Consider the following 53,077-nt stretch of genomic DNA (forward strand, 5'->3'; position numbering starts at 1 on the left):
CTTGAACCAGTGACATACGGATTAACAGTCCGCCGTTCTACCGACTGAACTATGGAGGAACACTCGACGGTCAGAATATTAACGATCTATAATGATTATGTCAATCGTTAAAACACGAAATAAAACTAACTGCTCAGTGAGTAAACAAATAATACATCGCCTATGCTAAAATAAAGGGCTACAGTAAGAATAGCTAGAGTATGATTTATGAAAAAAAATATTTGTGTATTTTGTGGTGCCAGTGAAGGCAATCGTTTGGAATATCGAACAGCTGCCGAACAACTCGGTAAAATTATAGCAAAACAAAATCGGCGATTAATTTATGGCGGAGGTAATAAAGGGTTGATGGGAATGATTGCTAATGCTGTTTTAGCTCATGGCGGTGAAGTCATTGGCATCATCCCTGAACGTTTAGTTAAAGCCGAAACGGCTCACCATGGCATTACCCGATTGGAAGTTGTCGACAATATGCATCAACGTAAAGCAAGGCTTGCAGAACTAGCTGACGGTTTTATCGCTATGCCAGGCGGTACCGGCACATTAGAAGAGGTTTTTGAGGTTTGGACTGGTATGCAAATTGGTTATCATGAAAAACCGGTGGCATTATTTGATATTGCAAACTTTTGGCAACCGATGTTGAGTTTTTTAAACCATGCTGTGCAAGAAGGGTTTATTCGGGAAAATTTTTATAATACATTAATTGTTAGTGATAACGCCGAATTAGTGCTGAAACAAATGGACGATTTCGTTCCGAAAGATTTACAACGCTGGGTAAAGAAATAAGTGAATATAAGAAAAACGCCATCATTAGATGGCGTTTTAATTTATGCTTATTAAGCTGTCGTCGCTACAGCTTCTTTTTCTGGTGCTTTAATAGCTGCATAAGCAAGCCCTGCAATAACCGATCCAACAACAATGGATAACAGATAACCACCCACAGGTTTAACAACACCTGGAATTGCTAGAGCAAATAATCCACCGTGTGGTGTCATTAATGTTGAACCAAATGCTAATGCCATACCACCAGTGATTGCGCCACCTAGAATACAACAAGGGATAACACGTAACGGATCACGCGCAGCGAAAGGAATTGCCCCTTCAGAGATAAAGCATAAGCCTAATACTAATGACGCCTTACCACTTTCTTGCTCAGCTTTAGCAAACTTTTTGCGAGCGATTAGCGTTGCAATACCCATTGCCAATGGAGGTACCATACCACCAGCCATCACAGCAGCCATTGGTGCATAAACATGCGCAGAAATTAATCCCGTACCAAAAGCATAAGCAACTTTATTAATTGGTCCGCCCATATCTGTACACATCATACCGCCTAACACTGCACCTAAAATAACAGCATTAGCCGTGCCCATTGAATTTAACCAGTCTGTTACCTCACCCATTAACCAAGCAATAGGTGTACCAACAATAAACTGCATGACAAGCCCTGTCGCTAATGTTGCCAATAGTGGCACAATTAAAATGGGTTTTAAGGCTTCCATACTTTTTGGTAGGGGAAGGTATTTAGCGATTAATAATGCAAAATATCCAGCAAAGTAACCAATGATAATACCACCTAAAAATCCTGCACCTGTTGAGACCGCAAGCAATCCTCCGACCAGACCAGGCGCAAGTCCAGGTCTATCCGCAATTGAATAAGCGATATAGCCAGCCAGTAATGGCACCATAAGCGAAAATGCCAAGCCTCCAATTTGCGCTAAATGTGGTTCGCCAACTAATTTTTGTACACCGTCAATGTTTTCAAATGAACCCAAAGCAAAAGAAAGTGCGATGATCAATCCACCGGCAACAACCATTGGTAACATATAAGAAACACCAGTTAGAAGATGTTTATAAAAACTTTTCTTCTCATTGCTTGATTTAGCCGATGCTGAAGTTGATGAAGGTTGATAAACCGTTGCCTCTTCGAATGCTTTATCAAACTCTTGCGCAGTCTTTTTGAGCGCTGGGCCAGTTTTTGTTCGATATAATTTTTTACCCGCAAATTTACTTAAATCTACATCGATATCACAAGCTGCAATAACAATGTCTGCTGAGGCGACTTCTTCTGGTGTGAGTTCGTTACCAACCCCAACTGACCCTCGCGTTTCAACTTTACACCACCAACCACGTTTTTTGGCTTCTTCTTCAATCGCTTCGGCAGCCATAAAAGTATGTGCCACTCCAGTTGGACACGCTGTTACTGCAACAATACGTTTTACAGCCGTATTAGTGGTAGGAGCTGAAACACGTTGAGCTGATTGTTCAAAAACAACCGCTTTACTTTGTGCTTCTGTTAGAATTTGTTTTGGGTTGGCAAATAACGCATTAATATCTTCTACCACATAAACTTTTTTACCGATAACGGATTTATCACTAATTTCACCAGTCCCGATAGCAATAATCACATCAGTAGAATCTGAATTATCGGTTACGTTAAAATTCAACGAATTGGCAGCCAATGCGAGTTCCGCTCTGGCTAAACGTCCATTTACAGGACCTGTATTACTACCTTCAACAATATAAATATTCATGCTAACTCCTAACCAGCATTTATTTCAATTTTGCCTAGCATATCAGTTACAGCTTGGCGATCCGAAATCCCCACACCCGCTTGTCCAACAGACAAAGCAGCAACACTTGATGCAAATACCAGGGTATCTTTAATCGATTGATTTGTTATTAATCCATACATGATTCCAGCAACCATTGAGTCACCGGCACCGACCGTACTCACTACTTGACATTTTGGTGGTTTAGCCAACCATGCTTCATGTTGAGTCACCCACAAAGCGCCTTTACTTCCTAGTGAAATCACAACATTTTCAACGCCACCTTTTACTAATTCCATCGCAGCTGTTTTAATTTCATCTAGTGTCGTTAATTTACGTCCGACCCACATTTCAAGTTCTTTATCATTTGGTTTGATTAACCATGGCTTAGCTTTCAATCCAGCGACTAACGCATCTCGGCTACTGTCAAACACCACTTTTGGACAGATCTGTTTAACTTGTTCCATCCATTGTGTAAATTTATCGAGTGATACGCCGGCAGGTAAACTGCCACTTATTGCGACCATATCAATATCTTTTAACCATTCAAGAGAACTTGTCACAAAACGTTGCCAATCATGCTCAGTAATTGTAAAGCCTGAAAAGTTTAGATCCGTCACTTCGCTATTTTCTTCAGTCAATTTGACATTAATGCGTGTACGGCCTTCTACAGTTTGGAATTTGTCGACTACATTTAATGAATTAAATAATAGATTAAAACCATCTCGGTTTTCTTGACCTAAAAAACCACCAACAGTTAATTTTATATCTAGATCAGACAATACTTTAGCAACATTAATCCCTTTGCCAGCGGCAAGTAAAGCATTTGTTTGAACTAAATTTACATCACCCAACTCGACTTTTGGACAAAATCCTAATAAATCATAAGCAGGATTTAAGGTGATTGTTGCAACACGATAATTCATTATTCTGTTCCCTCACCAAGTCCGCTTTCAATTGCTTTACCGATAGCATCAAGTGCTTGCTCAGCATCATCACCGACCGCAGTAAATTGCAAACGGCTGCCTTTTTTGGCTCCAAGTGCAACGATTTTCATTAAGCTGGTAGCACTTACTGGCTCCCCTTTTCCATCAAGATTCGCAACAGTTACTTTGCTATTAAACTCTTTAACCAATTTAACTAATACTGAAGATGGACGAGTATGTAAACCATTTTCGTTAGGCACGATAAATTCACGAGTTAAAGCTTGGCTTGAATCCGATGCTGATGACGTTGCTGAGTTAGCTTGTTCAGTTTGAGAATTATCGTTAGTTGAAGGCAAGTCATCTGTCATCAGTAAATTGATTAATTTATCCGTGCTTGCCGATAACATTAAATCTAACTTTTCATAAAATGCTAAACGCGCAATACGATCAATAACCTCAGACATTGCATTATCAACAACCGACATCGTGATAAGTAATTTTACTGGTTTATTATCTTCATTTACGTTGCTTATTGTACGACTAATCACAATCGCATTTTTTAAATTGCCTTCTTTGCTATCGTTCAACCAAACACCACTACCCAAATAGCTGGGTTTATTGTCCAGCACATGAGTAATAAAAGTCGTATTTACAGCATTTTGTTGTTTTAAGCGTGATGCATTTAACGCTTGTAAAGTGGCTAAACTATCAGCATTGATATCCAATAAAAGTGATGATTCATTCATTGAAAATTGGCTGTCTTCTTGTTCTGTTTTTCCGGTTAAAATAGCAAGTGCTTCATCTGCTGTTTTAATATTTTTGATTCGTTCCTCAACACCGTCAGCACCTAAAACATGCGTCAATTGACGAAGTAACTCTAAATGCTCGTCAGAACTAGCGGCGATACCAATAGCGACATAAGCTTTTTCACCATCATCACCCCATTCAACACCCTCAGGAAAACAAAAAACTTGAACACCCGTCTTTTTAACTAAATGACGAGTGGTGGTAGTGCCATGTGGAATAGCAAGGCCAATACCCAGATAAGTGGCAGCTTGCGCTTCACGTTCAAGCATTCCATTTACATATCCTTCTTCGACAAAACCGGCACTAGTTAATGCTGCCGCTACTTTTTTTATCGCTTCTGTTTTATTAGTAGCGTGTTCATTTAAATGTATATCTTCTTTAACTAAATGAAACATAGAATAAATACCTCTGGGTTAAAAATATTGGGTCGACTAAAATGACTCATCTATAAATCCATTTAATGATTTTTATTGAATCGTTTCAGCAATAATGAATAAATTAAAATTATTTATCCAATAAATTATAACTATCAATAACAAATATGTGATCGAGATCTAATTTTTTGATCTTAATTTATTTATTATAAATGCAAAATAGATTTTAGACATTTTTTGTTATTTAGTTACATCATTTTGCTACCTTTAGTGTAAGGTATTTTTCATTAATTTCTAAGTCATGTATTTCAGCCTTCATAAAACGTTAAACATGTCCAAGCAATAATATTATAGCGTTTTTAGTAATACATCATGCAACAACCTAGCCAGTGACAAGCTTCCTAGTTTTTTTATTTTTCGTATTTACTCATACGTTGACGGCTCAAACTGCCACGGTAAATTAATTGTCTTGGGATCATAGTAGTACCTGATTGATAACTTTGCTGATTCAAACAATTTTGGAGTAATGTGATAGTCAACTCCACTATTTCTTTATGATCCTGAGAAAGTGAAATCACTTTACAGGGCAAAAAATCGAGTAATTCATTATCACCAAACGTTGCAATAGTTAATGATTCAGGTAAATGACCAAATTTTCTTAAAATGGCATCAATTGTACCTTGAAGAAGTGAAAATGAAGTTGCAAAAATACCATTTGGTAATTCATGATTGTTTAACCAATGACTAAAAGCCGTATCAGCATCTTGTCGGCTATAATTATTAGCATATAAAAAATCAACATCGTTACAATTTTTTAATGTTACCGCGTTAAACCCTTCAAGACGATGCTGACTTACCGATAAATTAGGTAGAGCACCAATATAAATGACTTTGCCTTGAACAAAATGGTTAAATGTTTGGGCAAGTGCTTTCGCATCTTGTTTATCTGCACCAACAATATTTCTAAATTTTTTACTCGATAATGTTCTGTCTAATGCAAATAGAGGAATCTTAAAATTTTCCCAATCATCATAAAACGCATAGTCTGAATCCGTAACAAAAGACGATGACAGAATTAAAGCGTCCACCCTTCTTTGTTTTAAATGTGCAATGCATTCTTTTTCAATTTCTGGATTATCGTCAGAACAGGATAAAAGTAGTTGGTATCCTTCTTTTCTGACGAGTTGCTCTAAATAACTGGCAATGCGGGTATAACTACTGTTTTCTAAATCAGGGATAATAATACCAATAGTTCTTGTTTTACCTGCTCGAAGTCCTGCAGCAACAACATTAGGCTGATATTTGTGCTTTTTAACAATTGCCATCACTTTAGCAATAGTTTGATCACTTACTCGATATTTTTTCGCTTTTCCGTTTATTACGTAGCTTGCAGTCGTTCTTGACACACCAGCTAAAAGTGCAATTTCCTCTAACTTCATCACTGTTATCTCGGCAAATGGCGTGTCTTTTTTTTAGCATGGAAAGAAGGAATTAGCAAATATTAATTTACTTTAACTTGTTTATTATTTGCAATATTTTACGCTTAAATAACATACGACAATCTACATTAATAATATACAGCGATATGTTGTCCTTGGATAGTTTCAATGCTAACCGGCGTATCAAAAATATCTTCTAAAATAGCTGAATTCATAATCTGTGTTGGAGTTCCTTGATAGACCAGTTCCCCATTTTTCATCGCTAAAATATAGTCCGAATAGACTGATGCAAAATTGATATCGTGAATAACAATGACAATGGTTTTACCAAGTTCATTCGCAGCACGTCGTAACTGTTTCATCATCGAAACTGCATGCTTCATATCCAAATTATTTAACGGTTCATCAAGTAACACATATTCAGTATTTTGACAAAGCACCATCGCGACATATGCTCGTTGTCGCTGTCCGCCAGATAACTCATCTAAAAAACGATCTTTAAACTCAGTTAAATTTAAAAAATCCAATGCTCGATGAATATGCTGATAATCATCAGGATTTAAACGCCCTTTTGTATGAGGATAACGCCCGAATCCGACCAGTTCAAATACGGTAAGCCTACTGGTAAAGCGATTTTCTTGTCTTAATACCGAAAGATGAGTAGCTAATTTATCACTCGGCGTTTCAAACACATCCATGTCTTGAATTTTAACGTTTCCTTCATCAGCGTTCAAAAGTCGACTTATAATCGAAAGTAAAGTTGATTTTCCAGCGCCATTAGGCCCAATGATTGCTGTTACTCCCCCTTGTGGAATGGTGGCGGTAACATTTTTTAAAACCGAAAGGGTTTGATATTTTTTATTAATATTATCAATTTGTATCACATCGGTACCTTTTTCAATAATAAGAAGATAAACAGACTACCACCAATAAACTCTATGACGACCGTAATGGCGCCAACCATATTCAAAACATGCTCTAAAAACATTTGTCCACCCACCAGAAAAATCACGCCAAGTAAAAAGGCCGTGGGAAGTAAAAATCGATGTTGGCTTGAGCGACTTATGCTATAAGCTAAATTTGCTATCAGTAGACCAAAGAAGGTAAACGGCCCCACCAATGCGGTTGAAATTGCAACTAATATCGAGACTAAAAGTAAAATAATTGTCACGCTTTGATGATAATTAACGCCCAGATTAATAGCGTTATCACGTCCTAAAGCCAAAACATCAAATTGAAAACGCATTCTCCATAAAAATAGTCCGATACATATTGCAATAATGAATGAAAAAATAATTAAAATGGGATCAGCCCGAGTAAACGTAGCAAAAATTCGACTTTGCAAAACAGCAAATTCAGTTGGTGTCATTAACCGTTGTAATAAGTTTGCAAAACTGCGGAAAAGTGTGCCAAGAATAATCCCAATTAATAATACTAAATGAAGATTTTGCTTAAATTTTGTGAATAAACCTTTATATAACAATAGAGAAAATAAGATCAGTAAAAGCGATTCAACAATAAATTTGCCCATAATACCGATGTAAGGAATACCTTGCACATCGATAAAGAAAATGACAATTGTTTGAATTAAGACAAATAAAGATTCAAACCCCATTATCGACGGCGTTAATATGCGATTATGGGTCACGGTTTGAAAAAGGAGTGTGGATGTTGCAGCCGAAAAAGCAACTAATATCATCGTCAATACTATCCACATACGATGAGTCAAAATATACCTAATATTCCCTTTTAGATTAAAGGTCATAAAAAAGAGGATACAAATAAGCGCTATACTCAATAATAGCCAAACTCTTTTTTGACTGGAAAGATAGTGTTTTGAACTAACTAGCATGTTTTTTTCGACTTAATAATATTAAAAAGATTACGGCACCGACAATACCAAGAATAACACTGACAGGGATTTCAAATGGATAGCGAATTAAACGTCCAATAATATCGCAAATTAATACCAATCCCCCACCAAATAAACAGACCCAAGGAATGGTTTTACGCACATTATCACCGAATAACAAGCTGACAATGTTGGGAACGATTAATCCTAAAAACGGTAATACACCAACCACCACAACAACAATACCGCCTATCAATGCTATGACAATTAGTCCAATTATCATGACTCGACGATAATTAAGTCCCACATTAACCGAAAAATCTCGACCTAACCCCATGACTGTAAACTGATCTGCACTCCAGCATGCTACCAATGTCAAACCACAAACTAGCCACAATAGTTCATAACGACCTTGTAAAATCCCAGAAAAATCACCTGATTGCCATCCATAAAGCGATTGCAATAGATCATAATACATGGCAAAAAATGTGGTTACAGCACTGATTATCGCGCCTAGCATAATCCCAATAAGTGGAACCATTAGTGCTGATTTGAGAACAATTTTATGGGATATTATCATAAAAAGAATCGTACCCATCATCGCAAATAAACTTGCAACCACCATTTTGATCATGACACTTTGTTCGGGCGCGAATACCATCATGATGAGTAAACCAAGACTGGCTGATTGGGTGGTGCCAACAAGGGTAGGCTCCACAAAGCGGTTTTGTGTTAATAACTGCATCACTAAGCCAGCAACGCTCATTGCACTACCGGCTAACAATAACGCTAACGTTCTTGGCAAACGACTGACAAAAAAGATCTGCTGCATATTTGTATTGGTGAAAAGTTCATGTAAATTGACATGCCCTGCACCAATAAACAAACTTATTGCAGTCAAAATTAATAAAATAATGATGCCTGCAATAAAATATAACGACAACTTCATGTTTTTTTATTGATTAGTCGATGATTCTTGTAGTGCTTCTGCTATTTGATCCATTAAACGACTATACGTTTGAATCCCGCCTGCGATATACATCGATGTTGAATCAAGATAAACAATATGATTGTGCTGCCATGCTGCCGTTTTTTGAATTAATTCATTATTTAATACTTGTTGTGCTGATTGGGCTTCTTTATTACCAATGGCATTATCTCTATCTAACACAAATATCCATTCGGGATTAGTACTTAAAATGAATTCAGAAGTAACACTATTCCCATGACGACCGGCTTCTTGGAAAGTGGTTGCTGGCTGGAAACCTAACACATCAAAAACAAATCCAAAACGTGATTTAGGGCCATATGCAGACATTTTCCCACCGTTAATCATAATCACTAATGCTGAACCGGCTGTACTGGTTTTAGGTTTAAGTTGATCTATTTTTTGATTAAAGTCTTCAATCAATTTAGATGCTTCTTTCTCTTTTTCAAAAATCCAACCTAATTGACGAGTTCGCTCAGTTAAACTCGCTAAGAAGTTATTGGAATCAATATCTAAGGAGATTGTTTCTGCTAATTTTTCCAACTTTGGATAGGCATCTGTTGCTCGTCCACCTGCTATAATTAAGTCAGGATTGATAGAGCTAAGTACTTCGTAATTTGGCTCAAACAAAGTCCCAATGTTAGTATAGGACTTATCACTATATTTAGATAAGAAATCAGGTAAATGGACATTTGATTGTGGTACAGCTGAGACTGGAATATTCAATGCATCAATAATATCAAGAGTTGCAATGTTAAAAACAGCTACTTTTTTGGGAACATACCCAAAAAGTGCTTCGCCTTGAGCGTGTTTAATTACCAGAGCATCTTTCTTAATATCAGAATAATCTGGTTTTTGGTTATTCTTATTATTATCACACCCAACAACTAACAGCAATACAGCAAACAGCACTGTAATTTTAACTTTGATAAATGAATACATATGAACTCCTAATTATTGTTCAGATAAAAATAACACAAATATAAATAATTCTCATTTGCATTAAATTGTATCTAAAAACAACTCAGTGTTCAATAAACTTTAAAGAATATCTAAAGTCAGTGTTAAATGATTAGAAAACGTTTCTTTACATAGCGTTATGTCAAAATTTTATAGATTAATTAGCCAATATCACTGTCATTTTTATTTGAAAACTCTTTTAACTTTCTGGTTAAAGTATTACGCCCCCACCCTAATAAATTCGCTGCTTCTTGTTTATGTCCTCGGGTAAAATTAAGTGCGCAATTTAATAAAATACGCTCTACTTCTGTCACTGCCTCAGTTAAAATGCCCGATTTTCCTGCGACAAGCGATTGTTTAGCCCATTGTTCCAGTAAAAATTGCCAATCCATTGCAACTTGAGAGTCGTTTAATGTCAAACTTATATCATTACGACCAACCGAAATTTTAGGCATCGGAAATTGTAATAGCTCTGGTGGTAGATCTTGCACTAAAATTTCTTTACTAGAAGACATGACTGTCACCCAACGACAGGTATTTTCAAGCTGTCTTACATTGCCCGGCCAATTAAATTTACATAGAACACTCATCGCTTCGGGACTAAAAACTTTACTTTCAACGCCTAACTCTTTAGCCGTGGTATATAAAAAATGCTCTGCAAGTTTCGGAATATCTTGAGCACGATCACGTAATGGAGGCAATAAAATACGGATTACATTTAAGCGATGAAACAAATCATCCCGAAATTTGCCTTCACGCACTCTTGCTTCTAAATCTTGATGCGTTGCGGCAATAATTCTGACATCAACTTTTACGGGGGAATAACCACCAATACGATAAAATTGTCCATCAGCAAGGACTCGAAGTAACCGTGTTTGAACATCAAGAGGCATATCACCGATTTCATCTAAAAATAAGGTTCCACCATTAGCCTGTTCAAATCGTCCATGCCTGATTTGTGCAGCCCCAGTAAACGCTCCTTTTTCGTGTCCAAAAAGTTCAGATTCAATCAGATCTTTGGGAATCGCTGCCATATTAAGTGCGATAAAAGGTGAATGAGATCGAGGGCTATGAGTATGCAACGCTTTTGCGACTAACTCTTTACCTGTACCTGATTCACCATTAATCAGCACACTAATAGAAGATTTTGATAAGCGTCCAATAATCCGAAATACCTCTTGCATTGAAGGTGCTTCACCTATTATGCCTGTTGATGCTTTTGCCGTAACATGAGTACGTTGATAATTTGGTACTTGTAAATGTTGAGACTGTGCAATAGCACGTTCAACAAGTTGGATCATTTCATCCACATCAAAGGGTTTGGGAATATAATCAAAAGCGCCTTTTTGGTAAGCATTGACAGCAGCATCTAGATCAGAATGCGCTGTCATAATAATGACAGGCAAATGGGGGAATTGTGCTTTGATATAATTAAGTAATGATAGACCATCGATGCCAGGCATTTTAATATCAGAAATTAGTACAGCTGGTTTGGGTAGTTGATTAGTCAAAGCTTCGATCACATCTTGACCGTTTGCAAAACTAATACAATTAAAATGCGCATTGGTAAGTGCTTTTTCTAATACCCAACGAATTGAACTATCATCATCAACAACCCAAACATTCATTTTAAATTACCTCATTGTTTGATTGGCAAATAGACTGAAAATTCAGTGTGTCCAGGCCAACTATTAAATTCAATTTTACCATGATGTTGATCAACAATATTATGTGCAATAGAAAGACCGATTCCTGTCCCACCTTCATAACCGCTTACCATAGGATAAAAAAGTGTATCTTGAATATGAACAGGTACCCCCGGTCCATTATCTTCAATATCAATACGTGCACATAGTCGATAACGTTGTCCATGCAATGTAACTTGAAAGGCAGTTCTCGTTCTGATTGTTATCGTACCTGTTTTCGTACCGATAGCCTGTAAAGCATTTCGCACAATATTTAAAATAACTTGTTCGATCTGCTCTGAATCATGGATAAATTCTGGCAAACTTGGATCATAATCCCGTAAAATAGTCACATTTAATGGTTTTTCGATGCATAATAACGCATAAGTTCGCTCAATCGCTTGATGAATATTTTGTACTTTTTGGTGCAAGCGTTGCTGTGGTCCTAATAACCTATCTACTAGATTTCTTAATCTATCTGCTTGTTCAATAATAATTTGCGTATAATCTTGCAACTCATTTTTTGGTAATTCTCGTGATAATAATTGTGCGGCACCTCGAAGCCCACCTAATGGGTTTTTAATTTCATGTGCTAGCCCTCGCACAAGTTCACGAGCAGCACTTTGTTGAGCTTGTTGTAACTGTTCTTGGCTTAACCGTTTATGATTATTTAAAGGCGCCATTTCAATTAAGATCTGTTCATTACTTAAGGGTTGTGCCGTTAACGATAAGATATGCAATTCATTATTCACCACCAAATTCACTTCAGTATCCGTAAAACCTTGATTTTTGGATAATGAACTTTGCATTAACTCGAAATCTAAAGAATGGTAACTCAATAAATCAGGAAGATAACTATCTAATAACTTTTTGGGACTTTGTGCTAATAGCTGTTGGGCAGCGGTATTGGCGTAAACAATATTGAGATTTTTATCAAGTAATAAAATACTTGTAATCATCGAGTTGAGAACAAGATCAGCATCAGATTCACTATCAAATGTCATCGTCGGTATTCCGTCCTCATTAAAATCCACCGCTTTAGACGGTGGATTAACTGTTTAAATTTTAGATAAATTTATAAACTATAGTAAAGTTCAAATTCAACTGGATGTGGTGTCATACGTACACGATCAACATCTTGACGTTTTAAATCAATATACGCATCAATCGTATCATTAGTGAAGACATTCCCACGCGTTAAGAAGTCACGATCAGCATCTAATGCATTAAGCGCTTCTTCAAGTGAACCTGCCACTTGTGGAATTAATTTAGATTCTTCCGGTGGTAAATCATATAAGTTTTTATCCATTGCATCGCCAGGATGAATTTTGTTGATAATACCGTCTAAACCAGCCATTAACTGAGCAGCAAAAGATAAATATGGATTACCAGCTGGATCAGGGAAACGAACTTCAATACGGCGTGCTTTCGGGCTAGTCACAACCGGAATACGAATTGAAGCAGAACGGTTACGAGCAGAATACGCAAGCATAACAGGCGCTTCATAACCCGGTACTAAACGTTTATATGAGTTTGTTGCAGGGTTAGTAAATGCATTGATAGCTTTAGCATGTTTAATAATACCGCCAATATAGAATAATGCCATCTCAGAAAGCCCAGCATATTTATCACCGGCAAATAAGTTAACTCCATCTTTAGCTAAAGATTGATGGCAGTGCATGCCTGAACCATTATCGCCAAACATCGGTTTTGGCATAAATGTCGCTGTTTTTCCATAAATATGCGCTACATTTTGCACAACATATTTATAAATTTGAACTTCATCCGCTTTTTTAGTTAATGTATTGAAACGACAAGCAATTTCATTTTGTCCTGCAGTTGCCACTTCATGGTGATGAGCTTCAACCACTAAACCAAGTTGTTCCATAATTAAACACATCTCTGAGCGGATATCTTGCGATGAATCAACCGGAGGAAGTGGGAAGTAACCGCCTTTTACGCCTGGGCGATGACCTTTGTTACCTTCTTCATATTTTGTGCCTGAATTCCAAGCGGCTTCAATATCATCAATATGAACAAAACTACCTGACATCGGTGAACCAAAACGAACATCATCAAATAAAAAGAATTCGGGTTCAGGTCCAAAAATAACGGTATCAGCAATGCCTGAAGATTTTAAAAACTCTTCAGCACGTTTTGCGATTGAACGAGGATCACGATCATAACCTTGTAATGTTGCAGGTTCGAGTACATCACAACGGAGATTTAATGTTACGTCTTCAAAAAATGGATCAATAACGGCACTTGAAGCATCAGGCATTAATACCATATCCGATTCATTAATCCCTTTCCAACCAGCAATTGATGAACCGTCAAACATTTTACCGTCTTCAAAAAAGTCAGCATCAATTTGACTAACGGGTATCGTAACGTGTTGCTCTTTACCTTTGGTATCAGTAAAACGCAAATCGACAAATTTAACATCATTTTCTTTAATTAGTGTTAATACTTTTTGTATAGACATGTATCTTCTCCGTTGAGGACAAATAATTGTTCAGTTCGTAAGGCATTCTTGCCAAGTTATTTTCTTTTATGCAAATATGATGCCAAGTTTTAAGTCACGTTTTTCTAGTGAATTTACGGGTTAAATAGTAACACAAATAGCATTGATGCACCAAAATAATGCATAAAAACACTTAGAATGCACCAATAAAAGGCGTTGCACATTTATTTTGCTAAAAAGATGTCGTTCACGCATTCAATCATCCTTGTAATAATCAAAAACTCAATAAGAATCTTCTCAATTTAACGCTCGATAATTTGGGGAACAACAAGATTTTCTTATAGGTACTGTATTTCAGTGCATAATATCGCTATAATCTCTTCTTATATTGAAAAACTAGGTAATTATAAAAGTATGGACTTTATTACACTCGAAATTATACCTTTTGTTAAAAATCATATTTTACTTTCTTTAGGTTGGATTGTACTTTTTATTGCAATCATTGTCTTAACCATCAAAAGTAAGTTATCAAAAGTTAAAATCATTAATAATGCTCAAGCAATCAATCTGATTAATAAACAAAATGCTAAAATCATTGATTTGCGATCAGCTGATAGTTTCAAAAAGGGGCATATTACCGATTCCCTGAATATACTCCCCATTGATATCAAAAATGCGAGTGCAAATTCTATTGAAAAACATAAAGAAAATTTTGTTATTTTAGTTGATGATAATGGTCTATCATCAGCCGGTATCGGTGAAGTACTTGTTAAACAAGGTTTCTTGAATGTTTTTGCATTAAAAGATGGCATTGCAGGATGGAATGGCGAAAATTTACCATTAGTTAGAAAATAAAACTATATTAAAATAAGGTTAGATCATGACAGAACAAAACAATACACAACAACCAGAAACACAATTTGCAATTCAACGTATTTATACAAAAGATGTTTCATTTGAAACCAATAATGTACCTGAAGTTTTTACCAAACAATTTCAACCAGCCATGAATGTTGAATTGAATACATCATCTCAATCCTTAAATGATGATGTTTATGAAGTCGCATTACGCATTACAGTAACAATGAAATCACAAGACGAAGTTGCCTATATTTGTGAAGTTACGCAAGCAGGTATTTTTTCACTTGTTGGATTCAATGACGCACAGTTACAACACTGTTTAGGTGCTTACTGTCCGAATATTTTATTCCCGTATGCACGAGAAACAATTTCTAACTTAGTCATTAAAGGTTCTTTCCCACCAGTTAATTTAGAACCGGTTAACTTTGACGTGTTATTTATGAACTATCTTCAACAGCAACAACAATCAGTTGAAGAAGAATCAACAGAAACATTACAATAATCATTGTGATTTAATCTAGAACGATAAATCTAACGGTTAATTATGGAAAAACATGCTGTTGTCACAGTAATCGGTGCAGGTTCTTACGGAACCTCTTTAGCTATTTTACTTGCACGTAATGGTCATCAAACATTATTGTGGGGACATAATTCACACAAAATGATGGCTTTACAGCATGACAGGCAAAATAAACAATTTTTGCCTGATATTCCTTTTCCTGAATTACTGCACATTGAAAGTGATCTGCAAACAGCTGTTTCAGCGTCACCAATCTTACTCATAGTGGTACCTAGCCATGCTTTTGGTACTATTTTAAAGCAAATAAAACCCTATTTACGCAAAGATAGTAAAATTGTTTGGGCAACCAAAGGACTTGAGGTCAATACCGGACGTTTATTGCAAGATGTCGCCAGAGAAATTTTAGGCAATCAAATCCCCCTAGCTGTCATTTCAGGCCCTACTTTTGCTAAAGAAGTTGCCTCAGGTTTGCCAACGGCGGTAACCGTTGCTTCAACGGATGATGATTTTTTAACTGAGTTACAAAATTTATTTCATTGTAGTAAAAGTTTTCGGGTCTATAGCAGTAAAGATTTTATTGGGGTGCAACTTGGTGGCGCCATTAAAAATGTGATTGCGATAGGAGCAGGATTGTCTGATGGGCTGGGTTTTGGTGCGAATGCAAGGACAGCGTTAATCACACGTGGACTGGCTGAAATGATGCGATTGGGCGAAGCGCTTGGTGCAGATCCTGCAACGTTTATGGGCATGGCTGGACTTGGTGATCTTGTATTAACCTGTACGGATAATCAATCACGAAATCGACGTTTCGGTATTTTGCTGGGACAAAATAAATCTATTCAAGAAGCACAAGATATTATCGCACAAGTTGTCGAAGGATTTAATAATACTAAAGAAGTTTGGACACTTGCAAAACAATATCATGTGGATATGCCAATCACTGAACAAATTTATAAAGTACTATACGAGCATAAAGATCCTAAACAAGCGGCAATGACCTTACTCGGACGATCACAGAAAGAAGAACTAAAAAGTTAATTTTTAATACCGTTATATCATCACTTTGTATTAACGCTATTAAATAACGTTGTAATTAAAATGAGCTATTCTTTCTAATCTTTAGCTTATATATTTGTTCCAATACCCTTTTCTTTTGCTTTTATATAAATATCATATCCAACATAAACATCGAGAACGGCTGTTCCCACCGTTTTAAATAATGTGATTTGCTCATCGTTTTGGCGACATTTTTGCGAATCAGTAACTAATTCACCCAACTCAAAAAAATCATTTTTTGATACACGTTTCTGGTTAATTGGATCAATAATATCCCCTGCTTCGGCAAAAACGCCCTCTTTAGTATCAAGTACACGAATGTCCGCTTTTTCAACAATATTACTTGGTATTTCATGCATTTCAGGGGTATATGCACCCACACCATTAATATGAGTACCAGGCTTAACGATATCACCATTAAATGTGACCACTTTAGATGTTGTCACTGAGGTGATAATATCTGCTTGACCAATGTCTTCATCAAAATTTTGCGAAAAATAGAGATTGGCTGAAAAATGTGAAAAGTGTTTTTTCATCGCTTCCGTAAATTGTTTCGCTTTTTGTTCATCGATATCGTAAATAGCTATATCAGTCAGATCCCGAACGGTTAACATGGCTTCTAATTGTGATACTGCCTGACCTCCTGTTCCAATTAATACTGCTCGTCGAGCATTTTTTCTTGCTAACAGATCGGTTGCCGCACCTTGTACCGCCCCTGTACGAAGTTGAGTTACAAAAGTACCATCTAAAATGGCACAAACTTCCCCAGTTAAAGGATCTAACATCATCACTTGCGCTGGTACGGAGGGTTTACCCAATTTAGGATTATCCGGAAATACAGACACAATTTTAATGCCAACGATATCCTTACCTTTTATATGCGCGGGCATAAATAAACTTTGCCCTTTCTGCATATCAAAATTGATACGTAAAGGCACTTCACTATCTCCTTGGGTATAGATTTTTAAAGCTTGTTTATCTGCCTCAATGGCATCTTTCATACTATAAACATGTTGAATATCATTTGCGGATAAAATTAACATTTTCACTCCAGACCTTTTTTTATGATTTATTTTACGTTTTTTATAGGCATTGTCTAACTTTTAGATAACTAACCAAAGAAAATCATTAATCATGTTCAGATTATTCATAATAAATTCAAAATAAACAACATATCTTGTGTATTTCCTCTATTTTCACTATTATGACAAGGTGCAATTTTGCACGGAAATTGAGAATTAAGATGTTATTCAATATATTAAGGGTTATTTTAAAGTTTCTTTTTCATGTCAAAATTTATGGTAACCTAAAAAACTTAAAGCAAGAAAGATTGCTTATCACTCCTAACCATGTTTCCTTTCTTGATGGTCTTCTAATCGGTGTTTTCTTACCTGTTAGACCCGTGTTTGCCATTTATTCAGGTTATATTGATCACTGGTTAGTTCGTTTAGCAAAACGGTACGTGGATTTTGTGCCGATGGATCCGATTAATCCTATGGCGATTAAACGCTTAGTACGCGAAATTGAAAAAGGACGTCCGATAGTCATATTCCCTGAAGGAAGAATCACCGTAACAGGGTCATTAATGAAAATTTATGATGGAGCGGCTTTTGTAGCGGCTCGATCGAAAGCAACGATTGTACCAGTCTGGATTGAAGGAGCAGAGTTCACATTAACTAGCCGCCTAAAAGGACTGTTTAAACGCCGCTTATTCCCGAAAATAACGATTCATGTACTTGAACCGACCACAATTCCAATGCCAAATGTGCCTAAAGCAAAAGACAAACGCTATATAGCGGGTGAAAAATTGCATCAAATCATGATGAATGCTCGTCTAGCAAGCCGTCCTAAATTAACACTATTTGAAGCACTACTTGAAGCACAAGTTCGCTACGGGACAAAATCAAGAACAGTACAAGACCCGACAACGTCCGAATTATCTTATCGTAATTTACTTAAGCAAATTATTGGTGTAAGTTGCATTATCGAAAAAATTACCGAGAAAAAAGAACGAGTGGGTGTTTTACTCCCCAATGCCACAATCACCGTTGCGACTATTTTCGGTTTATTAGTGAAAAACCGAGTACCTGCCATGCTTAATTATACTGCTGGTACAAAGGGATTAACCTGTGCAATTACTGCCGCCGAAATTAAATCCATTGTCACGTCGCGTAAATTTATTCAAAAAGGTAAACTCGATTATCTCTTAGATGAGATCAAAGGCATTAAGTGGTATTTTTTGGAAGATTTACGTAGTAGTTTGACCTTAAAAGATAAGCTCTATGTAGCAGTGAATCAATATATTCCACGTTTTGTTGAATGTAATCAAACGAGTGATGATGAAGCACTTGTTCTTTTTACATCAGGCTCTGAGGGTAACCCTAAAGGGGTTGTGCATACGCATGGTAGTCTACTTGCTAATGTTGAACAAATTCGTTCGGTCATTGATCCTACTCCAGCCGATCGATTTATGTCTGCGTTACCGTTGTTCCATGCTTTTGGTATCACGGCTGGTTTATTTTTACCGCTTTTTTCAGGTAGTCGTACATTTTTATATCCAAACCCATTACACTATCGAATGGTACCAGAAATTATTTATGACCAAAATTGTACCGTTCTATTTGGTACACCAACTTTTTTAGCTAACTATGCTCGCTATGCCCACCCATTTGATTTTATGCGTTTACGCTATGTGGTAGCTGGCGCTGAAAAATTATCAGAACCAGTACGAGAACTATGGAAAGATAAATATGGCATTCGTATTTTAGAAGGTTATGGCGTCACCGAATGTGCACCGGTCGTTGCCCTCAATGTACCTATGGCATTTAAAAATGGCACAGTTGGTCGTTTATTGCCGGGGATGACTTCACGATTAATTCATATACCTGGCATTAGTGAGGGAGGAGAGTTACAAGTTAAAGGGCCAAACGTGATGAAAGGTTATTTGCGCGTTGAAAATCCAGGTACCCTTGAACCACCTGTCGCCATAGATGAAAACGGTGAAGCTGAACAGGGTTGGTACGATACCGGTGATATCGTTTCAATTGATGATGAAGGTTTTATCACCATTAAAGGACGACTAAAACGATTTGCCAAAATAGCAGGTGAAATGGTCTCTTTAGAGAGTGTAGAGGCACTCGCTAAAAAAGTGGATCCCGATGCAATGCATGGTGCAACAGTAAAAGCTGATGCAGCAAAAGGGGAAGCAATTGTACTTTTCACAACTTCAACCAAGTTAGATCGTGAACAACTAAGTCAAACAGCACAAGAACTTGGTATTCCTGCTTTAGCCGTTCCTCGTGATATTCGTGTTGTTAAAGAACTTCCACTTCTTGGGACAGGAAAAATAGACTTTATCACACTTCGAAAAATGGCTGACGAATAGCATAAGGATATCACATGAACCACAATTCACTATTAAGCAAAGGCATGGTGGCAACCATGCTGGCGCAATTCTTTTCGGCATTTGCAGATAATGCAATATTCTTTGCTATTCTTGCCTATATCAGAAAACTTCAGTATCCAGAATGGAGTGAGTCAGCACTACAAATCGGTTTTGTGATTCCTTTTATCATCCTTTCTCCTTTTGTTGGTCAATTTGCAGACTGTATGTCTAAAGGAAAAGTCATGATGATTTCAAATGGTATGAAGCTATTAGGCGCAGCCTGTATCTGTCTTAATTTCAACCCTTTTATTGGCTATTTTTTAGTAGGAGTTGGTGCAGCGGGTTATTCGCCTGCTAAATATGGCATTTTAGGCGAACTGACTTCAGGTAATAATTTAGTCAAAGCGAATGGATTGATAGAAGCATCCACTATTGCGGCTATTTTACTGGGTTCACTTGCTGGCGGACATCTTGCCGATATGAATGTCAGTGCGTCCTTACTTGCATGTGTATTAATGTATGGTTTTGCTGTTATTGCTAATATTTTTATTCCTAAACTCCCTGCTGCCAGAAAAGATATTCAATGGAATATAAAGGGTATGATAAAAGATTTTAGTAAAACCGTTCACATTATTCTCAATAATAAACTTGTTTTATATACTTTATTAGGCACAAGTCTATTCTGGGGGGCGGGAGTTACCTTACGATTTTTATTAATCCTTTGGGTACCAGCTGTTTTAAATATTACTGATATCGCAACACCAACAAATCTAAATGCAGTCGTTGCTATCGGCATTGTTATTGGAGCAGGATTAGCCAGCTTACTGATCTCAATCAATAATACGTTACGTTGCATTCCGGCAGGTATTATGATGGGCATTGCCGTTATCGCATTCACTTTACAAAGCAACCTTATTGCTTGTTATGTATTATTAATTGTTATTGGTGCGTTAGGCGGATTCTTTTTAGTACCCTTAAATGCATTAATTCAAAAAACGGGTAAAGATCTCGTTGGTGCAGGCAGTGTCATTTCCGTACAAAATTTAAGTGAATATACTACAATGATGGTTATGTTGGGTCTTTATACTGTTGCTGTATCTTTTAAGATCTCGATAATAACAATTGGCGTTAGTTTCGGCGCTTTATTTGCAATTGTCATCTTTTTACTGTGGCTAGGATTAAAAAAGTATGCAACCAATAAATCTATCAAAAATGTTAACTGAAAGTCGTAATCCATACAGCGAAAAAATTGATAGCTGTTCGACGATCGATATACTCAAAATCATCAATAATGAAGATAAGCATGTTGCCGTTGCTGTTGAAAAAGAGTTAGCAAATATCGCTAAAGCAGTGGATGTGATTAGTCAAACTTTTTTAAATCACGGTCGTTTAATTTATCTCGGTGCCGGCACTTCAGGTCGGCTTGGTATTTTAGATGCAAGTGAATGCCCACCCACCTATGGCACCCCTCCTCAACAAGTCATCGGATTGATTGCTGGTGGTCAAACGGCAATTTTTAAAGCAGTTGAAAATGCCGAAGATAATCCTGAATTAGCAATAACTGATTTGAAAAATATTCACTTTTCAGCCAATGATATTTTAGTTGGTATTGCCGCAAGTGGTCGCACTCCCTACGTTATAGGTGGTATGCAATTTGCTAAATCAATTGGCGCAACAGTGATAAGTTTATGCTGTAACCCCAATGCCCCTATGATTGATCTGGCAGACGTCGCCATCACACCAATTGTAAGAGCTGAAGTGATAACGGGTTCATCAAGAATGAAAGCCGGAACAGCACAAAAACTTGTCCTTAATATGTTAACCACCGCTAGCATGATCAAAATTGGTAAAGTTTACGGTAATTTAATGGTCGATGTCGAAGCCACTAATGCTAAATTAATTGAGCGACAAATATCCATTGTCATGCAAGCAACTGAATGTGACCGCCAAACGGCAATGTTAGCACTTAAACAGAGTGATAGACACTGTAAAACAGCTATTTTAATGATTCTCGGTCACTTTGATGTTGATCAAGCAAAAAAATTATTATCAGAAAATAATGGTTTTATCAGAAAAGCACTATCGGCGAGTTGATAAGATAATTATAGAAAAAATAAACATAAATGGTCTGTTTTTATGATCTATGTCTAATTTTCAAATTAGGATTATTGACAATCTATTACATAATAGAGAAATATAAAAACTGTACCATTTATTTAAACAGGATATTACAGGCATAACAGTGCACTGAGATAATTATAATAATATGATTTAGTAAGATTAAGCGTAAATTCATCACTTCTTTCATGGATGTATACACTTCTCGCTAATTTCTGATATTAATTTTTTATTCAATTTTTGAAAGACACACAAGGACATTGTATGAGGAAAACACTATTTCATATCGCTATACTTGGTATTTTCATCCTATCAACGCCAATTGTTGTCTATAGTCAAAATCATCAGCTTTTAACAAATTCCAATTTATCAACGATATCCACTATCTCGGATCCAACTTTGATAAAAACCCAATTTGGATTAGTTAAAGGTCAACTCGACAACATCAACAACGTTCTCGTGTGGACAGGCATACCTTATGCGAAAGCACCCTCAGGGGAGTTAAGATGGAAAAAACCGATTGACCTTGAACCATGGGAAGGTATATTTGATGCAACTCAAGCAAGTCCTATCGCATTTCAGCTTAATGAAAATAACATCATTGGTTCAGATAATAGTTTAAATCTCAATATCTATCGACCGAATAATAATAAAAAAAATTTACCAGTTCTCGTTTATATTCACGGTGGCAACAACCAAATCGGAAAAGCAGAAGAAATGACAGGCAACGGCATGGTAACCGATCTGGATGCAATTTTTATCTCAATTAATTATCGTTTGGGGCCACTAGGATTTAATCCACTTCCTGCCTTGCAAACGGGTGATAAACTCGAAGATTCGGGTAACTATGCGTTATTGGATATGGCAAAATCATTGGATTGGATTAAAGACAATATTACCTATTTTGGTGGAAATCCTCACAATATCACTGTCTCTGGTTTTTCAGCGGGTGGACGAGATGTGATGGCGATGTTAATCTCACCTATTTTTAAAGATAAATTTCAAAAAGCGATCTCTTTTAGTGGTGGTATGACCATTGCAAATAAAGAGGATAGCATTAAAGTCTTTGCCAAAGCTATAGCCCCACTTGCTGTTGAAGATAAAATAAAGCCAACTGAAGAACAAGCTTATCATTGGCTGTTAACCAATCATCCCGATGTCAAAGCATATTTGTATAGCCTATCTTCTGAAAGATTGGTTTCACTGATGAATAATGCCGGAATCAGAATGAGTGTCTTTCCGCATTTATATAACGACGGCTATGTGATCCCCAAAGAAGGGTTTAATACGCATCAATATCATTCTGTGCCATTGATCATGCTGACCGGTACGGGTGAATTTTCATTATTCGCAAAATCTTCAGCTTATTTTAGCTCATCCTTCAATCATGGTATACCAAGTGGACAAACACTAACAGCATTTCAATTCGCCAATAAATATGGCGGAAAATTATATGATTTATTTAACGTTTCAGACTCAGCCCAAAAAATGGCACCTTTTTATAAAGCAAAAATTTATGGTATGGAAATACAATATGGCGAAGATCAAAATGTTGTAGGCTTACCAATGGGATTATATGGTGCTTTTCATGGTGTTTTTTTACCACTGATGGATCCGTATTCAGAAAATTATAACGGGTTAATAGCAAATGCCTATAAAACTCAAGGCGCTAAACAACTCAGTAAGATTTATAAAAAATATATTCATAATTTTATTTATAACGGCGATCCTAATGGTGACGATTTAGTTTATTGGAATAATTGGTCAACAACAAATAATAATGCGGATAAGGGACTACTCTATATCAATGCCGACAAAGAAAAAGCTATAGTTTATATGGGAAGACAACATTTTTCTTACCGTGATGTGCTTGATGAAATGGATAACGATCAATCTATCCCACCAGAAATAAAAAAAACGCTTATTTCTGAGGTATTAAATGGTCGGTGGTTTAGTCATGAACTAGATCTTAGATATCATAATAAGTCATTATGGATAAAATGATGTATTCTTGATAAAACGTTTAGATTAAATAAGATAATTAGCAAAAAAATATCTTGAATATCTCATTATTGAAAATTTTGAAATTTATAAACCATTAAAAAGTTATTTAAGCAAAAAAGCTATTTACAAAATGGGGATTTATTTCAATAATTCTATTCGAGATAAAACTTATATTGGTTCGTTAATATCACGAATTTCAGCCCTGTTTAAAGTTACAGACTATATTATTTATAGTTAATTTTTAATATCAATTTTTGATAAAAATTTATGACATTTATATTATGAATATAATATAAAAATTGGGAGGTAGTTGTATGGTAGGAATTATTCTAGCAACTCATGGTGAGTTTGCAGAAGGGATTCTACAATCTGGGTCAATGATTTTTGGAGAGCAAGAAAACGTGCAAGCTGTAACCTTGCATCCAAGTGATAGCCCGGAGAGTTTAAAAGAACGAATGTTAGCCGCAATAGCAACATTCGACGATCAAAATGAAGTACTTTTTTTAGTTGATTTATGGGGTGGCACGCCATTTAATCAAGCCAATAACCTATGTGGTGAACACCCTAATTGGGCAATTGTTGCAGGTTTAAATCTGCCGATGCTTATTGAAGCTTATTCATCTCGTTTTTCAATGGAAACAGCTAAAGAAATTGCCGTCGCAATCTTAGAATCAGCAAAAGAAGGAATTAAAGCAACAGTTGAAGCACCTGCTGCAAGCACCACTGCCACTCAACAAACGAATACCATACCTGAAGGCACCGTTCTAGGTGATGGTAAAATGAAAATTGTCTTGGCTCGGGTTGACTCTCGTTTATTACATGGTCAAGTCGCCACCGCTTGGACAAAATCAACCAATCCTAATCGTATCATCGTGGTATCGGATTCAGTATCGAAAGATGAATTAAGAAAAAAACTGATCGAAGAAGCCGCGCCTCCGGGGGTAAAAGCAAATGTCGTGCCGATTAAAAAAATCATCGAAGTTTCGCGCGATCCACGATTTGGCAATACTAAAGCATTGTTACTATTCGAAACCCCACAAGATGTATTACGAACTATTGAAGGCGGGGTCGACATTGATACCCTTAATATTGGCTCAATGGCGCACTCTGTCGGTAAAGTAATGGTAAATAAAGTGCTGTCAATGAATGCGGATGATGTAGAAACATTTGAAAAATTAAAAGAAAAACACGTTAAATTTGATGTTCGCAAAGTACCTAATGATTCTAATAGTAATATGGATGAATTGTTGAAAAAAGCGAAAGAAGAATTAGCAGCACAAAAAAATTAGGACTTATACAAGAGGTTATATTATGACATTATCAATTGTTGCTATCATTTTAGTGATAGTTATTGCCTTTCTGGCAGGAATGGAAGGTATTTTAGATCAGTTTCAATTTCATCAACCGTTAGTTGCCTGTTCATTAATTGGTTTGGTGACCGGTAATCTTGAAGCGGGTGTTTATTTGGGTGGCTCATTACAAATGATAGCCTTAGGTTGGGCTAACATTGGTGCCGCCGTTGCACCCGATGCCGCTTTAGCCTCTGTGGCTTCGTCCATCATTTTAGTCTTAGGTGGACAAGGTGAAGCAGGCGTATCAACAGCTATTGCTGTTGCCATTCCTTTAGCGGTTGCTGGATTATTTTTAACAATGATTGTCCGAACCATTGCGGTACCTTTAGTACATATGATGGATGCAGCGGCAGAAGAAGGTAATATCCGTAAAATTGAACTATTACAAATATTAGGTATCTGCTTACAAGGTTTAAGAATTGCCATTCCGGCAGCTGCGCTATTATTTATTCCAGCCGAAACAGTAAAAGGCGTATTAGAATCTATGCCTGAATGGTTAACAAAAGGTATGGCAATTGGTGGTGGTATGGTCGTTGCTGTGGGTTATGCCATGGTAATTAATATGATGGCAAATCGTGAAGTTTGGCCATTCTTCATCATCGGTTTTGTGGTTGCGGCTATCTCAGAATTAACCCTTATTGCGTTAGGTGCATTAGGTATTGCATTAGCAATGATTTATCTTAGCCTTTCAGAACGTGGCAATTCATCAAATGGTGGAAGCAAAGGTGATCCACTTGACGATATTTTAAATGATTACTAGGTACTTGGAGTAAAAAAATGACTGATAAAATTCAATTAAGCAAAAAAGATCGTTTAGCGGTTGCTTGGCGCTCAACCTTTCTCCAAGGTTCTTGGAATTATGAACGTATGCAAAATGGTGGTTGGGTCTATTCAATGATCCCTGCAATAAAAAAACTCTATACCACCAAAGAAGATCGTTCAGCAGCACTTAAACGCCATTTAGAATTCTTTAACACTCACCCTTATTTAGCTTCACCAGTTCTTGGTGTAACGCTTGCTCTCGAAGAAGAACGTGCTAATGGTGCTGCTGTTGATGATGTTGCCATCCAAGGTGTAAAAGTTGGGATGATGGGACCTTTAGCCGGAGTTGGTGATCCCGTGTTCTGGTTTACGGTAAGACCAATGCTTGGTGCGCTTGGCGCATCACTTGCACTTAGTCACAGTGTTATGGGACCAATTTTATTCTTTTTACTTTGGAATATTATCCGTTGGAGTTTTATGTGGTACACCCAAGAGTTTGGTTACCGTACAGGTTCTAAAATTACCGATAATTTATCGGGTGGCTTACTGCAAAAAATTACCAAAGGTGCTTCCATTTTAGGGATGTTTATTCTGGCGGCCTTGGTACAAAGGTGGGTATCAATTAATTTCCAACCAGTCGTTTCAAAAGTTAAAATGGCCGACGGTACTTTTATTGATTGGAATCACATACCAACTGGTTCAGAAGGCATTCAAACCGCATTACAACAAATGCAAGCAGGGTTATCCCTTACTGAAGAAAAGGTCACCACCTTACAAAATAACTTAGACCAACTGATACCAGGACTGGTTCCGTTACTTTTAACCTTTTTATGCATGTGGTTATTACGTAAAAAAGTATCACCAATCTTAATAATCCTCGGACTCTTTATTGTCGGGATTGTAGGACATGTGATTGGTCTTCTATAAGTTCAAACTTTAAGTAATCGATAAAAAGCATAATTTACTGTTTAAATTATGCTTTTTTATCTTTTATCAATAAATATTTGAATAATTGAGTCCAAAGGTTTTGGCTGTTCACATCATAAAAAAACAATAAATTAACTTTAGTATTAATATGGAAGTCATATAAATGGTTCAATCATTAAACTCCAAAATAGACCTAACCGTTAAAGCTACCGCATTTACAGCTTTTACCGAGTATGGACAAATTATGATTGGAAATAAAGCGTTGGAATTTTATCATCAGCGAGATGCACGTAAATACATCCAAATCCCATGGCAAGAAGTCGAATATGTTTCTGCATCCGTCTTATTTGGGGGAAAATGGATACCACGTTATACTATCCACACAAAACAAAATGGCTCCTTTACCTTTGCCTCAAAAAATCCTAAAGACGTATTAAGAGCAATCCGAGTTTATATTGGTGGTGACAAAATGGTAAAATCATTAGGTTTTTTTGGTGTTTTAAAGCGAGCATTTACTCGCAAACCAAGTCAAAAATAATCGATGCTAATATCTAAAATATTATAAATTATTCTAGCGTTATTCATGGTGAGGGTGACAACGGATAATGAATGCTATTTTGTCTATTCATTTTTTAATTGAATCTATTATATACTATCTTGTCTCTATCAATCATAATCAGTCATTGCACTTTTTGCCAGAAGGAGTATAATTCTGGGGCTTTGATTCTGTCCATGTTGGGCAGGAAAAAGATTATTTTTTAATTTAAGAGGATGTTATGGTAACTATTCGTTTAGCTCGTGGTGGCTCTAAAAAGCGCCCTTTTTATCAAGTAGTTGTCACTGATAGCCGTAACCCACGTGATGGTCGTTTTATCGAACGCATTGGTTTCTTTAATCCAATTGCACAAGGTAAAGCAGAAGAATTACGTTTAGATCTTGATCGCGTAAATCATTGGGTTGGTTTAGGTGCAACTGTTTCTGATCGTGTTAATTCATTGATCAAACAAGCACAAAAAGCTGCTTAATTAAGTAATAGATAGTCACTGTAAAATGAATACTGAGAATTTCATTGTTGTTGGTAAACTTGGTTCAAGCTACGGCATTCGTGGATGGCTCAGAATTTTTTCGTTTACAGAATTTCCAGATAGTATTTTTGATTACACACCTTGGTATATCCAGCGAGCTGGAAAATGGCAAGAGGTAATCGTAGAAAGCTTTAAACCCCATAATCAAGATATGATTGTGAAACTCAAAGGTGTTGACGATCGTGATCAAGCCAATGCATTAACCAACATTGAAGTGTTTGTCGATGCTGAAAATTTGCCTGAACTGAATCATGGTGATTTTTATTGGAAAGATCTGATTGGGTGCCGAGTAAAAACAGTCAACGGTTACGATTTAGGTCAGGTCACTGATTTAATGGAGACCGGCTCTAATGATGTATTGGTGGTAAAAGCAAATCTAAAAGATGCATTTGGAGCAACAGAACGTTTAATCCCTTTTGTTGAAGAACAATTTATTAAACAAGTTGATTTAACAACAAAAATGATTGTGGTCGATTGGGATCCTGCTTTTTAATTGGTAAGGTAACACTATGTGGATTGGCGTAATTAGCCTTTTTCCCGAAATGTTTCAAGCCATTACCTGTTATGGCGTAACTGGTCGAGCTGTAAAAAATGGGCTGTTAACAGTAAATTATTGGAATCCGCGCGACTTTGCGCATGATAAGCATAAGACTGTCGATGACAGACCTTATGGTGGTGGGCCGGGTATGTTAATGATGGTACAACCCCTTAGGGATGCAATTCATGCAGCGAAAGCTGTGGCAGGTGACAATACAAAAGTAATCTATCTTTCCCCACAAGGGCGCAAATTGAACCAACAAGGCGTTTGCGAATTGTCACAAAATCAAAAATTAATTTTGATTTGTGGACGTTACGAAGGTATTGATGAACGCGTGATCCAAACCGAGATTGACGAAGAATGGTCAATTGGAGATTACGTATTGAGTGGTGGTGAATTACCGGCAATGACGATGATTGATGCACTGGCAAGATTTATTCCCGGCGTGTTAAATCATGAATCATCAGCAGAAGAAGACTCTTTTGCTAACGGTTTACTTGATTGTCCTCACTATACCAGACCTGAGGTGTTAGATGGAATGGCGGTGCCTGACGTGTTAATGTCTGGTCACCATGAAGCGATTCGTCGTTGGCGATTAAAACAATCCCTTGGACGAACTTGGTTAAGAAGAGAAGATCTTCTTGAAAATCTAGCTCTGACTGATGAAGAGCAATGTTTACTCGCTGAGTTTCAACGTGAATATCAGGATAAACATAGCCATTAAGATTTCAGTATAACTAGTAAGAGATAATATTATGAAAAATGCAATTATTCAGCAATTAGAACAAGAACAAATGAAAAAAGACATCCCGTCTTTTCGCCCGGGTGATACGGTTGAAGTAAAAGTATGGGTTGTTGAAGGTAACAAAAAACGTCTTCAAGCATATGAAGGTGTGGTTATTGCAATTCGCAATCGTGGTTTACATTCTGCATTTACAGTACGTAAAATTTCGAATGGCGAAGGTGTTGAACGAGTATTCCAAACTCACTCACCGATTGTTGATTCAATTACTGTGAAACGTCGTGGTCAAGTACGTCAAGCTAAACTTTACTACTTACGCGAACTTCGTGGTAAAGCGGCTCGTATTAAAGAGCGCCTAAACTAGTTTTTATTGATTAACAATAAAAAACGATTAAAATAGATTAAATTAAATATGGTCACCATTAAGGTGACCGTTTTTATGTGTAACCAATATTTTTTCCCACCAGCTATCGTTGACACAATTCAAGCAATATCTTGGTCGAATAAAAGGTAATACTATGGCTAACTATCTTGTTGAGATTCTTGCCACAACAATAAAATTATTTGCATTAATGACACCACCTGCTGTATTAAGTGCATTTTTGAGTGGTACAAAACTATATGATGAACAAGCACGTCGAAAAACCGCACGTAAGACGTCTTGTGCCGTGTTTATTATTGGCATTGTGCTATTCTTTTTCGGTAATGCGATGTTTAGTATTTTTGGCTTTACTCTCGATGCATTTCGAATTGGATCGGGTGCATTACTCTTTGTAACGGCAGTGGCATTAATGAACGATTCGCCTGACAAAAATAAAATTAATAGCGATGATGATATTAGTGTTGTTCCTTTGGCTATCCCGCTTTGTATGGGGCCAGCATCAATTGGTACGATTATTGTGTTAGGGACAAGTTCAGATGGTTTAGTTCAAAATTTAATTGGTGCGTTATCACTATTCATTGCATCAAGTGGTATTTATGTCATGTTATTATGCTCTAAAACCATCGCTAAAGTTTTAAAAAATACCGGAATTGCAATTTTATCAAAATTAACTGGATTATTGATTTCAGCAATTGCTGCCCAAGTCGTATTTACTGGCGTCGCCGGAATTTTAAATCTTAATTAGTCAGATCATTGAATATATTAGATAATGACAAAGGTCAGATGTTATCTTCTCGGTAATCACTACTACGTTTACGGTAGTGAGTGATTACACCAATCATATTTAACCAAATAGTTTAGTCATTTGCATGGGGCATAATTAATTTTCTTTTTTTGAAGAAAAAATACGAACTGATAATAATCATAATTAATACCAATTCCGATATAAAAATAAAATAACCGGATTCACCAAACCAAACTCCAATAATGATAATCGTATTAATCACCATCGAAATGATCGCAAGCCATGGATAAAATGGTGATTTAAATTTAATGGTCTCTTGCGGATATTTCCCCTTATTGACCCCTTGACGAAACTGAAATTGACACCAAGCGATAATAATCCAAGCAAAACATCCAACCTGCCCTGTCGCTGCAACCAAATAAAGATAAAGTTTTTCCGCAGCAATGTACTTTGAAAATAGTGATACCAGCGCAATAATGGATATAAACAATATTCCTTTGGTTGGCACACCCCGCCTATTCACCTCTGCAAAATATTTTGGTGCTAAATTATCCTGAGACATTGACCATAACATTCTAGAACTGGCATAAATTGCAGAATTAGCTGCCGATATAGCGGCGCAAAAAATCACAAATAACATGACATAAGATGCAAAATTGATGCCTGCTTGCGTAAATACCCAAACAAAAGGGCTTATCTCTTCTTGTGCATTACCATAGGGATAAACGAGTGCCAAAACTGCAATTGCTAAAACATAAAATAGGATGATTCTAAAAGCGACACCTGTAATTATTTTAGGTAAAACGGTTTGCGGTGATTGGGCTTCCCCTGCTGCACTTCCTATCAATTCAACGCCTTGAAAAGAGTAAGTGACAATCGTCATACAGACAAAAATCGCTGAAAAACCGTTAGGAAACCATCCGTTTTCTGTTTTCAATGTTGGTAGCACATGAGTGTCAGCATATTGATGATATAGCAAGTAAATACCTGTCCCAATAAAAGTAATAATTGCCAGAACTTTTATTGTTGAAAACCAGTATTCACTTTCGCCGTAAGCTCGTACCGATGTTAGATGTACAAAGGTTAAAACAATTAAAATAATTAGACTAAACAGATAAATAGGAATAGAAGTGATAAATTGGTGAGCAATAATTGATGCCGCCGTTAAATCAGCCGCCATCGACAGCACCCAACTTAACCAATATAACCAACCTATAGTATAGCTCCAAATGGGATTAGGTATAAACATTAACGCATAGTGCTGGAAAGAACCAGCATGAGGAAATGCGCATGAAAGCTCACCTAAACAGAGCATGGTGGAAAGCATAATACAACCAGCCATCAAATAAGCGATAATCGTCCCTAGCGGACCAACTGTGCTAAGTGGTGCTGCAATACCAATAAATAATCCGGTACCAATCGAACCACCCAAAGAGATCATCAACAGATGCCGATTTTTTAAATTCTTTTTTAAACTAGTGGTACTCGGATAGGAACTTCCTTGATATTCAGATGTTGCCATGTAAACCGCCTAGTAAGGTAAAAAAGCTGCTGGAAACCAGCAGCTAACACGAATTAATAAATAAACCGTTTTTCTACACCATTCGTTTGACATGCCATAAGTAAGGCTGTGTAATCGAGTTCAAAACCAATCATATCACCTACTTTCAGTGTTTCTAACACATCTTCAATATCAACGATGGTATGATCACTGGTTTGCCCCAAAACCGTAATACTATCATCGATAGGTACACAGTTTTCAGCCGGCACATCTTGACGACCAAAAGCAAGTAGTGCACGTTTACGAGTACCATGATCGACAAAGGTTTTACTATTTAAAAAGGCATCGACTCCAAGCTCCCCTACAGGCACGGTTGGCTTACTATTAAGTTCAATAATTTGTGCGTATAGCTTATAGATATCGCTACATGCTTTATCGACAGGTTTATTGGAATGATGAAATTCATCCAGATATTTCATATCGACATATTCAATACCAAACTCATGTAAACCACCTATTCTGATGTGATTCAATCCTTTAGGCCAAACACCTTTATCTAACAAATGGTAACTGGTACAATTACCGGCAGATAAGTATTTGATTTTAATACCACAAGTTTCCTCTACTTTGCGTGCTATGTGTAAAAAATCAACACCATTTTTAACCGTAGGCAAAACGGTTCCATAGCAGTTAAAGTTGGTGCCAAGCCCATAAAGCTCAACACCCGGTAACGAAAGAATGAGATTGACGGTATCAATAATCTCATCAAGATGCTCAAACCAGATACCTTCTCGTAAATCCCCCATATCCACCATAAGCAACACTTGGTGAATCTTTCGCTGTTTAACGGCTTCATCAGATAAAGCCGTTATAACTTGCTTTTCACTATTTAAGCTAATATCCGCATATTTCACAACGTCGCTGATTTCACTTAAACAAGGACTGCGTAATAAACACGTTTTACAATTTAAAGCCTCTTTGAGTTTTTTTAAATTGTAAGTTCTTGATTCAGCAATAACATCAATACCACCATCTAATACAGCTTTCGCTGTTTCGACGCAGCCATCAAATACTTTATTGACAGCCATGACTTCAATGCCGTGTTTAGCTAAAATGTCTTTCTCAACACGGGCATTTTCTTTTAATTTGCGTAAATCAATTTCCAATATGGGTTTGTACATGCTTTACTCCTCTATACCTTACTGTTCGAGCAAACGATTGCGTTTTTGAGCACGATGATATATCCATTCTGCTAATACAATCGCAAGTACAGCGCCACCAACTATCTTAGCAATATACTCAACGTATCCACCCATATCGATTTGAGCTGGTGGTATAAAGACTAAAATCACAGCAAATAGTGTAGATAAGAACCCTAAAGCAGGTAATACTACTGGTAACACTTTACCCGGAATTTTAAAGCTACGTGGTACATCAGGTTGAGTCACTCGTAATCGATAATAAGCGATAAACATCACTAAGTAAGGAATGAAATAGCAAATTGTTGTCAACGCCGTCAACATCCAATAAGCTGCAGCAATACTTGGTGATACAAATGTTGAGAAGCAAAGTACAGTAACGATGATTGCTTGAACAACCAGTGCAAATGTCGGTGTTTGATAAACCGGATGTAAACGACCTACACGCTCACCCAACAAATTATCCTCTTTAGAGGCTTCTTGTAGCATATAGATCGGCCCAACTAACCATGAGTTAATTTGTCCTAAAGCTCCAAAGAATAGACATATTGCCATAACAGGTAACAACCAAGGCATATGTAATACATTGGCAGCAGATTGCATCGCTTGCATAACGCCAGCAACAATATCAGTATCTTCGGCTGGTAATAATGTATTGATAGCCCAAGAGCCAATCATATAAATACCAACAATAACAATTGCTGACACAGCCATCGCTTTTGGAAAATCACGTTGTGGATCACGTGTACGCCCGGCAATCATTGGTGCCACTTCAAGCCCAGCAAACGCAAACATCATACTGGATAAAAACACAATCGTATCCCAACTGCCTAAATCAGGGATCCAATCACTTAAATGCGTATAATCGGTTGCCATTGGATGACCAGTCAATAACCAAACAATCGCGAGTAAGACAATAATCGCTGCGGGAATAAATACACCAAGCCAAGCACTCACGCTATTAATAATCTTAGTCCATTTTAATCCCCGAATATTCATCAATGTTAAAATCCAGAAGACCACCATGGATCCCACCCCAATAAATACTTCATTTTGGGCTAATTCGGGACTAAACATATAACCAATAGCAGTAAAACCAAATTGCAACATCAATGGGAAGAAGAGTACACAGGAAAATAAAAAACAAACCACTACAATCCAAGCGATACGCTTACCAAATGCCTCTTTAACCCAAACAAATATCCCGCCATCTTTTGGCCAACCTGTTGAAAGTTCACCACACACCATGGCTAATGGAAAAAACAAACAAAATGCCGCAATGAGCCAAAGTACCATTGCTGATGCGCCATAAGGAGCAACGTTAGGAATTTGTCGTAAACTCAGTATCGCAATGACATTCATAAATACAATGTCTTTGATACCGAGCAAACTTGAATCTTTAGAATCACTCATAATAACCTCACATTGTAGTATCTAGGGCAACGTGTGCCCCAGATAGATCATGATTAATAGATGTCGTATCCAACCATATCTTCGTAAGTGTCCTCACGGCGAATCAAGCGATCTTTGCCTTTTTTGTCTATCATCACAACCGACGTACGAGGGCGATTGTTATAGACTGTCTGACTTTCAATGGTGTAAGCTCCAGCATCAAGGAAAGCAATAATATCGCCAATGTCGGTATCTTTAGGTAATAAGAACTCTTCACCTTTAACACCAACATGATAGTAGTCACCACCATCACACAAAGGACCGGCTAATTTAATATATTCATCATGTGATTCATTAATTCGAGATGCATTATAAACATAGAAGAACCAATCGAAATGTTGACTATCAGATAACACGCTATAACCTGCATCAACAAATTTCCATTCAACATGTTCTTCAATGTTACCGTCTAAATCATAATTCGTTTTACGTTTTTCACAGGCAACTTCAGTTAATAGCACCCCAGCTGAACCGGTAACTTTTCGACCAGGTTCAATACAGATTTCAACATCGGTACGCCATTTGTGTACTTCACGAATGACTGCATCAGCAAAATCTTGGGCAGTAATACCGGCATACATATTGTCTTGTAATGGGTTACCGTTTTCGTCATCGTATTTATAAGGAACAGGAATACCTCCCCCTACATTAATTAAATCAAACTTGATTCCTAACACTTCTTCTAAACGGCGAGATTCATCAACAAGTACTTTGGTTGCTTTCGCAAAAGGTTCAGCTTCCGGTACCTGATCCCCAACGTGCATATGTAGACCACGTAAATGGACATAAGGCATTTCGAGAATACGGCGACAAGTCTCTTCTGCTTGTTCTAAATCGATACCTGACTTAGCATGATAAGCAGTAACTAATTCAGCGTGAGTTGCTGATGGTACATTCGGTTCAACACGTACACACACATTCGCCACTTTTTTCAATTTTTTTGATATTTCATCGATAATATCAAGTTCATATAAACTATCGACGTTAATAATATACAGATCGTTTTTAATGGCATATTCAAGATCAACTGGTTTTTTTACCACACCATTAAACACGATTTGGCTACCCGGAAAACCAATCTCTAAACATTTACGGACTTCAAACATTGAGTTTGCTTCAGCGTAAATACCCGCATCTTTAATGGCTTTGAGTACGCCCATAACAGAACAAGTTTTAGAAGCATAGAAAATTTTTGTTTTTGGATGCGCTTTGAATGCTTGTTTAATTTCTTGAACATTACGATCAATTTCTTTTTCAGAAAACACATAAAAAGGCGTTGGATATTTTCTTGCTAACTCTTCTAAATTAACGCCATCAAAACATAATTTACCGTTTTCAGCACTAAAACGACGATCTTTAGTTATAAGATCGTGACGTAATTTGTTATAATTTGACATAATTTTGTCGGACATATGACCTCCAGTTAATGAGTACTCAAAAAGTACATAAGAAAATAAGTAAAATGGCTGTTCTCTTGTAATGCAATCAGCATGCCAACTTAATAATACAAATAATCAATAAGTTAAACTTAACAATCTAGCAACAATTTTTGTCATTAAGTTAAAAATATGTCTTTATGACAAAAATTTGTCATTTTTTAGTGATAGTCGAAAGGTATTTAAATAAAAGTATGCTATTAAGCAATAATCCAAATTTTATAAGGTACTAATATCATGACAGTTGATCCTGAATTATTACAATCATTGGAAATATTTAAACATTTTTTTGATCTAATACATCAGCCAATGGCCATTATTGATAAAGAAGGTAAATATATTTACTACAATCAGGAAAGTGCAGAACTCGATGGCTATCCTCAAGATAAAGCTATAGGAAAACCATTGCTTAAAGTTTATCCTAATTTACAAAAAGAAGATAGTACTATGTTAAAAGCGTTGCTAGAAGGTAAGGAATATCTGGATAATTATCAATGCTATTATAATCATGTTGGTAAAGTTGTCGATTATTTGCATACCACGGTTCCACTTTACAATCATAACAAACAGATCATTGGCGCAATCGAAATCGGTCGAAATTTATCTAATGTAAGACAATTACAAGATCAAGTTTTTAAACTCAACAGCCGTTTATATCACAGTAAAGAACAATCACTTCCCGAAATCGTATTTGTATCTCAAAAAATGCAATCGGTCATTGATCAAACGAATATTTTAGGCGCTAATGATGTGCCAGTACTGATTGTTGGTGAGACAGGTACCGGTAAAGAACTCTTCGCCCATTTAATTCATCAAACTAGCGACCGCCGAGATAAAGCCTTTATATCACTCAATTGTAGTGCGCTACCTACTACGCTAATTGAAAGTACACTATTTGGTACTGTCAAAGGCGCCTTTACGGGAGCTGAAAATCGCCAAGGTTATCTAGAACTGGCTAACGGTGGCACACTATTTCTTGATGAACTAAACGCCATGCCACTTGAAATGCAAAGCAAGTTATTGCGATTTCTACAAGAAAAAACCTACTGGCGACTAGGTGGCAATAAAGAGCTGCATTCTGATGTTCGCATTGTGGCCGCCATGAACGAATCACCTACTGATCTTTTAAAAAACGGTAAAATGCGCAGTGATCTGTTTTATCGATTAAATGTGGGATTAATAAAACTTCCTGCACTACGCGAACGGACAGAAGATATTCCTGTTTTAGCTCGCTATTTTATTGATAAACACCAAGATGAAATAAAAGTAACCATCAGTGGTATAAGTAAGCATGCTTTGAAACAATTGATGTCAGCACCATGGCCAGGCAATGTACGTATGCTTGAAAATGCAATTGTCCGAAGTATGGTTTTACAAAATGAACCCGGAGAATTACAACATATCGTTCTTGATGAAGAGCTATTTGAAATTGAAAGCCCTCATCAGCAAGCAGATGTCATGACAAAAATCGATGATTCTGCCACAAATTTTTCTCGATTTAGGGATTTAACAACCCAAGTGGAAAACTATGAGCGACAATTGATTATCGATGCGTTAAATCAAGCTAATGGAAAAATTATCAATGCGGCTAAATTATTAAATGTTTCGCGTACTACATTACAATATAAGGTCAAAAAGTACCATATTCAAATGGGTGTAATGAATCATTAACATTGATGGCTAACAGTTTTTTCATCCAATGCCTTCGCACATGCAAAGGCACTGCTCCAAGCCCACTGAAAATTATAACCACCTAACCAACCCGTTACATCAACCACTTCGCCAATAAAATAAAGATTCGGCTGTGACTTGGTCGCCATTGTTTTTGATGATAATGCATCGGTACTCACCCCGCCTAATGTGACTTCAGCCGTTCGATACCCTTCGGTTCCGTTTGGTACAATATGCCACTTGGTTAATGTGTCAAAAAGACGCTGTTGTTGATGCAAATTGAGTTGTTTCACAGTGATATCTGTAATCATATCCAGTTGTATCAATGCTTCTACTACTCTTTTAGGTAAAATTTGTGCTAAACAATTTTTCAAAGTCTGGTTACGATTTTTTTCTAATAACGGTTTAAATGATGATTCAAATGTCATATCTGGTAATAAGTTGATCGTAATGGGCTCACCCACTCGCCAATAGTTGGATATCTGTAAAATGGCGGGGCCTGAAAGCCCTCGATGAGTAAATAATAAATTTTCTTTAAAATGCATTTGCTCATAAGTCACTTCAACCGGAATAGCAATACCGGATAGTTGCGATAACACATCTAATAAGGGTTTATGTAAGGTAAAAGGCACCAGCCCAGCTTTGACCGGTACAATTGGAATGGAAAATTTTTCTGCCACTTTATAACCTATTGAAGTCATACCGAGTGCAGGCATCGATAACCCGCCTGTAGCAATAATCAGGTTTTGACAACTCAGCATACCTTGCGAAGTCTGCAATTTAAATCCATCTTCAACCGCTTCGACGTCATCTAATTGCGTTTGCATCATTAGGTTAACCTTTCCTTTTTGACACTCGCTAAGCAGCATATCGACAATATCTTTGGCTGAATTATCACAAAACAACTGACCATGATCTTTTTCATGATAAGCAATATTATATTGATTAACTAATTGGATAAAATCCCATTGGTTAAATCGTTTCAAGGCTGATTTACAAAAATGACGATTTTCAGAAATGTAATGGTGCGCATCCACATCAAGATTAGTAAAATTACATTTTCCGCCACCCGACATTAAGATCTTTCGTCCCGGTTTTTTTCCGTTATCAATAACGGTCACACGATGCCCTTTTTGCCCTAATAATCCAGCACAAAATAGACCCGCAGCCCCTGCTCCAACAATTGTAATTTGAGTTTGCATAATAGTCTTGTGAAACCATAAATAGAAGGAATTATAGCAGGATTAAGTAAATAGACTAGAACTTGAAATTATGACAATTCCGTCAGTTTTTACCAACGGAATTAAGTAAATTAAAAATAGTAATTTTGAACAATGCTTATCAAGTTAGAATAATTTTATTCTGTTTTGATTAATTTACTTTTTATTATACTTTTCTTGGCTAACAGTTCATTAACCTCTTGCAGACCCGCTCCTGGAGCAAAAACACCCATTTTAATATATTGCCTGATAAAATAGTTACTGCCTCCCTCTGCATAAATCTCTAGCGAATTATTACTAAATTCAGATTCTGTTTCAATGGTATGATAGCCAGGCTTAACAATTTTATAAAAATAAGTTCTGTCAGCCGTTTTACCCAAATATTCCCCATCAATATAAATAGCCTTTTTGCTAGGTTTACCCATTAGACTATCTCTATAAATATAAATACCTGAAAAATTTGCATCTGGTTCAGCAAATTTTTTAGCTTCACGATCTAATTTTGGATCGGCTAAATCAACTCTTGCAGAACATCCAACAAATAACATACTTGCAATTAATATGAACACTATTTTAAAAATTTTCATTAAATTAAACATTCCTTTCATAATGATTAATGAATTAAATTGTTATCACACTATTTAAAATTTACATTAGCATATTATCATTAACAATTTTATAAGCCCAATAATTTTTATCATGTTAAATCATTTAGTTATGCTAATAGTTAAATGAAAAGATAATGTTCTATTATTAGCTTCATTAATAACTTTAGTACATCTTATTAAAAGATTGACTTATAAGTAATATTTATTTGACCAAAATAGCATTTTTCTTTAATTTCTTAGCCAATATGGGATTAATGCCTATACCTTCACAAATTATAAAGCGATGAATTAGAGGCAATGATATGTTATATAACCAGCATCATGAAAAAGATAACTGCGGATTTGGTCTGATTGCTCATATTGAAGGGCAACCAAGTCATAAAGTGGTGCGCACCGCTATTCACGGATTAGCAAGAATGCAGCATCGAGGCGCAATCTTATCTGACGGTAAAACCGGCGATGGCTGTGGACTTTTATTACAAAAACCAGATCGATTTTTTAGATTAGTAGCGCAAGACGCAGGTTGGCGTTTAGCAACTAATTATGCGGTAGGCATGCTGTTTCTTAGCCAAGATGAGCAAGAAGCACAAGCAAGCCGTCAGATTGTAGAAGAGGAATTAGCTGACGAAACGCTATCAATATTAGGTTGGCGAGAAGTGCCTATTGATAAAAGTGTTTTAGGTGAAATTGCATTATCTTCACTGCCTAAAATTGAACAAGTCTTTGTCAATGCGCCAGCAGGATGGACGAAAATTGATTTAGAACGCCGTTTATATATGGTTCGCCGTCGCATTGAAAAACGCGTACAAGACGACACCTTTTATGTTTGTAGCTTTTCGAATCAGGTTAATATCTACAAAGGCTTATGTATGCCTAAAGATTTGCCTCGATTCTATTTAGATTTAGCCGATATTCGAATGGAAACGGCGATTTGTTTATTCCATCAACGTTTTTCAACCAATACCGTTCCACGTTGGCCACTTGCTCAACCGTTTAGACATTTAGCGCATAATGGTGAAATCAATACTATTGAAGGCAATCGTCAATGGGCAAAAGCCCGTTCCTACAAATTTAAAACACCACTGATTCCTGATTTACAAAATGCAGCACCATTTGTGAATGTCACAGGGTCTGATTCCAGTTCACTGGATAACATGTTAGAACTGTTCCTTGTCGGTGGGATGGATATTGTCAGGGCGATGCGCTTATTAGTACCACCAGCATGGCAAAATAATCCCGATATGAATGAAGATCTTCGCGCCTTCTTTGACTTTAATTCGATGCATATGGAACCGTGGGATGGCCCAGCTGGTATTGTTATGTCAGACGGTCGCTATGCCGCATGTAATTTAGATAGAAACGGCTTACGTCCTGCTCGTTATGTTATTACCACCGATAAACTCATTACCTGTGCTTCTGAAATTGGTATTTGGGATTATCAACCTGACGAAGTCGTCAGCAAAGGACGAGTTGGGCCGGGTGAGTTATTAGTTATCGATACCGAAGAAGGTCGTATCTTACAATCTTCTGAAACGGACAATGACTTACAAAAACGTCATCCTTATAAAGAATGGATGGCAAAAAATGTTAAACAGCTTATCCCTTTTGAAAGTCTACCTGATGAGAACATTGGCTCACGTGATTACGATGACACTTTACTAGCTACTTACCAAAAACAGTTTGGTTATAGTGCAGAAGAAATTGATCAATGTATTCGTGTCTTAGGTGAAAATGGGCAAGAAACAACAGGTTCAATGGGCGATGATACGCCATTTGCTGTCTTATCAAGTAAACCTCGATTAATCTATGATTATTTTCGTCAAAAATTTGCGCAGGTAACCAATCCGCCTATTGATCCATTACGTGAAGCTCACGTCATGTCGCTATCAACTAGCATTGGTCGCGAGATGAATGTCTTTGCTGAAGCCGAAGGTCAAGCACATCGAGTCGCGTTTAAATACCCTATTTTGGTTTACTCTGATTTCCAACAATTAACTGCATTGGAATCACGTTACTATCAATCAGAAACACTAGATATTACTTACGAAATCGATGGTAGCTTGCGTGATGCCATTGAACAATTATGCGGTGATGCCGAAGCCAAAGTACGTAATGGTACCGTATTAATCATTTTATCCGATAAAAATATCGCAGCCGATCGATTACCGATTCCTGCCCCAATGGCTGTAGGTGCAGTACAGCAACGTCTAGTTGAAAAAAACTTACGCTGTGATGCCAATATTATTGTTGAAACCGCAAGCTGTCGCGATCCACACCAATTTGCCGTGCTGCTTGGTTTTGGTGCAACGGCTATCTATCCTTATTTAGCTTACGAAACCCTAGCCCAAATGGTCGACAATGGCACGATAAATAAGTCTTACCGTGAAGCCATTATCAACTACCGCAATGGTATTAATAAAGGCTTGTACAAAATCATGTCTAAAATGGGGATATCCACTGTCGCCTCGTACCGCTGCTCAAAACTTTTTGAAGCGGTTGGTCTGCATAAAGATGTGGTAGAACTTTGTTTCCAAGGTGTGACTAGCCGTATTAGTGGTGCAAATTTTGATGATTTTGCTCAAGATCAGTTCAATTTATCGAAAAAAGCATGGTTACGCCGTAAACCATTAGACCAAGGTGGTTTACTCAAATTTGTCCATGGCGGCGAATATCACGCTTATAATCCCGATGTAGTTCAATCGTTACAAAAAGCGGTTAACAATGGGCGTTACGAAGATTATAAGCTTTATACCGATATCGTTAACAATCGCCCGCCAGCGACATTACGGGATTTATTAAAACTTAATCCCCCTGAAAATGCAGCAATTTCGTTAGATCAGGTTGAACCTGAAGAGTCACTATTCAAACGTTTTGATTCGGCGGCAATGTCAATTGGTGCATTAAGTCCTGAAGCTCATGAATCGCTTGCTGAAGCAATGAACACATTAGGTGGCTATTCTAATTCAGGCGAAGGTGGTGAAGATCCTGCTCGGTATAACAGTATAAAAGTGTCACGCATAAAACAAGTCGCATCAGGTCGATTTGGTGTAACGCCAGGCTATTTAATGAGTGCTGATGTGATTCAGATCAAAGTAGCGCAAGGTGCAAAACCGGGTGAAGGCGGTCAATTACCAGGTGACAAAGTAACCCCTTACATAGCTAAATTACGTTTTTCCGTACCCGGGGTGACATTAATCTCGCCACCACCGCATCACGATATTTATTCAATCGAAGATTTGGCACAGTTGATCTTTGATCTAAAACAGATTAACCCTCAAGCAATGATTTCGGTGAAATTAGTGTCCGAACCTGGCGTAGGAACTATTGCAACTGGGGTCGCAAAAGCTTATGCCGATTTGATCACGATTTCGGGATATGATGGCGGTACAGGTGCTAGCCCATTAACGTCAGTCAAATATGCTGGCTCACCATGGGAACTGGGTTTAGTTGAAACACAACAATCATTGGTTGCTAATGGTTTACGTCACAAAATTCGTTTACAGGTTGACGGTGGGTTAAAAACCGGTACAGACATTGTAAAAGCGGCAATTTTAGGTGCGGAAAGTTTCGGCTTTGGTACGGGGCCAATGGTGGCTTTAGGTTGTAAATATCTACGTATTTGCCATTTAAATAACTGTGCCACAGGTGTTGCGACACAAGATGAAAAATTACGTAGTGACCATTACCATGGTTTACCTGAAAAAGCGATGAACTATTTCCGTTTTATTGCACGTAACACAAGGGAAGTCATGGCAGAACTTGGCGTAAGTCGAATTGTTGATTTAATTGGACGTACCGATTTACTGTTAGAGCTTGATGGTATTACGGCTAAACAACAAAAACTGGATTTATCAGGATTACTTGAAACTGCGACACCTGTAGAAGGCAAACCCGTCTACTGTATTGAAGATAATAAACCGTTTGATAAAGGTGTATTGAATAAAGAAATTATTACTCAAGCACAACAATTTGTGGATAATCGTCAAAGTAAAAGTTTCTACTTTGATATTCAAAATACTGATCGTTCGGTGGGAACTAGCTTATCAGGTTATATTGCCAAAAAATATGGCGATCAAGGTTTAGTTGCCGATCCAATTTCACTCAACTTCACTGGTACTGCTGGGCAAAGCTTTGGTGTTTGGAATGCTGGTGGCGTAAATTTAACCCTAACAGGTGATGCCAATGACTACGTTGGTAAAGGCATGGCAGGGGGTCGCATCGTCATTCGACCACCTCAAGGCTCGGCATTTTTAAGTCATGAAGCAACCATTGCCGGTAACACCTGTCTATATGGTGCAACAGGCGGTAAATTGTTTGCAGCAGGACGTGCTGGTGAACGTTTTGCCGTACGTAACTCTGGTGCAATTAGCGTGGTTGAAGGTATCGGCGATAACGGCTGTGAATATATGACAGGTGGCATTGTCTGTGTCTTAGGTAAAACTGGTGTTAACTTTGGTGCTGGCATGACTGGTGGATTTGCTTATATTTTAGATGCCGATGGTGATTTCCATAAACGGATTAACCAAGAACTTGTTGAAATGTTAAACGTTGCTGATTATTCGATTCATGAAGAGCATCTACGAGGCTTAATCATGGAACATGCTCAACTAACCCACTCTTCACGTGCTGAAGAAATTTTAGCTAACTGGGAAGATTTCGCTAAACAATTTGTATTAGTTAAACCTAAATCCAGTGATGTAAAAGCGCTGCTCGGTCATCGAAGCCGATCATCAGCAGAACTTCATGTTCAAGCACAATAAGGAGAGCACGGAAATGAGTCAAAATGTTTATCAGTTCATCGATTTACAACGTGTTGATCCACCTAAAAAATCGTTGAATATTCGAAAAATAGAGTTTGTTGAAATTTATGAGGGCTTTTCGGCTTCACAATCACAAGCCCAAGCCGATCGCTGCTTAGCGTGTGGGAATCCTTATTGTGAATGGCGTTGTCCTGTTCATAACTATATACCTAATTGGCTAAAACTGGTGAATGAAGGCAAAATTTTAGAAGCGGTTGAGCTTTCTCATCAAACAAACAGTCTACCAGAAGTGTGTGGTCGGGTTTGCCCTCAAGATCGGCTTTGTGAAGGCTCATGTACTTTAAATGCTGAGTTCGGTGCAGTAACTATTGGTAACATTGAACGTTATATTACCGATGAAGCTTTTAAACTGGGTTGGAAGCCTAACTTGTCTAATGTTGAAAAAACAGGGTTAAAAGTTGCAATCATTGGTGCAGGGCCTGCAGGACTTGCTTGTGCCGATGTGCTAGTCCGCAATGGTGTGACGCCCGTTGTTTTTGACCGTCATCCTGAAATTGGTGGACTGTTAACCTTTGGTATTCCTGCCTTTAAATTAGATAAAGAAGTGTTGATTAATCGTCGACGTATCTTTACCGACATGGGTATTGAATTTCGGCTGAATACCGAAGTGGGGAAAACGGTGCAATTAACGGACTTACTCAATGAATTTGATGCTATTTTTGTTGGAACCGGTACTTATCAATCAATGCGAGCCGGTCTAATGAATGAAGATGCGGATGGTGTTTATGATGCCCTTCCATTTTTAATTGCCAATACCAAACATATTATGAAGCATAATCAAAGCGATGATACGCCTTACATTGACATGAAAAATAAGCGTGTTGTGGTTTTAGGCGGTGGTGATACTGCAATGGACTGTGTACGGACGTCTATACGTCAAGGTGCAATTGAAGTCACCTGTGCTTATCGTCGAGATGAAGCCAATATGCCCGGCTCTAAACGAGAAGTAAAAAATGCGAAAGAAGAAGGTGCACAATTCCAATTTAATGTGCAACCCCTCAGTATTGAAATTAACAATACAGGTCAAGTTACTGGTGTCAAAATGGTTAGAACAGAACTCGGTCAACCCGATGCAAATGGTCGCCGTTCGCCAGTGATTATCGAAGGATCTGAATTCATACTTCCTGCCGATGCTGTTATTATGGCATTTGGTTTTAGACCTCATGCCATGCCTTGGTTAGCAGAACATGGTGTCAATTTTGATACTCAAGGTCGTATTGTTGCCCCAGAAATTAAAGGCTACCAAACCAGCCATCCAAAAATCTTTGCTGGTGGTGATGCAGTAAGAGGATCGGATTTAGTGGTGACTGCCATTAGCGAAGGTCGCAAAGCGGCAGATGGGATTTTAGATTATTTAGAAGTATAAAGCGATTGACTAAGTTAACCTTATGCCCATACCCTACTGAGCGGGAGTAAGGTTTACTACTCAATATTTATTGATCTGTCTAAACCATAACGTTTATTGATTACAACCTAAATATCGTTATTTATCGGATTGAAATTGCCAATGAATATTTACTTTGATAATTGGCATTAAATTACCATTAGCTGATACCATGAATTTGTATCAGCTAATAACCTTTGGTTATTGGATTACTTGGCTATAAATAGACAACCTGAGAACCATTTTCAGGATTTTTAGTCGCCTCAGCAAACCCTTCTAAGAAAAAGGCAAGATGATCTGCTTCATCCCCTAAAAGGCGCCCTTTGACTTTATTCCAAGTTAATAACACGATAGCCGCTTGTGGTTCACAACTAATTAACATCGGTTGTTCAAGTTCTTCATTCCAATAAAACTCACCGCCGTATAATTTTTGGGCTGTCAGTAATAAATAACAACCATACTCTTGAGCAATCATATTAAGCTGTTCTTCAGGAATACTAAAATTTTTCTCAGCTAATTCACCAATAATCATTTCAACAACAGAAATACTTTTTTCGGAATAATCGAGCTGGTTAATACTCCACGTTGGACTATGTAAAATGGCATTTTGTGCCCATGCTTCGATTTCTTGATATAATTCATTTTTTTCAGTCATATTTATTTACTTCGCTAGTTGATATTTCCAATTGTTTAACAAGTTGCCATGCGGCTTCCATTTCTTCAAGTGTTGCATCCGTTAAACGACGATTATTTTGTTTCAGTATTGCTTCAACTTGTTTAAATCGACGTTCAAATTTATGATTTGCCCGTTGTAAACAGAGCTCCGATTTAACTTTTAGATGTCTGGCTAAATTGACGGTCGCAAAAAACAGATCCCCCAGTTCTTCCTCGATTTTTGATTGATCTTGTACCGTTTTATTTAGCTCATGTTCTACTTCGTCGAGCTCTTCCTTAACTTTATTTAAAACTGGCGTTAACTCCTGCCAATCAAACCCAACCGACGCACAACGTTTTTGGATTTTTTCGGCTTTCATTAAAGCAGGAATGGCGTTAGGTATGTCATCTAACAATGAATATTGTGCGCGCTCGTCACGCTCTTTTTGTTTTAATTGTTCCCAATTCGGTTTTTCAGTTGTCTTATCATCAAAAATATGCGGATGACGACTAACTAATTTATCAGCAACAGCTTGACAGATATCCTCAAAATCAAACTGACCTTGTTCACTGGCAAGATCGGCGTAAAAAATAATTTGAAACAATAAATCGCCCAATTCTTTTTTGAGTTCATTCATATCCTGTTTATCTATCGCATCAAGAACTTCATAAGTTTCTTCTAGTGTATAAGATTTTAATGAATCAAAAGTCTGCATGCGATCCCATTCACAACCGTCAATAGGGTCACGTAATTGTTTAGTAATTGCAAGTAAACGCTTGAGTGGGTTCACAATCTATCTCACCAATCGTAACGGAACATTAATCTAATCAGTGTATCATAAATTTAAACTGTTTTTATTTTCAATAGTGAATTTATACTATTGTAAATATAATTGTCTATTATTTATCCTGAAACACGCACAAAAAAGATTAAATTAATTGAGTTATCATAACTTCTAGCCCATAAAGCTGAATTAAGTATATAATAACCGCATATTGAATTAACTTTACGATAATATATGAATAATTTACGAGAACTTACACTTCGAGGCACAATACTGGGTGCTTTTATTACAATTATTTTTACTGCATCAAATGTGTACCTTGGTTTAAAAGTCGGATTAACCTTTTCATCGGCTATTCCTGCCGCTGTCATCTCAATGGCAATCTTAAGACTATTTTCAGGATCAACCATATTAGAAAATAACATGGTGCAAACTCAAGCTTCTGCTGCCGGAACGCTATCATCTATTATTTTCGTTCTACCTGGATTATTGATGATTGGTTACTGGCAAGATTTTCCATTTTGGTTAACTTTTGCCATTTGTGCCGCTGGGGGAATGCTTGGGGTACTATTCTCAATTCCATTACGTCATGTGATGGTAGTCAAAAGTACATTACCTTATCCTGAAGGTGTTGCTGCCGCTGAGATTTTAAAAGCAGGCTCGAAAACAGACAGTAATGATGCTTCTGCCAACGAAGGATTGAAAGATATTTTAGTGGGAGGCGTTATCGCTTCTACTGTCAGTTTATTGACCAATGGTTTTCGGGTTTTATCTGAAAGCGCTTCATACTGGTTTACCGGTGGAAAATCGATTTTTCAATTACCTATGGGGTTCTCATTAGCACTTCTTAGTGCAGGTTACTTGATTGGAATTGTATCTGGGATTGCCGTTTTAATAGGAACCATTATTGCCTGGGGATTTGGAATTCCAATTTTAAGTGCAATGACAGATTATGATACAACGCAACCTCTGGCAAATATTGCAATGGGACTTTGGGCTAAAGATATCCGTTTTATTGGCGCAGGAACGATTGCTATTGCGGCAATTTGGACATTATTAACCTTAATCAAACCAGTTATTGAAGGTTTAAAAACATCATTCAAAACGTTACGTTCAGATGTATCTGTAAATGATATTGCACCGACAGAACGTGATCTATCACCTAAATCAATCTTTTTGATTATGGCAGGTATGGTTATTATTTTAGTCGCTACGTTTTACTCATTTATTTCAGATAGTGGGTTATCGACGGGCGTTGCATGGATACTGGTTATTTGTGCTGTTTTATTTGCTTTTATTATGGGTTTTCTTGTTGCAGCTGCTTGCGGATATATGGCAGGATTAGTCGGATCGTCAGCTAGCCCTATTTCAGGTATTGCAATTGTTGCCGCTATCGTGATATCACTTATCTTACTTGGATTAGGCGAAGCAAATAATATACTTTCCACGGCTGAAGGCACAAACTTTGCGACAGCCTTAGCGCTATTCACAACCAGCGCAGTATTAGCCGTTGCTTGTATCTCAAATGATAACTTGCAAGATCTTAAAACGGGTTACTTGGTTAATGCAACACCATGGAAACAACAAGTTGCATTACTAATAGGTTGTGTTGTTGGTGCCATTGTTATCGCTCCTATTTTAGAAATTCTTTATAACGCGTATGGTTTCACGGGCGCATTACCACGACCAGATATGGATCAATCACAAGTTTTAGCTGCACCTCAAGCAACACTGATGACAACCATTGCAAAAGGAATCTTTTCACATAAACTTGATTGGACAATGATTCTAATTGGATTAGTCGTTGGAACCGTGATTATTATTATTGATCTTCTTTTGGCGAAAGCAAAATGTAAATTTCGCTTACCCGCACTGGCTGTCGGTTTAGGTATCTATTTACCACCAACGATTACTGCCCCAATTTTTGTCGGTACATTGCTATCATGGATAATTAAACGTAATGCTTACGCTAAAGCTCAAAAATACAATTTAAATCCTGAAGAACAATTTAAAAAAGTGGATCGTAAAGCGGCATTAATTTCTTCGGGATTAATAGTTGGTGAAAGCTTAGTTGGTGTCTTATTAGCGATCGTTATTGTTATTAGTATCACGCAAGGTAAAGGTGAAGCTCCATTAGCAATCGAGGCTGATTTAGGTTTCTTACCACAATATTTAGGTTTAGCTGTCTTTGTGGGTATTTGCTTATATATTATTCGTCGAGCATTATCCGCAATTAAAAAACAGTAATAATTTATATTTATAATTAAGCCCTTTATTGCTTAAAATAGAGGGCTTGATAAAATCGCTTTTCCAATTTAAACCCCGCTATAAATTAATTATCATCCTTCTTTTGTGACTAGATTAAATGATAACCTTTTCCCTATCTGGAAATATTCAATAGCACGCTCAACCAATTATTGCCACAAGTTAAATTTTAAAATAATGAAACTTTCACTTTGCCCATTAAACTTTTTCATTTTGCATAACTTTCAATATTTGTTAGCATAACCCAATTTATTTTACATATTAAACAGCAAAATCATGATAGTATTTGATTCCATTCAAGTTCGCTTAGGCATTAATCTACTTTTAGATAATGCCTCTGCTACCATTAATCCTAAACAAAAAGTAGGGTTAGTTGGGAAAAATGGTTGCGGAAAGTCCACTCTCTTCTCATTAATAAAAGGCGAAATTCAAACGGATGCAGGCAGCTTAAGTTTTCCATCACAATGGCAATTAGCTTGGGTTAACCAAGAAACTCCCGCGCTAGATATACCCGCTATTGAATATGCTATTGATGGTGATCGTGAATATCGACAGCTAGAACAAAAGCTAGCTATCGCCAACCAAGACAATAATGGTGAACAAATAGCTAATATTCATGAAAAACTGGATAACATTGACGCATGGACAATACGAGCAAGAGCCGCCACATTATTACATGGTTTAGGATTTTCCAACGAGCAACTACAATTACCAGTTAAATCTTATTCTGGTGGTTGGCGCATGCGTTTAAATCTAGCTCAAGCACTCATGTGTCGTTCTGATCTACTCCTTCTTGATGAACCTACCAATCACCTTGACTTAGATGCCGTTATTTGGCTGGAAAAATGGCTGAGTAACTATCAAGGTACATTAATTTTAATCTCACATGATCGTGATTTTTTAGATCCGTTAGTTAATAAAATTATTCATATTGAACAAAAAAGTTTGTTTGAATATACCGGTAACTATTCATCATTTGAAGTTCAACGTGCAAATAAATTAGCACAGCAACAATCACTTTATGAAAGCCAACAACAAAAAGTCGCACACCTACAAAGCTACATAGACCGCTTTAGAGCAAAAGCAACCAAAGCCAAACAAGCTCAAAGCAGAATAAAAATGCTAGAAAAAATGGAACTCATTGCCCCTGCACATGTAGACAATCCTTTTCATTTTAATTTCAAACCTTCTGAATTTTTGCCAAGTCCATTACTGATGATGGACAAAGTTGTGGCAGGCTACGATGATAAAATCGTACTAGATAAAATTAAATTAAATCTTGTTCCGGGTTCACGCATAGGCTTACTGGGTCGTAATGGTGCCGGTAAATCAACCTTAATAAAATTATTAGCGGGCGAACTTCAACCTAAAGAGGGGCATATTAATCTCGCTAAAGGTGTTCAATTAGGCTATTTTGCTCAACATCAATTGGAATATTTACGTGCCGATGAATCACCACTTTGGCATTTAACTCAGCTTGCTGATCCAAAAATAACAGAACAGGAATTGCGTAACTATCTGGGTGGTTTTGATTTTCATGGTGATAAAGTGAATGAACCTGTTAAAACATTTTCGGGCGGTGAAAAAGCTCGATTGGTTTTAGCGCTAATTGTGTGGCAAAAACCGAATCTATTATTACTTGATGAACCCACTAACCATTTGGATTTAGATATGCGTCAAGCATTAACTGAAGCACTTATAGGCTTTGAAGGTGCTTTAGTCGTTGTATCGCATGATCGCCATTTATTGCGCTCGACAACGGATGAATTTTATTTAGTGCATGATCACAAAGTCGAACCATTTAATGGCGATCTTGATGATTACCAAAAATGGCTTGCCGAAGAACAAAAAGCAGAAAATAAACCAGATACCGTTAACATAGCCAGTAAAAATGATAGCATTCAAAATGTTTCCGCCACCGATCGCAAAGAACAAAAACGCCGTGAAGCAGAATTAAGAGCACAAATGCAACCCATTAAAAAAGAGCTACAAAAAATGGAGCAAAAACTTGAGCTATTAACTGAGCAATTACAAAATATTGAACAGTTACTAGCAGATCCTGCTATTTATGAAAACGATAAAAAAACAGCGTTGACCGAATTACTACTTAAACAAAGTAAAATTAAAAGCGAACAAGAAGACACTGAAATGAACTGGTTAGATTTACAACAACAACTTGAAGATTTTCAATTAAACTAACTTTGTATTTAAGATACAAAAAGAGAAGCACACAAAATATTAAGAGCATGAGTCTTAATTCAATCGCAATAAGTTTCAGGTTGTTAATCGTATTTTAACTATTTATTTTGTGCAAAAAAAATCACAGCCTTTGCTGTGATTTTTTTATTCTTAATTGAACTAAACTTATTCAATTAAAATTAACTTTTTTCAACTTGACTAAAATCAAGCTCAACAGGTGTTGAACGTCCAAAAATTGAAACTGAAACTTTCAGGCGACTTTTTTCATAATCGACTTCTTCAACCACACCATTAAAGTCTGCAAATGGACCATCATTAACACGTACCAATTCGCCTGGCTCAAATAACGTTTTAGGACGAGGTTTATCACCAACTTGTTGTAAACGATTCATAATAGCATCAACTTCACGTTGGCTTATTGGGGCTGGTCTGTCAGAAGTACCGCCAATAAATCCCATGGTTCTTGGTACACTTTTAACTAAGTGCCAAGTTGCATCATTCATCATCATTTCAACTAAAACATAACCGGGAAAGAATTTACGCTCACTTTTACGACGTTGACCACTTTTCATTTCAACAACTTCTTCGGTAGGCACAAGCACTTCACCAAAAGAATCTTCCATATTATGTAACTTGATATATTCACGTAGTGATTGTGCAACACGTGCTTCATAGCCAGAATAAGCTTGAATAACATACCATCGTTTTTGTTGTATTTCACTCATATTAACGTCCTATTGATGTTAAATAAAAGACGACCCAACGGAATAAAGTATCCATTCCCCAAAGGGCTAAACCAACGACTACTGTAACAGCCACAACGAGCATAGTTGTCTGTGTAGCGTCTTTACGAGAAGGCCATACCACCTTTCTTAACTCTTTTCTTGAATCCTGTAAAAATGCAAGAAATGACTTACCTTTAGTGGTTGTAAGAGCAATAAATAAAGTGAAAAGTGAAATTACACTAACCGTAATAATGCGGACGATTGTATTAGGTTGATATATATCATTTGCTTGAGCAAAATAGGAATTTCCCCAAACAATAATTGCAATCAATACTAAAACTAAACCCCATTTGAGTTTATCTAGAACCGAGTTTGTAGCTTGACTTTCGTTACTTACTTGCATATAAAACCTATGAGTATGTTATTTATAATAATATCTATTTTCCAAAATGCTCTTTTTAAAATAAAAACATTTTGCTAAACAGACCAGATAAGAAAGGGCATCGCATGATACCCTTTCAACAGTTATTAAATATAAATTATTTAATAACCTTAGCAACAACACCCGCACCAACTGTACGACCACCTTCACGAATCGCAAAACGTAAACCTTCTGCCATCGCGATTGGGTGAATTA

The 53,077-nt window shown here is 37.0% G+C and carries 44 protein-coding genes and 1 pseudogene; 22 read left to right on the forward strand and 23 right to left on the reverse strand.

The features are described from left to right. The first annotated feature begins 207 nt into the window (after nucleotides 1-207). The gene (locus J3U35_RS08255; RefSeq protein ID WP_267360717.1) at nucleotides 208-783 is read left to right on the forward strand and encodes a TIGR00730 family Rossman fold protein; all 576 of its coding nucleotides are present in this window, start codon (nucleotides 208-210) and stop codon (nucleotides 781-783) included. Nucleotides 784-833: 50 nt separating this feature from the next. Here the strand turns inward: J3U35_RS08255 and fruA are convergent, their stop codons facing one another. From fruA to glnA, 11 genes are all read right to left on the reverse strand, one after another. After that, nucleotides 834-2,531, reverse strand: a complete 1,698-nt coding sequence (gene fruA, locus J3U35_RS08260) for a PTS fructose transporter subunit IIBC (protein WP_267360719.1) — start codon at nucleotides 2,529-2,531, stop codon at nucleotides 834-836. Between the two features lie 8 nt (nucleotides 2,532-2,539). Beyond that, nucleotides 2,540-3,475 carry a 1-phosphofructokinase gene (gene fruK / locus J3U35_RS08265; protein WP_267360721.1) on the reverse strand — a complete coding sequence of 312 codons (936 nt, stop codon included), beginning with the start codon at nucleotides 3,473-3,475 and terminating at the stop codon, nucleotides 2,540-2,542. After that, the gene (gene fruB, locus J3U35_RS08270; protein WP_267360723.1) at nucleotides 3,475-4,677 is read right to left on the reverse strand and encodes a fused PTS fructose transporter subunit IIA/HPr protein; all 1,203 of its coding nucleotides are present in this window, start codon (nucleotides 4,675-4,677) and stop codon (nucleotides 3,475-3,477) included. Before fruB ends, fruK begins: the two co-directional genes overlap by 1 nt. A gap of 389 nt (nucleotides 4,678-5,066) precedes the next feature. Next, a complete protein-coding gene (gene cra, locus J3U35_RS08275) occupies nucleotides 5,067-6,095 on the reverse strand; it encodes a catabolite repressor/activator (protein WP_267360724.1) in 1,029 nt (342 codons plus the stop codon). Nucleotides 6,096-6,223: 128 nt separating this feature from the next. After that, nucleotides 6,224-6,979, reverse strand: coding sequence for an ABC transporter ATP-binding protein (locus J3U35_RS08280; RefSeq protein ID WP_267360726.1), 756 nt, complete (start codon nucleotides 6,977-6,979; stop codon nucleotides 6,224-6,226). Next, entirely contained in the window at nucleotides 6,976-7,947 is a 972-nt protein-coding gene (locus tag J3U35_RS08285) for an iron chelate uptake ABC transporter family permease subunit (protein WP_324123838.1), read from the reverse strand. The genes J3U35_RS08280 and J3U35_RS08285 overlap by 4 nt, the downstream gene beginning before the upstream one ends. Further along, complete coding sequence (locus tag J3U35_RS08290) at nucleotides 7,937-8,896, reverse strand: ABC transporter permease (protein ID WP_267360728.1); 960 nt, start codon at nucleotides 8,894-8,896, stop codon at nucleotides 7,937-7,939. The genes J3U35_RS08285 and J3U35_RS08290 overlap by 11 nt, the downstream gene beginning before the upstream one ends. Before the next feature lie 6 nt (nucleotides 8,897-8,902). Next, a complete protein-coding gene (locus tag J3U35_RS08295) occupies nucleotides 8,903-9,877 on the reverse strand; it encodes a siderophore ABC transporter substrate-binding protein (protein WP_267360730.1) in 975 nt (324 codons plus the stop codon). 179 nt (nucleotides 9,878-10,056) lie between these two features. Then, nucleotides 10,057-11,523 (reverse strand): nitrogen regulation protein NR(I), encoded by a 1,467-nt coding sequence (gene glnG, locus J3U35_RS08300; protein WP_267360732.1) that lies wholly within the window; start codon nucleotides 11,521-11,523, stop codon nucleotides 10,057-10,059. An 11-nt stretch (nucleotides 11,524-11,534) separates the two neighbouring features. Further along, nucleotides 11,535-12,584 (reverse strand): nitrogen regulation protein NR(II), encoded by a 1,050-nt coding sequence (glnL, locus tag J3U35_RS08305; RefSeq protein ID WP_065559691.1) that lies wholly within the window; start codon nucleotides 12,582-12,584, stop codon nucleotides 11,535-11,537. Nucleotides 12,585-12,655: 71 nt separating this feature from the next. Beyond that, complete coding sequence (gene glnA / locus J3U35_RS08310; RefSeq protein ID WP_267360734.1) at nucleotides 12,656-14,065, reverse strand: glutamate--ammonia ligase; 1,410 nt, start codon at nucleotides 14,063-14,065, stop codon at nucleotides 12,656-12,658. 393 nt (nucleotides 14,066-14,458) lie between these two features. Between glnA and J3U35_RS08315 the strand changes: the two genes are divergently transcribed. Genes J3U35_RS08315 through gpsA form a run of 3 tightly spaced genes read left to right on the forward strand, consistent with a single transcriptional unit; the run spans nucleotide 14,459 to nucleotide 16,463 of the window. Further along, entirely contained in the window at nucleotides 14,459-14,899 is a 441-nt protein-coding gene (locus J3U35_RS08315) for a rhodanese-like domain-containing protein (protein WP_065559726.1), read from the forward strand. 25 nt (nucleotides 14,900-14,924) lie between these two features. Continuing rightward, entirely contained in the window at nucleotides 14,925-15,407 is a 483-nt protein-coding gene (gene secB / locus J3U35_RS08320; protein ID WP_220215860.1) for a protein-export chaperone SecB, read from the forward strand. A 39-nt stretch (nucleotides 15,408-15,446) separates the two neighbouring features. After that, a complete protein-coding gene (gene gpsA, locus J3U35_RS08325; protein WP_416380692.1) occupies nucleotides 15,447-16,463 on the forward strand; it encodes an NAD(P)H-dependent glycerol-3-phosphate dehydrogenase in 1,017 nt (338 codons plus the stop codon). A gap of 86 nt (nucleotides 16,464-16,549) precedes the next feature. On the opposite strand, the gene J3U35_RS08330 is transcribed toward gpsA, so the two are convergent. Next, nucleotides 16,550-17,524 carry a hypothetical protein gene (locus J3U35_RS08330; protein ID WP_267360739.1) on the reverse strand — a complete coding sequence of 325 codons (975 nt, stop codon included), beginning with the start codon at nucleotides 17,522-17,524 and terminating at the stop codon, nucleotides 16,550-16,552. Nucleotides 17,525-17,724: 200 nt separating this feature from the next. Between J3U35_RS08330 and aas the strand changes: the two genes are divergently transcribed. From aas to J3U35_RS08395, 13 genes are all read left to right on the forward strand, one after another. Next, complete coding sequence (gene aas / locus J3U35_RS08335; RefSeq protein ID WP_267351999.1) at nucleotides 17,725-19,866, forward strand: bifunctional acyl-ACP--phospholipid O-acyltransferase/long-chain-fatty-acid--ACP ligase; 2,142 nt, start codon at nucleotides 17,725-17,727, stop codon at nucleotides 19,864-19,866. 14 nt (nucleotides 19,867-19,880) lie between these two features. Next, complete coding sequence (gene lplT / locus J3U35_RS08340; RefSeq protein ID WP_267352001.1) at nucleotides 19,881-21,089, forward strand: lysophospholipid transporter LplT; 1,209 nt, start codon at nucleotides 19,881-19,883, stop codon at nucleotides 21,087-21,089. After that, nucleotides 21,055-21,960: an N-acetylmuramic acid 6-phosphate etherase gene (murQ, locus tag J3U35_RS08345; RefSeq protein WP_267360741.1), complete on the forward strand. Its 906-nt coding sequence runs from the start codon at nucleotides 21,055-21,057 to the stop codon at nucleotides 21,958-21,960. Before lplT ends, murQ begins: the two co-directional genes overlap by 35 nt. A gap of 288 nt (nucleotides 21,961-22,248) precedes the next feature. After that, complete coding sequence (locus J3U35_RS08350; protein ID WP_267360743.1) at nucleotides 22,249-23,988, forward strand: carboxylesterase family protein; 1,740 nt, start codon at nucleotides 22,249-22,251, stop codon at nucleotides 23,986-23,988. 314 nt (nucleotides 23,989-24,302) lie between these two features. After that, on the forward strand, nucleotides 24,303-25,277 hold the full coding sequence (locus tag J3U35_RS08355) for a mannose/fructose/sorbose PTS transporter subunit IIA (RefSeq protein ID WP_267360745.1): 975 nt from the start codon (nucleotides 24,303-24,305) through the stop codon (nucleotides 25,275-25,277). A gap of 22 nt (nucleotides 25,278-25,299) precedes the next feature. Further along, complete coding sequence (locus J3U35_RS08360; protein ID WP_220215868.1) at nucleotides 25,300-26,100, forward strand: PTS mannose/fructose/sorbose transporter subunit IIC; 801 nt, start codon at nucleotides 25,300-25,302, stop codon at nucleotides 26,098-26,100. 17 nt (nucleotides 26,101-26,117) lie between these two features. Continuing rightward, nucleotides 26,118-27,029, forward strand: a complete 912-nt coding sequence (locus J3U35_RS08365) for a PTS system mannose/fructose/sorbose family transporter subunit IID (RefSeq protein WP_267360747.1) — start codon at nucleotides 26,118-26,120, stop codon at nucleotides 27,027-27,029. Between the two features lie 163 nt (nucleotides 27,030-27,192). Then, nucleotides 27,193-27,567 carry a DUF956 family protein gene (locus tag J3U35_RS08370; RefSeq protein WP_220215870.1) on the forward strand — a complete coding sequence of 125 codons (375 nt, stop codon included), beginning with the start codon at nucleotides 27,193-27,195 and terminating at the stop codon, nucleotides 27,565-27,567. 238 nt (nucleotides 27,568-27,805) lie between these two features. Continuing rightward, nucleotides 27,806-28,054, forward strand: a complete 249-nt coding sequence (rpsP, locus tag J3U35_RS08375) for a 30S ribosomal protein S16 (RefSeq protein ID WP_065559705.1) — start codon at nucleotides 27,806-27,808, stop codon at nucleotides 28,052-28,054. Nucleotides 28,055-28,079: 25 nt separating this feature from the next. Continuing rightward, the gene (gene rimM, locus J3U35_RS08380) at nucleotides 28,080-28,607 is read left to right on the forward strand and encodes a ribosome maturation factor RimM (protein WP_220215871.1); all 528 of its coding nucleotides are present in this window, start codon (nucleotides 28,080-28,082) and stop codon (nucleotides 28,605-28,607) included. Between the two features lie 16 nt (nucleotides 28,608-28,623). Next, nucleotides 28,624-29,376: a tRNA (guanosine(37)-N1)-methyltransferase TrmD gene (gene trmD / locus J3U35_RS08385; RefSeq protein ID WP_220215872.1), complete on the forward strand. Its 753-nt coding sequence runs from the start codon at nucleotides 28,624-28,626 to the stop codon at nucleotides 29,374-29,376. Between the two features lie 31 nt (nucleotides 29,377-29,407). Then, nucleotides 29,408-29,758, forward strand: coding sequence for a 50S ribosomal protein L19 (gene rplS / locus J3U35_RS08390; RefSeq protein WP_034900792.1), 351 nt, complete (start codon nucleotides 29,408-29,410; stop codon nucleotides 29,756-29,758). Nucleotides 29,759-29,912: 154 nt separating this feature from the next. After that, nucleotides 29,913-30,521 (forward strand): MarC family protein, encoded by a 609-nt coding sequence (locus J3U35_RS08395; protein WP_267360749.1) that lies wholly within the window; start codon nucleotides 29,913-29,915, stop codon nucleotides 30,519-30,521. Between the two features lie 112 nt (nucleotides 30,522-30,633). Here J3U35_RS08395 and J3U35_RS08400 read toward each other — a convergent pair whose 3' ends face one another. The 4 genes from J3U35_RS08400 to lysA are packed head-to-tail and all read right to left on the reverse strand — an operon-like array spanning nucleotide 30,634 to nucleotide 36,085. Next, nucleotides 30,634-32,043, reverse strand: a complete 1,410-nt coding sequence (locus J3U35_RS08400; RefSeq protein WP_267360751.1) for an amino acid permease — start codon at nucleotides 32,041-32,043, stop codon at nucleotides 30,634-30,636. 53 nt (nucleotides 32,044-32,096) lie between these two features. Continuing rightward, complete coding sequence (locus tag J3U35_RS08405) at nucleotides 32,097-33,203, reverse strand: alanine/ornithine racemase family PLP-dependent enzyme (protein WP_220215875.1); 1,107 nt, start codon at nucleotides 33,201-33,203, stop codon at nucleotides 32,097-32,099. Nucleotides 33,204-33,221: 18 nt separating this feature from the next. After that, on the reverse strand, nucleotides 33,222-34,634 hold the full coding sequence (locus J3U35_RS08410; protein WP_065559712.1) for an APC family permease: 1,413 nt from the start codon (nucleotides 34,632-34,634) through the stop codon (nucleotides 33,222-33,224). A 53-nt stretch (nucleotides 34,635-34,687) separates the two neighbouring features. After that, nucleotides 34,688-36,085: a diaminopimelate decarboxylase gene (gene lysA, locus J3U35_RS08415; protein ID WP_065559713.1), complete on the reverse strand. Its 1,398-nt coding sequence runs from the start codon at nucleotides 36,083-36,085 to the stop codon at nucleotides 34,688-34,690. A 258-nt stretch (nucleotides 36,086-36,343) separates the two neighbouring features. Between lysA and J3U35_RS08420 the strand changes: the two genes are divergently transcribed. Beyond that, entirely contained in the window at nucleotides 36,344-37,780 is a 1,437-nt protein-coding gene (locus J3U35_RS08420) for a sigma-54 interaction domain-containing protein (protein WP_370632181.1), read from the forward strand. Here the strand turns inward: J3U35_RS08420 and J3U35_RS08425 are convergent. After that, the gene (locus J3U35_RS08425; RefSeq protein ID WP_267360755.1) at nucleotides 37,777-38,982 is read right to left on the reverse strand and encodes an NAD(P)/FAD-dependent oxidoreductase; all 1,206 of its coding nucleotides are present in this window, start codon (nucleotides 38,980-38,982) and stop codon (nucleotides 37,777-37,779) included. The genes J3U35_RS08420 and J3U35_RS08425 overlap by 4 nt on opposite strands. Before the next feature lie 155 nt (nucleotides 38,983-39,137). Beyond that, nucleotides 39,138-39,587 (reverse strand): DUF2846 domain-containing protein, encoded by a 450-nt coding sequence (locus J3U35_RS08430; protein WP_267360757.1) that lies wholly within the window; start codon nucleotides 39,585-39,587, stop codon nucleotides 39,138-39,140. A 323-nt stretch (nucleotides 39,588-39,910) separates the two neighbouring features. Between J3U35_RS08430 and gltB the strand changes: the two genes are divergently transcribed. After that, nucleotides 39,911-44,368, forward strand: a complete 4,458-nt coding sequence (gltB, locus tag J3U35_RS08435; protein ID WP_267360758.1) for a glutamate synthase large subunit — start codon at nucleotides 39,911-39,913, stop codon at nucleotides 44,366-44,368. Between the two features lie 13 nt (nucleotides 44,369-44,381). Further along, entirely contained in the window at nucleotides 44,382-45,794 is a 1,413-nt protein-coding gene (locus J3U35_RS08440; RefSeq protein ID WP_267360760.1) for an FAD-dependent oxidoreductase, read from the forward strand. Between the two features lie 235 nt (nucleotides 45,795-46,029). On the opposite strand, the gene J3U35_RS08445 is transcribed toward J3U35_RS08440, so the two are convergent. Together J3U35_RS08445 and mazG are read right to left on the reverse strand one after the other, a co-directional pair. Beyond that, complete coding sequence (locus J3U35_RS08445; protein ID WP_065559718.1) at nucleotides 46,030-46,467, reverse strand: hypothetical protein; 438 nt, start codon at nucleotides 46,465-46,467, stop codon at nucleotides 46,030-46,032. Next, the gene (gene mazG, locus J3U35_RS08450) at nucleotides 46,460-47,257 is read right to left on the reverse strand and encodes a nucleoside triphosphate pyrophosphohydrolase (protein ID WP_267360762.1); all 798 of its coding nucleotides are present in this window, start codon (nucleotides 47,255-47,257) and stop codon (nucleotides 46,460-46,462) included. The genes J3U35_RS08445 and mazG overlap by 8 nt, the downstream gene beginning before the upstream one ends. Nucleotides 47,258-47,485: 228 nt before the next feature. On the opposite strand from mazG, the gene J3U35_RS08455 reads away from it, so the two are divergent. Next, complete coding sequence (locus J3U35_RS08455) at nucleotides 47,486-49,498, forward strand: OPT family oligopeptide transporter (RefSeq protein ID WP_267360764.1); 2,013 nt, start codon at nucleotides 47,486-47,488, stop codon at nucleotides 49,496-49,498. A gap of 294 nt (nucleotides 49,499-49,792) precedes the next feature. Then, nucleotides 49,793-51,715 (forward strand): ABC transporter ATP-binding protein, encoded by a 1,923-nt coding sequence (locus tag J3U35_RS08460; protein ID WP_267360766.1) that lies wholly within the window; start codon nucleotides 49,793-49,795, stop codon nucleotides 51,713-51,715. Between the two features lie 179 nt (nucleotides 51,716-51,894). Here the strand turns inward: J3U35_RS08460 and nusG are convergent, their stop codons facing one another. The 3 genes and pseudogenes from nusG to J3U35_RS08475 form a co-directional block, all read right to left on the reverse strand. Beyond that, nucleotides 51,895-52,440, reverse strand: a complete 546-nt coding sequence (gene nusG / locus J3U35_RS08465) for a transcription termination/antitermination protein NusG (protein ID WP_065559722.1) — start codon at nucleotides 52,438-52,440, stop codon at nucleotides 51,895-51,897. A 1-nt stretch (nucleotide 52,441) separates the two neighbouring features. Continuing rightward, complete coding sequence (gene secE, locus J3U35_RS08470) at nucleotides 52,442-52,843, reverse strand: preprotein translocase subunit SecE (protein WP_065559723.1); 402 nt, start codon at nucleotides 52,841-52,843, stop codon at nucleotides 52,442-52,444. A gap of 136 nt (nucleotides 52,844-52,979) precedes the next feature. After that, nucleotides 52,980-53,077 (reverse strand): annotated as a pseudogene (locus tag J3U35_RS08475) (elongation factor Tu); the annotation flags it as partial.

It is taken from the genome of Gilliamella sp. B2717, assembly GCF_026536675.1.
Classification (GTDB): Bacteria; Pseudomonadota; Gammaproteobacteria; order Enterobacterales; family Orbaceae; genus Gilliamella; species Gilliamella apicola_I.

What these genes read in the sequence shown, in the direction of transcription:
- J3U35_RS08255 (WP_267360717.1), top strand. Translation starts at nt 208, where the DNA reads ATGAAAAAAAATATTTGTGTATTTTGTGGTGCCAGTGAAGGCAATCGT.
- fruA (WP_267360719.1), bottom strand. Translation starts at nt 2,531, where the DNA reads ATGAATATTTATATTGTTGAAGGTAGTAATACAGGTCCTGTAAATGGA.
- fruK (WP_267360721.1), bottom strand. Translation starts at nt 3,475, where the DNA reads ATGAATTATCGTGTTGCAACAATCACCTTAAATCCTGCTTATGATTTA.
- fruB (WP_267360723.1), bottom strand. Translation starts at nt 4,677, where the DNA reads ATGTTTCATTTAGTTAAAGAAGATATACATTTAAATGAACACGCTACT.
- cra (WP_267360724.1), bottom strand. Translation starts at nt 6,095, where the DNA reads ATGAAGTTAGAGGAAATTGCACTTTTAGCTGGTGTGTCAAGAACGACT.
- J3U35_RS08285 (WP_324123838.1), bottom strand. Translation starts at nt 7,947, where the DNA reads ATGCTAGTTAGTTCAAAACACTATCTTTCCAGTCAAAAAAGAGTTTGG.
- J3U35_RS08290 (WP_267360728.1), bottom strand. Translation starts at nt 8,896, where the DNA reads ATGAAGTTGTCGTTATATTTTATTGCAGGCATCATTATTTTATTAATT.
- J3U35_RS08295 (WP_267360730.1), bottom strand. Translation starts at nt 9,877, where the DNA reads ATGTATTCATTTATCAAAGTTAAAATTACAGTGCTGTTTGCTGTATTG.
- glnG (WP_267360732.1), bottom strand. Translation starts at nt 11,523, where the DNA reads ATGAATGTTTGGGTTGTTGATGATGATAGTTCAATTCGTTGGGTATTA.
- glnL (WP_065559691.1), bottom strand. Translation starts at nt 12,584, where the DNA reads ATGACATTTGATAGTGAATCTGATGCTGATCTTGTTCTCAACTCGATG.
- glnA (WP_267360734.1), bottom strand. Translation starts at nt 14,065, where the DNA reads ATGTCTATACAAAAAGTATTAACACTAATTAAAGAAAATGATGTTAAA.
- J3U35_RS08315 (WP_065559726.1), top strand. Translation starts at nt 14,459, where the DNA reads ATGGACTTTATTACACTCGAAATTATACCTTTTGTTAAAAATCATATT.
- secB (WP_220215860.1), top strand. Translation starts at nt 14,925, where the DNA reads ATGACAGAACAAAACAATACACAACAACCAGAAACACAATTTGCAATT.
- J3U35_RS08330 (WP_267360739.1), bottom strand. Translation starts at nt 17,524, where the DNA reads ATGTTAATTTTATCCGCAAATGATATTCAACATGTTTATAGTATGAAA.
- aas (WP_267351999.1), top strand. Translation starts at nt 17,725, where the DNA reads ATGTTATTCAATATATTAAGGGTTATTTTAAAGTTTCTTTTTCATGTC.
- lplT (WP_267352001.1), top strand. Translation starts at nt 19,881, where the DNA reads ATGAACCACAATTCACTATTAAGCAAAGGCATGGTGGCAACCATGCTG.
- murQ (WP_267360741.1), top strand. Translation starts at nt 21,055, where the DNA reads ATGCAACCAATAAATCTATCAAAAATGTTAACTGAAAGTCGTAATCCA.
- J3U35_RS08350 (WP_267360743.1), top strand. Translation starts at nt 22,249, where the DNA reads ATGAGGAAAACACTATTTCATATCGCTATACTTGGTATTTTCATCCTA.
- J3U35_RS08355 (WP_267360745.1), top strand. Translation starts at nt 24,303, where the DNA reads ATGGTAGGAATTATTCTAGCAACTCATGGTGAGTTTGCAGAAGGGATT.
- J3U35_RS08360 (WP_220215868.1), top strand. Translation starts at nt 25,300, where the DNA reads ATGACATTATCAATTGTTGCTATCATTTTAGTGATAGTTATTGCCTTT.
- J3U35_RS08365 (WP_267360747.1), top strand. Translation starts at nt 26,118, where the DNA reads ATGACTGATAAAATTCAATTAAGCAAAAAAGATCGTTTAGCGGTTGCT.
- J3U35_RS08370 (WP_220215870.1), top strand. Translation starts at nt 27,193, where the DNA reads ATGGTTCAATCATTAAACTCCAAAATAGACCTAACCGTTAAAGCTACC.
- rpsP (WP_065559705.1), top strand. Translation starts at nt 27,806, where the DNA reads ATGGTAACTATTCGTTTAGCTCGTGGTGGCTCTAAAAAGCGCCCTTTT.
- rimM (WP_220215871.1), top strand. Translation starts at nt 28,080, where the DNA reads ATGAATACTGAGAATTTCATTGTTGTTGGTAAACTTGGTTCAAGCTAC.
- trmD (WP_220215872.1), top strand. Translation starts at nt 28,624, where the DNA reads ATGTGGATTGGCGTAATTAGCCTTTTTCCCGAAATGTTTCAAGCCATT.
- rplS (WP_034900792.1), top strand. Translation starts at nt 29,408, where the DNA reads ATGAAAAATGCAATTATTCAGCAATTAGAACAAGAACAAATGAAAAAA.
- J3U35_RS08395 (WP_267360749.1), top strand. Translation starts at nt 29,913, where the DNA reads ATGGCTAACTATCTTGTTGAGATTCTTGCCACAACAATAAAATTATTT.
- J3U35_RS08400 (WP_267360751.1), bottom strand. Translation starts at nt 32,043, where the DNA reads ATGGCAACATCTGAATATCAAGGAAGTTCCTATCCGAGTACCACTAGT.
- J3U35_RS08405 (WP_220215875.1), bottom strand. Translation starts at nt 33,203, where the DNA reads ATGTACAAACCCATATTGGAAATTGATTTACGCAAATTAAAAGAAAAT.
- J3U35_RS08410 (WP_065559712.1), bottom strand. Translation starts at nt 34,634, where the DNA reads ATGAGTGATTCTAAAGATTCAAGTTTGCTCGGTATCAAAGACATTGTA.
- lysA (WP_065559713.1), bottom strand. Translation starts at nt 36,085, where the DNA reads ATGTCCGACAAAATTATGTCAAATTATAACAAATTACGTCACGATCTT.
- J3U35_RS08425 (WP_267360755.1), bottom strand. Translation starts at nt 38,982, where the DNA reads ATGCAAACTCAAATTACAATTGTTGGAGCAGGGGCTGCGGGTCTATTT.
- J3U35_RS08430 (WP_267360757.1), bottom strand. Translation starts at nt 39,587, where the DNA reads ATGAAAATTTTTAAAATAGTGTTCATATTAATTGCAAGTATGTTATTT.
- gltB (WP_267360758.1), top strand. Translation starts at nt 39,911, where the DNA reads ATGTTATATAACCAGCATCATGAAAAAGATAACTGCGGATTTGGTCTG.
- J3U35_RS08440 (WP_267360760.1), top strand. Translation starts at nt 44,382, where the DNA reads ATGAGTCAAAATGTTTATCAGTTCATCGATTTACAACGTGTTGATCCA.
- J3U35_RS08445 (WP_065559718.1), bottom strand. Translation starts at nt 46,467, where the DNA reads ATGACTGAAAAAAATGAATTATATCAAGAAATCGAAGCATGGGCACAA.
- J3U35_RS08455 (WP_267360764.1), top strand. Translation starts at nt 47,486, where the DNA reads ATGAATAATTTACGAGAACTTACACTTCGAGGCACAATACTGGGTGCT.
- J3U35_RS08460 (WP_267360766.1), top strand. Translation starts at nt 49,793, where the DNA reads ATGATAGTATTTGATTCCATTCAAGTTCGCTTAGGCATTAATCTACTT.
- nusG (WP_065559722.1), bottom strand. Translation starts at nt 52,440, where the DNA reads ATGAGTGAAATACAACAAAAACGATGGTATGTTATTCAAGCTTATTCT.
- secE (WP_065559723.1), bottom strand. Translation starts at nt 52,843, where the DNA reads ATGCAAGTAAGTAACGAAAGTCAAGCTACAAACTCGGTTCTAGATAAA.